General features: G+C 56.3%; 52 protein-coding genes, 3 tRNA genes and 1 riboswitch (1 of these 56 running past the window's edge). Of the genes, 28 read left to right on the plus strand and 27 right to left on the minus strand.

The features are described from left to right. Both BM205_RS16500 and BM205_RS16505 read right to left on the minus strand, forming a co-directional pair. Nucleotides 1-458 (minus strand): aromatic amino acid lyase (locus BM205_RS16500; protein WP_139227296.1); only part of this gene is annotated, 458 nt, incomplete at its 3' end. 103 nt (nt 459-561) lie between these two features. Beyond that, a complete protein-coding gene (locus tag BM205_RS16505; protein WP_092415971.1) occupies nt 562-1,842 on the minus strand; it encodes a urate hydroxylase PuuD in 1,281 nt (426 codons plus the stop codon). Between the two features lie 320 nt (nt 1,843-2,162). Between BM205_RS16505 and BM205_RS16510 the strand changes: the two genes are divergently transcribed. The 4 genes from BM205_RS16510 (at nt 2,163) to BM205_RS16525 (ending at nt 8,013) form a co-directional block, all read left to right on the plus strand. Then, nucleotides 2,163-3,101, plus strand: a complete 939-nt coding sequence (locus BM205_RS16510) for a LysR substrate-binding domain-containing protein (protein WP_092415972.1) — start codon at nt 2,163-2,165, stop codon at nt 3,099-3,101. A 255-nt stretch (nt 3,102-3,356) separates the two neighbouring features. Continuing rightward, nucleotides 3,357-4,751, plus strand: coding sequence for a nucleobase:cation symporter-2 family protein (locus BM205_RS16515; protein ID WP_092416104.1), 1,395 nt, complete (start codon nt 3,357-3,359; stop codon nt 4,749-4,751). Between the two features lie 103 nt (nt 4,752-4,854). Next, on the plus strand, nt 4,855-6,615 hold the full coding sequence (locus BM205_RS16520; protein ID WP_092415973.1) for an allantoate amidohydrolase: 1,761 nt from the start codon (nt 4,855-4,857) through the stop codon (nt 6,613-6,615). 36 nt (nt 6,616-6,651) lie between these two features. Then, on the plus strand, nt 6,652-8,013 hold the full coding sequence (locus BM205_RS16525; RefSeq protein ID WP_092415974.1) for an 8-oxoguanine deaminase: 1,362 nt from the start codon (nt 6,652-6,654) through the stop codon (nt 8,011-8,013). Between the two features lie 73 nt (nt 8,014-8,086). Here the strand turns inward: BM205_RS16525 and BM205_RS16530 are convergent, their stop codons facing one another. The 4 genes from BM205_RS16530 to BM205_RS16545 are packed head-to-tail and all read right to left on the minus strand — an operon-like array spanning nt 8,087 to nt 10,396. Continuing rightward, a complete protein-coding gene (locus BM205_RS16530; protein WP_175511300.1) occupies nt 8,087-8,242 on the minus strand; it encodes a hypothetical protein in 156 nt (51 codons plus the stop codon). Between the two features lie 17 nt (nt 8,243-8,259). Further along, nucleotides 8,260-8,532 (minus strand): hypothetical protein, encoded by a 273-nt coding sequence (locus BM205_RS16535; RefSeq protein WP_139227298.1) that lies wholly within the window; start codon nt 8,530-8,532, stop codon nt 8,260-8,262. 14 nt (nt 8,533-8,546) lie between these two features. Further along, the gene (locus BM205_RS16540; RefSeq protein WP_092415976.1) at nt 8,547-9,461 is read right to left on the minus strand and encodes a lipase secretion chaperone; all 915 of its coding nucleotides are present in this window, start codon (nt 9,459-9,461) and stop codon (nt 8,547-8,549) included. 2 nt (nt 9,462-9,463) lie between these two features. Beyond that, a complete protein-coding gene (locus BM205_RS16545; RefSeq protein WP_092415977.1) occupies nt 9,464-10,396 on the minus strand; it encodes an esterase/lipase family protein in 933 nt (310 codons plus the stop codon). A 397-nt stretch (nt 10,397-10,793) separates the two neighbouring features. On the opposite strand from BM205_RS16545, the gene BM205_RS16550 reads away from it, so the two are divergent. Next, complete coding sequence (locus BM205_RS16550) at nt 10,794-11,507, plus strand: TetR/AcrR family transcriptional regulator (RefSeq protein WP_254783924.1); 714 nt, start codon at nt 10,794-10,796, stop codon at nt 11,505-11,507. Nucleotides 11,508-11,585: 78 nt separating this feature from the next. On the opposite strand, the gene pyk is transcribed toward BM205_RS16550, so the two are convergent. The 5 genes from pyk to gcl form a co-directional block, all read right to left on the minus strand. Then, nucleotides 11,586-13,007 carry a pyruvate kinase gene (pyk, locus tag BM205_RS16555; protein WP_092415978.1) on the minus strand — a complete coding sequence of 474 codons (1,422 nt, stop codon included), beginning with the start codon at nt 13,005-13,007 and terminating at the stop codon, nt 11,586-11,588. A 124-nt stretch (nt 13,008-13,131) separates the two neighbouring features. After that, entirely contained in the window at nt 13,132-14,418 is a 1,287-nt protein-coding gene (locus tag BM205_RS16560) for a glycerate kinase type-2 family protein (protein WP_092415979.1), read from the minus strand. 190 nt (nt 14,419-14,608) lie between these two features. After that, on the minus strand, nt 14,609-15,496 hold the full coding sequence (locus BM205_RS16565) for a 2-hydroxy-3-oxopropionate reductase (protein ID WP_092353867.1): 888 nt from the start codon (nt 15,494-15,496) through the stop codon (nt 14,609-14,611). Nucleotides 15,497-15,533: 37 nt separating this feature from the next. Continuing rightward, nucleotides 15,534-16,313: a hydroxypyruvate isomerase gene (hyi, locus tag BM205_RS16570; protein ID WP_092415980.1), complete on the minus strand. Its 780-nt coding sequence runs from the start codon at nt 16,311-16,313 to the stop codon at nt 15,534-15,536. 18 nt (nt 16,314-16,331) lie between these two features. Then, a complete protein-coding gene (gene gcl, locus BM205_RS16575; RefSeq protein ID WP_092415981.1) occupies nt 16,332-18,107 on the minus strand; it encodes a glyoxylate carboligase in 1,776 nt (591 codons plus the stop codon). A 285-nt stretch (nt 18,108-18,392) separates the two neighbouring features. Here gcl and BM205_RS16580 point away from each other — a divergent pair, with 285 nt between their 5' ends. From BM205_RS16580 to BM205_RS16590, 3 genes are all read left to right on the plus strand, one after another. Beyond that, nucleotides 18,393-19,301 carry a LysR family transcriptional regulator gene (locus tag BM205_RS16580; RefSeq protein WP_092415982.1) on the plus strand — a complete coding sequence of 303 codons (909 nt, stop codon included), beginning with the start codon at nt 18,393-18,395 and terminating at the stop codon, nt 19,299-19,301. A 210-nt stretch (nt 19,302-19,511) separates the two neighbouring features. After that, the gene (locus BM205_RS16585; protein ID WP_092415983.1) at nt 19,512-20,033 is read left to right on the plus strand and encodes a glycine zipper 2TM domain-containing protein; all 522 of its coding nucleotides are present in this window, start codon (nt 19,512-19,514) and stop codon (nt 20,031-20,033) included. A 75-nt stretch (nt 20,034-20,108) separates the two neighbouring features. Further along, nucleotides 20,109-20,414: a hypothetical protein gene (locus BM205_RS16590; RefSeq protein ID WP_092415984.1), complete on the plus strand. Its 306-nt coding sequence runs from the start codon at nt 20,109-20,111 to the stop codon at nt 20,412-20,414. A 207-nt stretch (nt 20,415-20,621) separates the two neighbouring features. Here BM205_RS16590 and BM205_RS16595 read toward each other — a convergent pair. The 5 genes from BM205_RS16595 to BM205_RS16615 all read right to left on the minus strand — a co-directional run bounded on the left by BM205_RS16595 (nt 20,622) and on the right by BM205_RS16615 (nt 23,025). Then, nucleotides 20,622-20,697 (minus strand) — tRNA-Glu (locus BM205_RS16595). Between the two features lie 161 nt (nt 20,698-20,858). Beyond that, nucleotides 20,859-20,934: transfer RNA gene (locus BM205_RS16600), tRNA-Glu, on the minus strand. 51 nt (nt 20,935-20,985) lie between these two features. After that, a tRNA-Ala gene (locus BM205_RS16605) sits at nt 20,986-21,061 on the minus strand. Nucleotides 21,062-21,132: 71 nt separating this feature from the next. Then, on the minus strand, nt 21,133-22,563 hold the full coding sequence (gene gltX / locus BM205_RS16610) for a glutamate--tRNA ligase (protein ID WP_092415985.1): 1,431 nt from the start codon (nt 22,561-22,563) through the stop codon (nt 21,133-21,135). Between the two features lie 120 nt (nt 22,564-22,683). Beyond that, nucleotides 22,684-23,025, minus strand: a complete 342-nt coding sequence (locus BM205_RS16615) for a DUF4399 domain-containing protein (RefSeq protein WP_175511303.1) — start codon at nt 23,023-23,025, stop codon at nt 22,684-22,686. 144 nt (nt 23,026-23,169) lie between these two features. On the opposite strand from BM205_RS16615, the gene BM205_RS16620 reads away from it, so the two are divergent. Then, nucleotides 23,170-23,508 (plus strand): cupin domain-containing protein, encoded by a 339-nt coding sequence (locus BM205_RS16620; protein WP_092415987.1) that lies wholly within the window; start codon nt 23,170-23,172, stop codon nt 23,506-23,508. Nucleotides 23,509-23,513: 5 nt separating this feature from the next. On the opposite strand, the gene apbC is transcribed toward BM205_RS16620, so the two are convergent. Continuing rightward, a complete protein-coding gene (gene apbC, locus BM205_RS16625) occupies nt 23,514-24,602 on the minus strand; it encodes an iron-sulfur cluster carrier protein ApbC (protein WP_092415988.1) in 1,089 nt (362 codons plus the stop codon). A 197-nt stretch (nt 24,603-24,799) separates the two neighbouring features. On the opposite strand from apbC, the gene metG reads away from it, so the two are divergent. From metG to solA, 6 genes are all read left to right on the plus strand, one after another. Further along, on the plus strand, nt 24,800-26,899 hold the full coding sequence (gene metG, locus BM205_RS16630; RefSeq protein WP_092415989.1) for a methionine--tRNA ligase: 2,100 nt from the start codon (nt 24,800-24,802) through the stop codon (nt 26,897-26,899). A gap of 27 nt (nt 26,900-26,926) precedes the next feature. Next, a complete protein-coding gene (locus tag BM205_RS16635) occupies nt 26,927-27,406 on the plus strand; it encodes a GNAT family N-acetyltransferase (RefSeq protein WP_092415990.1) in 480 nt (159 codons plus the stop codon). A 325-nt stretch (nt 27,407-27,731) separates the two neighbouring features. Then, entirely contained in the window at nt 27,732-28,568 is an 837-nt protein-coding gene (gene proC / locus BM205_RS16640; protein ID WP_092415991.1) for a pyrroline-5-carboxylate reductase, read from the plus strand. Beyond that, nucleotides 28,552-29,463 carry a methyltransferase gene (locus tag BM205_RS16645; RefSeq protein ID WP_092415992.1) on the plus strand — a complete coding sequence of 304 codons (912 nt, stop codon included), beginning with the start codon at nt 28,552-28,554 and terminating at the stop codon, nt 29,461-29,463. Before proC ends, BM205_RS16645 begins: the two co-directional genes overlap by 17 nt. Then, nucleotides 29,456-30,394 (plus strand): EamA family transporter, encoded by a 939-nt coding sequence (locus BM205_RS16650; RefSeq protein WP_092415993.1) that lies wholly within the window; start codon nt 29,456-29,458, stop codon nt 30,392-30,394. Before BM205_RS16645 ends, BM205_RS16650 begins: the two co-directional genes overlap by 8 nt. After that, a complete protein-coding gene (gene solA / locus BM205_RS16655; RefSeq protein WP_092415994.1) occupies nt 30,391-31,554 on the plus strand; it encodes an N-methyl-L-tryptophan oxidase in 1,164 nt (387 codons plus the stop codon). The genes BM205_RS16650 and solA overlap by 4 nt, the downstream gene beginning before the upstream one ends. 33 nt (nt 31,555-31,587) lie before the next feature. On the opposite strand, the gene bamE is transcribed toward solA, so the two are convergent. Then, a complete protein-coding gene (bamE, locus tag BM205_RS16660; protein WP_092415995.1) occupies nt 31,588-32,106 on the minus strand; it encodes an outer membrane protein assembly factor BamE domain-containing protein in 519 nt (172 codons plus the stop codon). Nucleotides 32,107-32,259: 153 nt separating this feature from the next. Here bamE and BM205_RS16665 point away from each other — a divergent pair, with 153 nt between their 5' ends. The 4 genes from BM205_RS16665 to BM205_RS16680 all read left to right on the plus strand — a co-directional run bounded on the left by BM205_RS16665 (nt 32,260) and on the right by BM205_RS16680 (nt 35,228). After that, nucleotides 32,260-32,469, plus strand: coding sequence for a DUF3460 family protein (locus tag BM205_RS16665; protein WP_092415996.1), 210 nt, complete (start codon nt 32,260-32,262; stop codon nt 32,467-32,469). 33 nt (nt 32,470-32,502) lie between these two features. Further along, nucleotides 32,503-33,366: a segregation and condensation protein A gene (locus BM205_RS16670; RefSeq protein ID WP_092415997.1), complete on the plus strand. Its 864-nt coding sequence runs from the start codon at nt 32,503-32,505 to the stop codon at nt 33,364-33,366. Nucleotides 33,367-33,441: 75 nt separating this feature from the next. After that, nucleotides 33,442-34,281, plus strand: a complete 840-nt coding sequence (gene panC / locus BM205_RS16675; RefSeq protein WP_092415998.1) for a pantoate--beta-alanine ligase — start codon at nt 33,442-33,444, stop codon at nt 34,279-34,281. A gap of 14 nt (nt 34,282-34,295) precedes the next feature. Beyond that, the gene (locus tag BM205_RS16680; RefSeq protein ID WP_371326503.1) at nt 34,296-35,228 is read left to right on the plus strand and encodes a cobalamin-binding protein; all 933 of its coding nucleotides are present in this window, start codon (nt 34,296-34,298) and stop codon (nt 35,226-35,228) included. 39 nt (nt 35,229-35,267) lie between these two features. Here BM205_RS16680 and BM205_RS16685 read toward each other — a convergent pair whose 3' ends face one another. The 5 genes from BM205_RS16685 to BM205_RS16705 all read right to left on the minus strand — a co-directional run bounded on the left by BM205_RS16685 (nt 35,268) and on the right by BM205_RS16705 (nt 41,916). Then, entirely contained in the window at nt 35,268-36,047 is a 780-nt protein-coding gene (locus tag BM205_RS16685; RefSeq protein ID WP_092416000.1) for an ABC transporter ATP-binding protein, read from the minus strand. Nucleotides 36,048-36,057: 10 nt separating this feature from the next. Beyond that, nucleotides 36,058-37,044, minus strand: a complete 987-nt coding sequence (locus BM205_RS16690) for a FecCD family ABC transporter permease (protein WP_254783925.1) — start codon at nt 37,042-37,044, stop codon at nt 36,058-36,060. 40 nt (nt 37,045-37,084) lie between these two features. Beyond that, complete coding sequence (locus tag BM205_RS16695) at nt 37,085-38,962, minus strand: TonB-dependent receptor plug domain-containing protein (protein WP_092416001.1); 1,878 nt, start codon at nt 38,960-38,962, stop codon at nt 37,085-37,087. An 84-nt stretch (nt 38,963-39,046) separates the two neighbouring features. Further along, a riboswitch (cobalamin riboswitch) is annotated at nt 39,047-39,321 on the minus strand. 272 nt (nt 39,322-39,593) lie between these two features. Further along, nucleotides 39,594-40,766, minus strand: coding sequence for an HPP family protein (locus BM205_RS16700; RefSeq protein ID WP_092416002.1), 1,173 nt, complete (start codon nt 40,764-40,766; stop codon nt 39,594-39,596). A gap of 37 nt (nt 40,767-40,803) precedes the next feature. Beyond that, nucleotides 40,804-41,916: an ABC transporter substrate-binding protein gene (locus tag BM205_RS16705; protein WP_254783933.1), complete on the minus strand. Its 1,113-nt coding sequence runs from the start codon at nt 41,914-41,916 to the stop codon at nt 40,804-40,806. A gap of 366 nt (nt 41,917-42,282) precedes the next feature. On the opposite strand from BM205_RS16705, the gene BM205_RS16715 reads away from it, so the two are divergent. From BM205_RS16715 to BM205_RS16750, 8 genes are all read left to right on the plus strand, one after another. Continuing rightward, nucleotides 42,283-43,047 (plus strand): FadR/GntR family transcriptional regulator, encoded by a 765-nt coding sequence (locus tag BM205_RS16715; RefSeq protein ID WP_254783926.1) that lies wholly within the window; start codon nt 42,283-42,285, stop codon nt 43,045-43,047. Between the two features lie 13 nt (nt 43,048-43,060). Continuing rightward, a complete protein-coding gene (gene ltnD, locus BM205_RS16720) occupies nt 43,061-43,954 on the plus strand; it encodes an L-threonate dehydrogenase (protein WP_092416005.1) in 894 nt (297 codons plus the stop codon). Between the two features lie 3 nt (nt 43,955-43,957). Then, a complete protein-coding gene (otnK, locus tag BM205_RS16725) occupies nt 43,958-45,265 on the plus strand; it encodes a 3-oxo-tetronate kinase (protein ID WP_092416006.1) in 1,308 nt (435 codons plus the stop codon). Beyond that, a complete protein-coding gene (locus tag BM205_RS16730) occupies nt 45,262-45,915 on the plus strand; it encodes a 3-oxo-tetronate 4-phosphate decarboxylase (RefSeq protein WP_092416007.1) in 654 nt (217 codons plus the stop codon). Before otnK ends, BM205_RS16730 begins: the two co-directional genes overlap by 4 nt. Nucleotides 45,916-45,967: 52 nt before the next feature. Then, nucleotides 45,968-47,290, plus strand: a complete 1,323-nt coding sequence (locus BM205_RS16735) for an MFS transporter (RefSeq protein WP_254783927.1) — start codon at nt 45,968-45,970, stop codon at nt 47,288-47,290. Nucleotides 47,291-47,356: 66 nt separating this feature from the next. Continuing rightward, a complete protein-coding gene (gene otnI, locus BM205_RS16740; protein WP_092416008.1) occupies nt 47,357-48,145 on the plus strand; it encodes a 2-oxo-tetronate isomerase in 789 nt (262 codons plus the stop codon). A gap of 35 nt (nt 48,146-48,180) precedes the next feature. After that, complete coding sequence (gene denD / locus BM205_RS16745; RefSeq protein ID WP_092416009.1) at nt 48,181-49,158, plus strand: D-erythronate dehydrogenase; 978 nt, start codon at nt 48,181-48,183, stop codon at nt 49,156-49,158. A gap of 135 nt (nt 49,159-49,293) precedes the next feature. Continuing rightward, a complete protein-coding gene (locus tag BM205_RS16750; protein WP_092416010.1) occupies nt 49,294-51,582 on the plus strand; it encodes a mechanosensitive ion channel family protein in 2,289 nt (762 codons plus the stop codon). Between the two features lie 43 nt (nt 51,583-51,625). Here the strand turns inward: BM205_RS16750 and BM205_RS16755 are convergent, their stop codons facing one another. The 3 genes from BM205_RS16755 to BM205_RS16765 all read right to left on the minus strand — a co-directional run bounded on the left by BM205_RS16755 (nt 51,626) and on the right by BM205_RS16765 (nt 54,777). Continuing rightward, complete coding sequence (locus BM205_RS16755) at nt 51,626-52,273, minus strand: class I SAM-dependent methyltransferase (RefSeq protein ID WP_092416011.1); 648 nt, start codon at nt 52,271-52,273, stop codon at nt 51,626-51,628. Next, nucleotides 52,270-53,655: a chloride channel protein gene (locus BM205_RS16760; protein WP_254783928.1), complete on the minus strand. Its 1,386-nt coding sequence runs from the start codon at nt 53,653-53,655 to the stop codon at nt 52,270-52,272. Before BM205_RS16760 ends, BM205_RS16755 begins: the two co-directional genes overlap by 4 nt. Nucleotides 53,656-53,775: 120 nt before the next feature. Then, nucleotides 53,776-54,777 carry a J domain-containing protein gene (locus tag BM205_RS16765; RefSeq protein ID WP_092416012.1) on the minus strand — a complete coding sequence of 334 codons (1,002 nt, stop codon included), beginning with the start codon at nt 54,775-54,777 and terminating at the stop codon, nt 53,776-53,778. 354 nt (nt 54,778-55,131) lie between these two features. On the opposite strand from BM205_RS16765, the gene BM205_RS16770 reads away from it, so the two are divergent. After that, the gene (locus tag BM205_RS16770; RefSeq protein ID WP_092416013.1) at nt 55,132-56,727 is read left to right on the plus strand and encodes an MDR family MFS transporter; all 1,596 of its coding nucleotides are present in this window, start codon (nt 55,132-55,134) and stop codon (nt 56,725-56,727) included. A gap of 674 nt (nt 56,728-57,401) precedes the next feature. Here the strand turns inward: BM205_RS16770 and BM205_RS16775 are convergent. Beyond that, a protein-coding gene (locus BM205_RS16775) for a CysB family HTH-type transcriptional regulator (protein WP_092416014.1) crosses the window boundary here: on the minus strand, nt 57,402-57,671 show its 3' portion. The gene runs 672 nt beyond the window's last position; the window shows 270 of its 942 coding nt (coding positions 673-942); its start codon lies off the right edge, out of view; the stop codon is at nt 57,402-57,404.

Genomic DNA, 57,671 nt, shown 5'->3' on the forward strand with positions numbered 1-57,671 from the left:
GGCGCCAGGTCGCCGGACGCGCCGACCGACCCTTTTTGCGGCATGATTGGATGGATACCGGCATTCAGGAAGGCCAGCAGACGATCGACTACTTCGACCCGCGGCGCCGAATAATTGCTGGCAAACGCATTGGCGCGCAACAGCATGGTGGCGCGACTGACTTCTTCCGAGAACGGTTCGCCGATGCCGGCGCAATGGGCCTTGATCAGCTGGGTCTGGAACAGCTCGATGTGTTCGACCTTGATACGGGTGTCTTTCAGCAAGCCGACGCCGGTGTTGAAGCTGTACATCATCGGCGCTTCATCGTGCATCCAGGTCGATTCGATGTAGTCGCGGCTTTCTTTCAGGGCGGCGCGTGAAGAATCGGCCAAGGTCACAGGCAAGTGCGGCGCACGGGCGACGTCGACTACTTGCTGCGCAGTCAGGTTGAAGCCATCTATGGTGATAGTTTGGGACATGAGTACTCCAGATTTTTCTTGAATGAGGTCAAGCGCAGAAGCTGATTGAGCGTGGTAAAACTGCTCAATCAGCTTCCGGCTTTCAGGGTGGTCGTTGCCCGACTTACTTGGCGCCGGAGGTATACCAGGTGCCGATCAGGGCACGCTCGTCGTCGGTGATATGCGTCAGGTTAGCCAACGGCATCGCCTTCAATTGCACCGCTTGCTGATAGATCTTGTCGGCGTGCTGACGGATCTGGTCTGCAGTCTGCAACATCACGCCGGCCGGTGCAGTAGCAAATCCTGGCTGGGTTGGCTGTGCCGAGTGGCAGGTAGCGCAACGCTGGCCGATGATTTCCTGGATATGCGCCATATCTGCGGTCGGAGCGGCGGCGGCTGCGGCGGCTGCAGTAGTTGCAGCGACGGTAGTGCCTGCTGCAACTGCGGCGTCTGCCTTGGCAACCGGCGCCACTGGCTGGATCGGCTTCGGCGCAATCGCAATCGCCACTGCCAGCAACAAGGCAACGCCGGCAATCGGATAACCGATCGAAACACGGCCAGCATGACGCAAGTTGAAGAAGTGACGGATCAACGCGCCGGCAGCAATAATCGCCGCCAGGATCAGCCAGCTATATGCATGGTTGTAAGTCATGCCGTAGTGGTTGCTGATCATGATGAACAGCACTGGCAGCGTGAAATAATTGTTGTGCACGCTGCGTTGCTTGGCCCTCTTGCCGTAGATCGGATCAGGCGATTTACCGACGCTCATCGCTTCCACCAGCTTGCGTTGCCCCGGGATGATCACCATCAGCACGTTACCCACCATCATGGTGCCGATCATGGCGCCGACATGGATATACGCAGCACGGCCGCTCAGCAAATGCGTCAGCACAAAGGCTGCGGCAACGATGAACAGATACATGACGATACCGAGCAGGCCATCACGTTTGCCCAGCGGCGAACGGCACAGCAGGTCGTAAACGGTCCAGCCCACCACCAGCGTGCCGAGGCCGACGCCGATTGCTTGCCAGGTATTCAGATCGGCCACATCCTTGTTGATCATCATGGCCGAAGCATTGAAGTAATAGACGATGAACAACATGGCAAAACCGGACAGCCAGGTGGCGTACGCTTCCCATTTGAACCAATGCAAGTCGTCCGGCAATTCAGCCGGGGCAACCAGGTATTTTTGCGGATTGTAGAAGCCGCCGCCGTGCACTGCCCACAACTCTCCGGACACACCCTTTTTGGCCAGATCGGATCCTGCCTTCGGCGGCCGGATCGAGTTATCCAGCCAGACGAAATAGAAGGATGCGCCGATCCAGGCAATGCCTGTAATCAGATGCAACCAGCGGACCAGCAAATTGAGCCATTCGACTCCATACGAAACTAATAATGCATCCATGTCTTCCCCACGATTATCACTCGTTTGCCACTGCGGGCTCTGCAAACGAAAGAGGTACACCCTCCAACACGGCCGCGAACTTTTTATAAACGTTGTTTTATATCAGCTCCGCTACGACCAACATGATCGGATAAGCAAGATACTTGCCCACCTTTCATTTTCCTCTTCTTGCGCTCAGAAGTTAAAAGCGCGCCAGATTCACGCAAGATAAACGTATTGGGAATCTAAAACATGGATTTTCAGATATATTTGACATACTCATATCCATATAACAAAATGAACTGCATCATACCCATAAATATTAATAGCTGGAGACAAGCATGGCCAAGCTGCCGGACCACCTCGATATTCACCTGATACGCATACTGTATCTGTTGTTGTGCGAAAAGAATGTATCGCGTGTAGCCCTCAAGCTCAACCAGCCGCAACCGTCGATTTCGGCCTCGTTGCGCAAGCTGCGCGAACTCACCGGCGATCCCTTGCTGGTGCGTGGCGCGCGCGGCATGGTGCCAACCCAGCACGGTGAAAGCCTGCTGAAACCGGCCAAACGCATCCTCGAGGAAACCGAACGGCTGTTTGTCCAAAAAGCCACGTTCGTGCCCCAGGCTGAAGCACGCACCTTCCATATCGCTGCACCAGATTACATGAATACGCCGTTCTTCCTGGAAGTCGTGGCGCGCTTGCGCCGCGAATCGCCGAAGAGCCGCATCGTGATTCATGCACTGGGGCCGGAAACCGATTACGTCCGGCTGCTGTCGGACGGCGACCTGGACCTGGTCATCGCCAATTGGGACGAACCGCCGCAACATCTGCATTTATCCAAACTGTTCGACGATCCTATCGTCTGCCTGATGCGCGCCGACAGCGCCTATGCCAAACGTACCGGACCAGACCAGATGACAGTCGAGGATTATCTCTCGCTGCCGCATGTGGCGCCATGGCAGGTGTTGCCCGGTTATCACGGCATTATCGATTCCTTCCTCGACAGCCAGAACCTGAACCGCAACGTAGTGGTCGAATCCGCCTACTTCGGCATGCTGCCCTATATGGTGGCGCAAACCGACCTGGTGCTGACCACCGGCCGCCAGTTCGCCCGTTTTTATGAAAAGACCCTATCGCTGAAAAGCTTCACCCTGCCCATCAAGTTTCCGCCGATGCGTTTTTATCAACTGTGGCATGAACGGGTGCATCAGGCAACCGAACACAAATGGCTGCGCGAACAAATCGGGATTGCTGCGAAGGCAATGATTGCCAAATAAATAAGCATCCGCGTGGGCACTATGTGCTCACCCTACTTATCAAACAACTACATATATCCAAATACATAAATCAACTATCAGTCAGCAAATATATCGTGAGGGCCTGAGCCAAGTAGTATCGGACGCACAGGCCCCGTCTATACCGCGGGTGACTTGTGGGCTGTAGCGCTTCAACCAGATCGGCAGCAGTTTAAAAAAGCCGGATTGATGTCGCCGCAAGCACTAAAATCATAATTAGCACCTAGGAGACACATGATGACCAGCACCACTGATCCAGTAGATGAAAGACTCCCCGTAGGTAAACTCGCTGCACTCGGCATGCAGCACGTGCTGGTGATGTACGCCGGCGCGATTGCCGTGCCGCTGATCATTGGCGGCGCGCTCAACCTGGCAAAAAGCGACATCGCATTCCTGATCAGCGCCGACTTGTTTTGCTGCGGCCTGGTAACCTTGATCCAAAGCCTCGGTTTCTGGAAATTCGGCATCAAGATGCCGGTAATGATGGGGGTCACCTTTGCTGCCGTCGGTCCGATGGTAGCGATGGCCGGCAACCCGCAAATGACTATCGTCCATATCTACGGCGCCGTCATCGTCTCCGGTATCTTCTGCGTTTTTGCCGCCCCTTACATGAGTCGCCTGATGCGCTTCTTCCCGCCGGTCGTGACCGGCACGGTGATCAGCGTCATCGGCATTTCACTGATGGGCGTCGGCATCAACTGGGCGGCCGGCGGCCAACCGGTAATCGGCACCCTGGTCGATGGCGTCTTCACCAAAATCCCCAACCCCGACTACGGCTCGCCGACCAGCCTCGGCATCGCGCTGGTAGTGCTGGTATCGATCCTGTTGATCACTAAATACGTCAAAGGCTTTATCGCCAATATCTCGGTGCTGAGCGGCATGATCATTGGTTTCGTCATTGCCTTGGCCATGGGGAAAATCAGCTTTTACGGCCTCGGCGACGCCGAATGGTTTGCCTTCATCCGCCCGTTCCACTACGGCTGGCCGAAGTTCGACATCGGTTCGATTCTCAGCATGTGCCTGGTCATGATCGTGACCATGATCGAATCGACCGGGATGTTCATCGCCCTCGGTGAAATCGTCGGCAAGAAAATCGACGACAAGACCCTGGCGCGCGGTCTGCGCGTCGACGGCCTGGGCAGCGTGATTGGCGGCATCTTCAATACTTTCCCTTACACCTCGTTCTCGCAGAATGTCGGCCTGGTCGGCGTTACCGGTGTGCGCAGCCGTTATGTCTGCGCCGCTGCCGGCGTGATCCTGATGCTGTTCGGGCTGTTCCCGAAAATGGCGCACGTGGCCGCCTCGATTCCGCAATTCGTGCTGGGCGGCGCCGGCATCGTCATGTTTGGCATGGTGGCGGCAACCGGCATCAAGATCTTGTCGGGCGTCGATTTCCAGCGCAACCGGAATAATCTGTTCATCGTCGCAGTGAGCTTCGGCGCCGGCATGATTCCTATCGTGGCGCCAACCTTTTTCGACAAGATGCCGTTGTTCCTGTCGACCATCCTGCACAGCGGCATCTTGCTGGCTTCCGCGATGGCGGTCCTGTTGAATCTGTTTTTCAACGGCAAGGGTTCCAATGAAGACAGCCGCGCGCATGCACTGGCGGCGGCACAAAGCTCCGATCACTAAAACTGTTTTTGAAGTAAATTGAAGTAGATGTGGGTCCAACCCGTATTTGAAATAGAAGCGATTTAACCAAGGATGAAGCGGGTCGGACCCGCCAACGATACAAATGACAACATTAGAACAACTGAATAACAGCGATGTAACCGCCTTCGTTTCAACGCTGCATGGCATCTATGAGCATTCGCCATGGATCCCTGAACGCGCCGCCGCGCAACGGCCGTTTGCCAACATCACCGCACTCAAGCAGGCGATGCAGGCGGTCGTCAGCAAGGCCACCCGGGAAGAACAACTGGGCCTGATCCGCGCCCACCCGGAGTTGGCCGGTAAAGCAGCCGTCTCCGGCGAACTGACGGTCGAATCGACCGGCGAGCAAGCCAAGGCAGGCCTCAACAATTGCAGCCCTGAAGAATTCGCCACACTGCAAAAACTGAACGCCGACTACAACACCAAATTCGGCTTCCCATTCATCCTCGCAGTCAAAGGCGCCGATGGCCAGGGCCTGTCGCGCCAGGCCATCATCGCCACCTTCAGCCGCCGCCTGAAAAACCAGTTCGACGATGAACTGGGAGAAGCGCTGCGCCAGATCGGCCGGATTGCCGAAATGCGTACCAACGATCTGCTTGGCTACACGCCGCAACTCGGCAAAACCATCATGCAATGGGCTGAACAGATCGGCGCCTGGAGCGATGACGAGACTGGCCTCACCTGCGCCTACATGACCGACTCACATCGTCGTACTGCGGCGCAGATTGCCGGCTGGATGCGCGAAGCCGGCATGCAAGCCGAGATCGACGCGGTCGGTAATGTGGTCGGCCGCTACCTGTCCGACAATCCCGCAGCCAAGACGCTGATGACCGGTTCGCATTACGACACCGTGCGCAACGGCGGCAAATACGATGGCCGCGAAGGTATCTTGCTGCCGATCGCTATTGTCAAGCACTTGCATGAGCGCGGCGAAAAACTGCCGTTCCACTTTGAAATCGTCGGCTTCTCGGAAGAAGAAGGCGTGCGTTTCAAGAGCACTTTCCTCGGCAGCAATGCCATCATCGGCCAGTTCAATATGGAACTGCTGAACAATCTCGACCGCGACGGCATCAGCATGCGCGATGCGTTGCTGAAAGCCGGCCACGATCCTGCAGCGATTCCTGCCATTGCGCGCAACCCGGCCGATTTGCTGGGTTACGTCGAAGTGCATATCGAACAAGGGCCGGTCCTGCTGCATCGCGACCTGCCGGTCGGCATTGTCACCTCGATTGCCGGCAGCTGCCGCTATATGGTGCAGCTGAAAGGCGTCGCCAGCCACTCCGGCACCACGCCGATGTCGATGCGCAAGGACGCTGCCACCGCCGCCGCAGAAATCCTGCTGTATGTGGAACAGCGCTGCGCGCAAGACCAGCAAGCATCGCTGGTGGGCACCGTCGGCCAGCTGCAAGTGCCAAACGGTTCGACCAATGTGATCCCGGGCGCCTGCGTATTCTCGCTGGATATCCGTGCCGCCGACGACAACATCCGCGATGCTGCGGTAGCCGATGTGCTGCAACATATCGAAAAGGTGTGCGAACGCCGCTGCGTCGAAGCCAATGTCGAAAGAATGGTGTCCGCCCCGGCCGCACCTTGCGCTTCGTGGCTGATGGACCAGTTGTCCGCAGCCACCGAACGGGCCGGTGTGCAGCCGTTCAAACTCGCTTCCGGCGCCGGTCATGACGCCATGACCATCGCTAAAATAACTGATGTCGCCATGCTGTTTACGCGTTGCGGCAACGGTGGCATCAGCCACAATCCATTGGAAACAATGACTGCGGACGATGCCGAAGTATCGGCGCAAATCTTGCTGGATTTCCTACGCCGCTTTACACCGAAACCTTAAGCCAGGGCTTGAACCAGCGTCTTTGGATTTAACGTAATGTCTAAAACCTTATTGATAAAAAATGCGCGCGTTGTGGTCACCATGGACCACGCGCGCCGCGAAATTGCCGGCGGTGCGGTCTTCATCCGCGATAACGTGATTGAACAGGTAGGCAACAGCGCCGACCTGCCGCAAACTGCCGACGAAGTCATCGACGCCAGCAATCACGTCGTCATCCCGGGCCTGGTGAACACCCATCACCATATGTACCAAAGCCTGACGCGCGTGATTCCGGCAGCGCAAAACGGCGAGCTGTTCAACTGGCTGACCAACCTGTATCCGATCTGGGCCAACCTGACGCCAGAGATGATCCAGGTCTCGACCTTGACCGCGATGGCAGAGCTCATCATGTCTGGTTGCACCACCAGCAGCGATCACCTGTACATCTATCCGAACGGCTGCAAGCTGGACGATAGTATCGAAGCGGCGCAACAGATCGGCATGCGCTTCCATGCTGCGCGCGGTTCGATGAGCGTCGGCCAGTCGAAAGGCGGCTTGCCGCCGGATCGCGTGGTGGAAGATGAAAAAGCCATCCTGCAAGATACGCAGCGCCTGATCGAGACCTGGCACGACAGCAGCCGGCATGCGATGCAACGCATCGTGGTGGCGCCCTGTTCGCCGTTTTCGGTATCGCGCAACTTGATGCGTGAATCGGCGAACCTGGCGCGTCACCATGGCGTCTCGCTGCATACGCATCTGGCGGAAAACGTCAACGACATCGCCTACAGCCGTGAGAAATTCAACATGACGCCGGCGGAATATGCGGAAGATTGCGGCTGGGTCGGCCACGATGTCTGGCATGCCCATTGCGTCCAGCTCGACGACGAAGGTATCTACATGTTCGCGCGCACCGGCACCGGCATCGCCCACTGCCCTTGCTCCAACATGCGGCTAGCCTCCGGTATCGCGCCGATCCGCAAGATGGTCGATGCCGGCGTGCCGGTCGGTATCGGTGTCGACGGTTCGGCCTCCAACGACGGCGCCCATATGCTGGGTGAAGTGCGGCAAGCAATGCTGTTGCAGCGGGTCGGTTTCGGCCCCGACGCCATGACCGCACGGCAGGCGCTGGAGCTGGCGACGCTGGGCGGCGCCAAGGTGCTCAATCGTGACGATATCGGCGCGCTGGAACCAGGCATGTCGGCCGATCTGGTGCTGTTCGACATGAACCAGGTCAAGTTCGCCGGTGGCTGGCACGATCCGGTTGCGGCGTTGGTATTCTGCACGCCGTCGGATGTTGCGTACAGCATCATCAACGGTCGCGTAGTGGTGCGCAATGGCCAGTTCACCACGGTCGATCTCGGCAATGTGCTGGAACGCCACAACAAGCTGGCGTTGTCACTGGCTGAAGCTGCGCGCTGATACGCAGGTCCGGCAACGCAAAAATGGCCGCTCGCTGCAAGCAAGCGGCCATTTTTTTATCCATGACGGTTTGTCAGGCGCCGATCAAACCTTGGCCGCAAACGCGAATCGTGTCGCCGCTGATACCGTATGCACCCGGGGTACATAGAAACGTCACCAGCTCCGCCACATCGCGCGGCTTGCCGCCCTGCTTTACCGGGTTCAGGCGACGGCCGATCTGGCGGGCCATGAACGGCATGTCCTGTGTCATCGCCGCATGATCAGGATGTCAGGGCCGGGAGCGGTACTTTCGGGCAGGGTTTCCAGCGACACCGCTCCCGCATCCAGCGCGATTACCCATAGCCGGTCTATCGCGTAACCATTGGGAGAACGGCCCAGCAGGATATTTTTCCGTACCAGTGGTCGCGCTGCATAAGGACCTTTGCTACGAGCCAGTTCGACTGGCGCCGGCAATCCCAACATCTTCACCATGCCGGCGCCGATCGGATTACCGCCCAATTTCATTAACAAGTCGGACATGACTGCTGCTTTCCTTACTGTTCGTAGCTAGGCAACCGCTTTTGCTCGTTGGCGTCAAACATCCTGTTTCTTAACTCTGCTATGGCGCCAGCATCGCTGAGTTTACTGCGTTCGGCGAGATATGCGCCAATCCGGCTTTTCCAGGCTGCTTCGTCCTGATCGACTTCCGCCATCCGCGCTGCGGCTTCCGGTGACAAGGCTGCGGCGCGCATACGATAGACGTCGTCCTCGCTTGCCCCCTGCTGCCGCATCTTGGCTGCAGTATCCTCCAGCTTGACGATTTTCAGAGGCGCCTCCCGGGATTCCCGCAATGCGGCCGGCATGGCCGCGTCCAGTGCGGCTAGCTTTTCCTGCTTTTGCGGCGCGCTCAGCGATTTATCCTGGGCGATTTCCATCCTTGCCAGTGTATCCGCGTCCTCGGTATCAACAAAGCCGAACATGCGCTTGCTTTCGGCCGGACTGAAAAATCGGGCGCGCACTTCTTGCATTTTCTGCAAGCGGCCACGGATCGCCGCCAAGCCGTTGCCGGCCAGTTGCGGGTCTTTGTCCAACCCGACCAGAGCGGTTTTATAATCGATATAATTTCCCAGCAGACGTTTGGCTTCGGCAGCAGCAACCGGCTTCAGGCGTCGATCGAGTTCCTGTTCGATCTCCTTGCGGATGGCATCCAGCGGCTTTTCACCCACCGTGCTCAGATAGTAATCAAACAGACTTACCAGCTGGGCGTCAGCGACCAGTATATCGCCGGCAGTGACTTGAAGGTCGCCGTCGGGATGCGTTCCCTGCAGCGAGCGAACGAATGGGAAAAGATCTGGTTGCGCAGCAATTTTCGGGACTGGCGGTTCCTCATGCGTCATCAACATCGGAACAAAAATGACGGCGGCCAAAGCCGCCGCCCCGACCCAGATGAATGGATGTCGGATTCCCATATTTACAGTCCCAGGCCCTGCAGGCGATTGGCTTGCTGGCGATAGACCGTCTTCGGATTGGTTTCAAAAATATTCACCAGACCGAGAAGTTGGTTGACCTCGTCCAGATGATTCATGCCGTAATTGTCCCGTATCACCTGGCCAAGATGGCTGCTGCAGCTACCTACCAAACCATCGTTTGTAGCTCCGCCATATGCCAGCGAAAGCAAACCCATGCTGGCGTCGCTCGGATCTAGAAAATTGGTCAAAGGCTGGCCGCCGCTCCATGAGAAATAATACACGCCACCCACCTGGTAAGCACCTTCGCCGCAAGCTGTCGCGGGAACGCCTTCGGGATGCGCCAGATTGAATTTTGCCATGCCGGCCGTGGTGAGCGAATCCAGGGCAGCAATCGAATTCTGCGGATCGTTGGGGCTACCTGACAATACCTCGATCAGCGTCGTAAAGCTGTTGACGACCGTTCCCAGCACAGCCTGGCTGAGCGAACCAGGGGTCACCACGCCGCGCAAGACGTCAGCCACCGCTGCACCCTTGTTTGGGCCAGCGACGCTGGTCACCGAAGCCACCAGCTGCGGAGCGACCGAGGCCACGTAACGGATAGTCGGCCCGCCATGGCTGTGGCCGATCAGGTTGACCTTGGAGGCGCCGGTAGCGGCCAGGACTTGCTTGACGTAAGTCAGCAGCTGCTCACCGCGTACTTCCGTGCTGTTGGCAGCCGATACTTCGGCTACATAGACCTGTGCACCGTCAGCACGCAGCGCCTCTGGAATGCCATAGAAATATTCGACCGGACCGATCTTGTCGAAACCGAACAAACCATGCACCAATATGATGGGATATCTGGTCTGGGTATAACCAGTTGCCCAGGCTGGGACCGGCAGGACGGCGATAGCAACCAGAGCGGCGCCAAGCCATTGCAGGAATTGCTTTTTCATTTTTTTATCTCCGAAATTTTTATGAACTCGTTACGGTGAAACCACGTTTTGGATTACCTGATGGATTTCTCCTTTCTATTGTCAGCATCCTCGGTTCCTGCCACTTCAACGAAGCACCACTCTGCGGCGGCGTCCCATTTTTACAAAAAAAACAATGGTGATTAATGACCATTGATGGCAATTAAGCATCGGCCAGTCATTGAAAATCCGATGAACATTAACATAGGCAAGCCTATCCAAACATAGGGTTCCCTATTTTTTTGCCGGCTTGTGGTTTTTTTGAGATTGGCATTTTTTGCAACAAATAGCCGTGCCGGCCGGCGCGATCCGCCAATCAGAATTAGTTGAGGCGCGCGATTGAAACTGCGTGAAATAGGACGTCCTGGATGACCTGCTATTGCGGCTCAGCCGGCAAATCTTCGGACAAGGCATGAACTATAATGAATCACCATCGCCAAGGAAGGAAACCGGAGTGTCGTCCGAGAAAATAAAATCCGCAAAACCCGCACCACCCGCAAACCCCGAATCACCGCGCCGCGTGAAAGTAAAAAAAATCCTGTCCCCGGACGACTGGATCGATGCTGCAACCGAATTACTGATTAGTAAGAGCATCGATGCCGTGCGCGTTGAATCGCTGGCAAGAGAACTTGGCATTACGGTGGGAAGTTTCTACTATCACTTCAAGGATCGGAATGACCTGCTCTCGAAGTTGCTGAAAAGGTGGCATGAGAGGACCACGACGCAAGTCATCCGCACGTTCGAAGGACGCACATTTTCTGCAGACGGTGTTCTCGACGAAGTCCTGGCGCTGCCTTTTCACGGTCTCACCGCACGACGCGCGGCGATGATCGAATTTGCCATCAGGGCATGGTCGCGGCGCGACGATATGGCGCGGCAGGCTGTACGCGAGGTGGATCAGCAACGGCTGACCTATTACAGCCAGGGGTTTCAGGAAATGGGATTTGGCAAATCGGAGGCCAGCAACCGTGCTTTTACGCTATATAGCTTTCAGCTGGCGCAGTCGTTATTGTGGGATCTGAGTGACGACAAAGCCAGAAAAAAACAACTGGGCTTTACCAAAGAATTGCTGCTGACTCCGCGTCGGAAATAGAGCTCTTCTCGAAAATGCCATCACAAAAGAAAACGGCCACGCATCACGCCGTGGCCGTCGAATTTACAGGCTTGTGTTTTACTGCGGCCAGACTTCCGCCAGGCGCAACAAGTTGGTGCTGCCCGACTGCCCGAACGGCATGCCGGCGGTGATGGCGATCTGGTCCCCGGCCTTGGCAAAACCTTCCTTGACGGCGGTCTCGCAAGCGGCCGTTACCATCTCGCTCTCGTTATGCACCTGGTCGCTGATGGTCGAATGCACGCCCCATACCAGCGCCAGCCGGCGCGCTGTGGACAGCTTAGGCGTAATGCTGAGAATCGGCGCCATCGGCCGTTCACGCGCTGCGCGCAAGCTGGTGTGGCCGGAACTGGTGTAGGTCACCGTCGCCTTGGCGCCGATGATGCGGGTGACATCGCGCAAGGCCGAGCAGATGGCGTCACTACGGTTCGACAACGGCGCTTCGTGCTGCGCGTCCAGCATGTTCTGGTACAAAGGATCACGTTCAACTTCGGAGATGATGCGATCCATCATCGCCACCGCCGGCAGCGGATAAGCGCCGCTTGCCGATTCGGCTGACAACATCACGGCATCGGCGCCGTCGTAGATGGCGCTGGCGACGTCGGAGGTTTCAGCGCGGGTCGGCACCGGCGAAGTGATCATCGATTCCAGCATCTGGGTTGCGATCACGACCGGCTTGCCGTGCTGACGGCAGACGCGCATGATGCGCTTTTGCACGCCAGGTACGCGTTCAGGCGGCAACTCCACACCCAGGTCGCCACGGGCCACCATGATGGCGTCGGACACCTGGACGATCGCATCCAATTGTTCCAGCGCCGCCGGCTTCTCCAGTTTCGACAAGATGCTGGCCCGATCGCCGATCAGGTCACGCGCTTCCAATACGTCTTCCGGCCGTTGCACGAAGGACAGCGCAATCCAGTCGACGCCCAGTTCCAGCGCAAATTTCAAATCGCGCTTGTCTTTATCAGTCAGGGCCGGAATCGGCAAGACCGCATCCGGTACGTTGACGCCCTTGCGGTCCGACAGCGAACCGCTGTTGACCACGCGGGTGTGGATAGACTGACCATCGCAGGCCAGCACTTCCAGCCTTACCTTGCCATCATCCAGCAGCAATGACTGGCCAGCAGCGATCACCTCGAATAATTCCTGATGCGGCAGGTAGACACGTTGATTATTCCCTGGCGTGTTGTTGCGGTCCAGCGTGAATTCCTGGCCGGCTTGCAGCGCTATCTTGCCATCGGCGAAAGTGCCGATGCGCAGCTTCGGTCCCTGCAGGTCGGCAAGGATGGCGATTGGGCGGCCGACGATTTTTTCGACGGCGCGTACGATGTCGTAGCGTTCCTGGTGATCGGCGTGGCTGCCATGGCTGAAGTTGAAACGGAAAACGTCGGCACCGGCTTCAAACAACGCCTGGATGGTTTTCTGATCCGCACTGGCGGGACCGAGCGTGGCGACGATTTTTGCTTTGCGTTGGCGGCGCATGATGAGCTTTCTGTAGAAGATCGACCAGCTGTCGACCAGTTGAGTGACAAGCGCTGGCCCGGAAAAGCTGCCGACGCAGGATTAAATAATTGCAGAGAATTGCTGAAAACCCGATCCCGCTCGATCAGAGAATCACGATGGCCCGGAAATCGTTGACGTTGGTACGCGTCGGCCCGCTGACGACGAGGTCGCCGAGCGCACTGAAGAAACCGTAGCCGTCGTTGTTGTCCAGCATGGCGCGCGGACGCAGTCCCAGTTCCGCTGCCCTGCGCATCGAATCCGGCTGGTAGATGGCGCCGGCGTTATCTTCGGAGCCGTCGATGCCGTCGGTATCGCAGGCAATCGCGTGGATATCGGGGAAGCCGTCCAGGGCATTCGCCAGGCTCAGCAGGAATTCTGCATTGCGGCCGCCGCGCCCTTTACCGCGCACGGTGACCGTGGTTTCGCCACCGGAAATGACGACGCACGGTTTGCTGAACGGTTGTCCGCGCCGCGCGATCTGGCGCGCCAGTGCCGCATGCGCCAAGCCGATATCGCGTGCTTCGCCTTCCATTTCGTCGGACAGGATATATGGTGTCAAGCCGGCAGCGACAGCGGTAGCAGCGGCAGCTTCCAAAGCGTCTTGCGCGGTGGCGATTACATAGTGCTGGTTACGTTCCAGGCGCGGGTCGCCGGGCTTGGGAGTTTCACCTGCGCCGGATTCGAGATGCTTGCGAATTGCTTCAGGTGTTTCAATATTGTATTTGCGCAGCACTGCCAGAGCTTCGGCACAAGTGGTTGCATCTGGCAAGGTCGGGCCGCTGGCGATGATGCCGGGATCGTCGCCCGGGATATCGGAAATCATCAGTGTCACGACTCGTGCCGGGGCGCAGGCCAGCGCCAGCCGGCCGCCTTTGATGGCGGACAGATGCTTGCGCACGCAATTCATTTCAAAAATATTGGCGCCGCTTTTCAGCAAGGCTTTGTTGATGGCTTGTTTCTGTTCGAGGGTAATGCCTTCGGCCGGCAATGCCAGCAAGGCCGAGCCACCGCCGGAAATCAGGCACAGCACCAGATCGTCTGCAGTCAAGCCCTGGACCAGTTCCAGCATGCGGGCCGCCGCTTTGCGCCCGGCTTCATCCGGCACCGGATGAGAAGCCTCAACCACTTCGATCCGTTTGCAGTCGGCGCCGTGGGCGTAACGCGTCACCACCAAACCGGACATCTCGCCTTGCCAATGATCTTCTACCGCTTTGGCCATCGCTGCTGCGCCTTTACCGGCGCCGATCACCAGGGTGCGTCCCTTGCCCGACGGCGCCGGGATCTTGGCCAGGTATTCTGGCAGGCATTTGGCGGCGCTGACGGCGTCGACCGCGGCCTGGTACATGTCGAGGAGGAGCTGGCGGGGTTTGATGCTATTGGCGGTAGTCATGCTGTGTACCTTGATATATGCGCTTGCTTGATAGATGCAGCGGAGTGTCTCTAAAAATTCTTGTATTTATTCGGGTATTGCCAATGCGGTTTAACTTTTTAAAACGATAACAGATATTGCGGGTCGAAGTGCAGCGTGTTCCGACCCGCAGTTTTGACTCAAGCCGATGTTTTTGACTCAAGACAATATCTTACGCCTTCGCGATTTCATGGTTCGACATGATTTCAATCGCGCGGCACAGCGCCGAGTGATCGAGGCCGCTCAAGCCGTTGGCTGCGCAGGAATTCATCAGTTCTTGCGCTACCGCGGTGTTCGGCAGCGACACGCCCAACGCCTTGGCGCCTTGCAAGGCCAGGTTCAAATCCTTCTGATGCAGTTCGATGCGGAAGCCTGGATTGAAAGTCCGTTTTACCATGCGCTCGCCATGTACTTCCAGAATCCGCGATGCTGCAAAGCCGCCCATCAAAGCCTGGCGTACACGCGCCGGATCGGCACCTGCCTTGGAAGCGAACAGCAACGCTTCAGCTACCGCCTGGATGTTCAGCGCAACGATGATCTGGTTCGCCACCTTAGTGGTTTGACCGTCGCCATTGCCGCCGACCAGGGTAATGTTCTTACCCATCAGTTCGAACAAAGCCTTGGCATCGTTGAACGCGCCTTCGGAACCGCCGACCATGATCGTCAGCGATGCCGCCTTGGCGCCGACTTCGCCGCCGGAGACCGGCGCGTCCAGGTATTCGCAACCCAGGGCGTTGATCTTCTTGGCGAAACCCTTGGTAGCGATCGGCGAAATCGAGCTCATGTCGATCACGATCTTGCCGGCGGTCAGGCCTTCGGCAACTCCCTTTTCGGCGAACAGTACTGCTTCAACGTGCGGGGTATCCGGCACCATGATGATGATGATGTCAGCACGCTTGGCGACTTCGGCGCCGGAGGTACAGACGGTCGCACCGCCGTCGATCAGCGCTGCCGGTGGATTCTTCTGGTCATGCAGATACAGTTTGTGGCCGCCGCGCTGCAGGTTTTCCGCCATTGGCGCGCCCATGATGCCGAGTCCGATAAAACCAACTTTTGCCATGATTATTTCTCCGTAATTTTAAAAATGTCTAAACCTGTCAAACGCCGTGCGCAGCGCGCCAGCCCAAACCCTCGACGGTGCCGGCCTTCGGCTTGTATTCGCAGCCGATCCAGCCGTCGTAGCCGATTTCATCGAGGAACTTGAACAGATAGTGATAATTGATTTCGCCTGTGCCCGGCTCAAAACGACCCGGATTGTCCGCCAGCTGCACATGCTTGATTTGCGACAGGTTGGCCTTGATGGTGTTAGCCAGTTCGCCTTCCATGCGCTGCATGTGATAGATGTCGTATTGCACAAACAGGTTGCTGGAACCGGTAGCCTTGATCAACTCCAGCGCCTGATGCGTTCCGGTCAGGAAGAAGCCCGGAATGTCGAAGCTGTTGATCGGTTCGATCAGCAAACGGATGCCTGCAGCCTGCAACTTGTCGGCAGCAAATTTCAGATTGCTGATCACAGTGGCACGCGCCAGCTCGGCGCTGACGCCGGCGGGGACGATGCCGACCAGGCAGTTCAACTGTTTGACGTTCAGCACCTTGGCATAACGAATCGCGTCGTCGACACCTTGCTGGAATTCGCTGACGCGATCCGGGTGGCAAGCGATACCACGCTCGCCGGCTTCCCAGTTACCCGCTGGCAGATTGTGCAAGACCAGCTCGAGGCCGTTAGTGCTCAATTTGTCAGCCAGTTGCTCGGCGCGGAACGCATACGGGAACAGGAATTCGACTCCCTTGAACCCGGCCTTGGCTGCAGCATCGAAGCGGTCCAGGAACGACAGCTCGGTGAACAGCATGGTCAGGTTAGCGGCTAGTTTTGTCATGTCATCTCTCCTGAAAAATCAGTCCAGCAAGGATACGGCGGTTGGTGCATGGCTGCGCTCCGTTGCCAGCTCTTCGAACTCGTTGATGTTGTCGATCTCGGTGCCCATCGAAACGTTGGTTACACGTTCCAGGATGATTTCCACCACCACCGGCACGCGGAATTCCTTCATCCAGCGCTTGGCTTGTGCGAAGGCATCCTGGATGCCGTTCGGATCTGTCACGCGGATTGCCTTGCAACCCAAACCTTCAACTACAGCGATGTGGTCAACGCCGTAGCCGTTGAGTTCCGGTGCATTGATGTTTTCAAACGCCAGTTGTACGCAATAGTCCATCTCGAAGCCGCGTTGCGCCTGACGGATCAAGCCGAGGTATGAATTGTTCACCACGACATGTATATAAGGCAGGTTGAACTGCGCGCCTACCGCCAATTCTTCGATCATGAACTGGAAGTCGTAATCGCCGGAAATCGCCACCACTTCGCGTTTCGGATCGGCGACGCAAACACCCAGTGCTGCGGGAATAGTCCAGCCCAAAGGACCGGCCTGGCCGCAGTTGATCCAGTGACGAGCGTGGTACACGTGCAGGAATTGCGCTGCAGCGATTTGCGACAAGCCGATGGTGCTGACGTAGCAGGTATCGCGGCCGAAAGCCTTGTTCATTTCTTCGTAGACGCGTTGCGGCTTGACCGGCACGTTTTCGAAATGGGTGCGACGCTGCATGGTGCGCTTGCGCTCCTGGCACTCGCCCAACCAAGCCGAACGGTCTGGCAATTTGCCGGCTGCTTTCAATTCTTTCGCGATTTCGACGAACAAGGTCAATGCTGCCTTAGCGTCCGACACGATGCCGTAGTCCGGACCGAACACGCGGCCGATCTGGGTCGGTTCGATATCGACGTGGACGAACTTGCGGCCCTTGGTGAACACTTCCACCGAACCGGTATGGCGATTCGCCCAACGATTGCCGATGCCGAGCACGAAATCGGATGCCAACATGGTGGCGTTGCCGTAACGGTGGCTGGTTTGCAAACCGACCATACCGGCCATTTGCGGGTGATCGTCAGGGATTGCACCCCAAGCCATCAAAGTCGGGATCACCGGCACGCCAGTTAATTCCGCGAATTCCACGGCCAGATCAGCAGCATCGGCATTGATCACGCCGCCGCCGATAGTCAGCAATGGACGCTCTGCTTCGTTCAGCATGGTCAAGGCTTTTTCGATCTGCGCACGCGATGCGGTCGGCTTATAGACGGACAAAGGCTCGTAAGTGTCCGGATCGAATTCGATCTCTGCCATTTGCACATCGAAAGGCATGTCGATCAAGACCGGGCCTGGACGGCCGGAACGCATGATGTGGAAAGCTTGCTGGAATACACGTGGCAACAAGGCCGGCTCACGTACCGTGACAGCCCATTTGGTGACTGGCTTGGCGATGGATTCGATATCGACCGCCTGGAAGTCTTCCTTGTACAGACGAGCGCGCGGCGCCTGGCCGGTAATGCACAAGATTGGAATCGAATCGGCCTGGGCCGAATACAGGCCAGTGATCATGTCGGTGCCGGCCGGGCCGGAAGTACCGATACAGATACCGATATTGCCTGGATTGGCGCGGGTGTAGCCTTCAGCCATGTGCGATGCGCCTTCAACATGGCGCGCCAGCGTGTGCTCGATCCCGCCATGCCGTTTCATTGCAGAGTAGAACGGGTTAATTGCGGCACCCGGCACGCCAAAGGCTTGTGTACAGCCCTCTTTTGCCAAAACGTGCATTACTGCGTCTACTGCCTTCATCTTTGCCATGTTGCCTCCGAGTTACTAAATGTGAATTATTGCCAATGCGTCATTGCCACTGCCTGCGGCTCGCCCTCGCCGACTCTCGTTTTTCATTTCCGCTTGGTACGCTACGGATCGATAGATAACTGAGAGATAGCCAAAGACTGCCGAGTGGATGAAGCACATGCTATAACCAAACATATTGTTTGATAAGAAGACAAACAATCGTTTTATTCGATACGTGAAGTATGGAATACTAGAAAAGTGGCATAATGCAAATAATCGGGATATAGGTCACTAAGCGGGCGAGACATGGACAAACTCAAACAGATCGAAGCATTCGTCAGCGTGGTCGAGAAAGGCAGCCTGGCAGGCGCGGCGCTGGAGCAAAACATCACTCCTGTGATGCTGGGACGGCGCATCGACGCGCTGGAAAAACGGCTGGGCACCAAGCTGATGCACCGTACTACCCGCCACCTCACATTGACCGAGCAAGGCACGGTATTCCTCGACCATTGCCGCAAACTGCTGACCGAACTGGATATCGCCGAGAAGATCATTTCGGAAGGCCGGCACAAGGCCACCGGCCATCTGGTGGTATCGGCGCCGGCGGCATTCGGGCGTAAACACGTGGCGCCGCATGCGCCCGCCTTCATCGCCACCAATCCTGAAGTACAGATTTCTTTCAACCTGACCGACCGCGTGGTCGACCTGGTGCGCGAAGGCTATGACATCAGTATCCGCATCGGCGGCGCGATTGACCCGAATTTCGTTGCGGTCAAGCTGGCCAGCAACCGGCGCGTGGTGTGCGGCACGCCGGAATACTTTCATCGCAACGGCATTCCTAAAACACTAGAAGACATCGCCAGCCACAATTGCCTGTCCTTTAATCTGCAAGGCGGCCAGCAGCGCGGCTGGTATTTCCAGCAAGGCGGCAAGCCGGTAATCATCAAGACTGCAGGCAACCTGGATTGCAACGACGGCGAGTTGCTGCATCGCTGGGTCAGTGAAGGTTTGGGGCTGGGGTGGCGCTCGACCTGGGAAATCGAATCGCAATTGGCATCGGGTGAATTGCTGACGGTATTGGACGAATTTGCGCTGCCGCATTACGACATCATGGCGGTCTATCCGCAACAGCGCCATTTGCCGGCGAAGGTGCGTTTCTTTATCGATCGCCTGAAGTCGATCTATGCGCAGCCGGATTATTGGAGCAAGGGCTGAAAAAACTGAAAAATGCAGGTCGATGGATAAAAACGTCATTTCCCTGAATTTCCTTGATGCAATCCGGAAACCGATTTCGCGCTGAGTTGTCGAATATAGTCAACCGAGCCAGTCTCGACATCGTTTTAGTGTGGTGTAACGCACATACGCAACACGACGAAGTACTACACTGACTACATTGAATATTCCAACTCATACAACGAGGCAGTTATGATTATCCGCAAAACATCCAAACAAGCCATGCTGGCTGCAGTCATTGGCGGCACGCTGCTGCTCGGCGGCTGTGCTGCGCCATATGGCGGACAGGGCTATGGCAACCAAGGTTACGCTAATCAGGGTTACGCCAATCCCCCGCAGCAAACTTATCCCGGTTACCAGCAAGGTTACCAACAACAAAATAACAGCAACTATGGCGTGGTCGACGCCATCGATGTGGTCAACACACCTAGCCAAGGCATCGGCGGCGCTGTGGTCGGCGGCGTACTGGGCGGCGTAGTCGGCCATCAGGTCGGTCACGGCAACGGCAATACCCTGGCCACCATCGCCGGCGTCGTCGGCGGTGCGGTAGTTGGTAATCAGCTTGAAGCCCGCAACAGCCCCGGCTCCACTTCCTACAACGTGCGCGTGCGCATGAATAACAACGGCTACCAGACCATCAGCGTCAGCAATCCAGGCGATCTGCGGGTTGGCGACCGGGTACGGGTTGATAACGGGCAGATTTCGCGCTACTGATCCGGCGAAGCTGCGTACTTGATTAGTCCGTCTGCATCCGGCATTTCGCCGGATGTCTAAAAACAAGGAGGCATCATGAACATGCAACTGAAACCGCTATGGCTAGCACTCTTTATCGCAGCCAACGCTTTTGCGCTACATGTCAACGCAGCTGAAGAAAACGTAGAGCACAGGGATCCGCCGCGCTGGAAGATTGAAGACCGGACACCGCAAGCGCGCTTCCAGACCATGAAGAAGGAAAATACCAATGCCTATGCGCAGGCATTGAATGATTGCCGTGCAATGCGCGGCCGCGAAGCCGGCGACTGCAAGAAAGAAGCTCGCATGAATTTTGACAGAGACATGCAACATGCACGCGAAATGACGTCGCAACGGCGTTGATGAAATAGTTGAAACAAGTTTAGAAAACAAAAAAGCCCGCTTTGCGCGGGCTTTTTCTTTTTTGGCGTCCCCAGGGGGATTCGCCTACATGCCGCAGGCCGCTGAATCGCTTGCAAGCGATTCCCTTCTCATCCCCGCGTAAGCCGCGCAGGCGGCTTACTTGTGGCCACCAAAACAAAAAAGCCCGCTTGCGCGGGCTTTTTTTTTTGGCGTCCCCAGGGGGATTCGAACCCCCGTACTCACCGTGAAAGGGTGATGTCCTAGGCCTCTAGACGATGGGGACAGTAATCTGTCCGTGTTGCTGACCTTGTACTACTTACTCATACTACTTACAGAAACAATAAAGGCCGCAATAGGCGGCCTTATTGATTGTATCGAATCTGCCTGATATCGAAAGTCTGCGATCGTTTTTTGATCGCTTACCTGTCGATACCAAGATAATTCTGGCGTCCCCAGGGGGATTCGAACCCCCGTACTCACCGTGAAAGGGTGATGTCCTAGGCCTCTAGACGATGGGGACAATAATCTGTCCGTGCTACGTTTCAACCTACTACTGCTTCCAACTATTCGCTGGTGGAGGTAAGCGGGATCGAACCGCTGACCTCTTGCATGCCATGCAAGCGCTCTCCCAGCTGAGCTATACCCCCGTTTGCAGAAGCGAGATTATAGCAAGCTTATTTAGAGCTTGTAAATCCCGATTTGCAGATTTATTGCAAAATCACACCAGATAGGGCTGCAAACGTGCGATCACTGTGTCCCGGCCCAACAGTTCGAGCACCGCATCGATTGCAGGCGTCTGCAACTGCCCGGTCAGCATCAAACGCAACGGCATCGCGATCTGCGGCATCTTCAACGCATGCGCAGCCAATACTTCCTTGATCATCGGCGCCAAGCTTTCCTTGTCCCACTCCACCGTTGCGCAGCGTGCTGCGAAATCAACCAAGGCCGGCTTGACCGCATCGGTAAAGTGTTGCGTCAACAACGCCGCATCCGGCACCGGCTTGCGATAGAACAGCATGGCCGCAACCCCGATTTCATTGACGGTATGGGCGCGCTCTTTCAACAGGCCAATCACTTTTGGCAATGCCGGCGCATTGCTGAAATCAGCACCGTCTTGCTCCATCAACGGCTTGACCAGCGCTGCCAAGCGTTCATTATCGGCCAGCTTGATGTAGTGATTGTTGATCGATGCCAATTTTTCCGGATTGAACTGCGCCGGCGATTTCGACAAATGATCGAGATCGAACCATGCGCAAAATTGTTCAACGCTGAAAATCTCTTCGTTGCCGTGGCTCCAGCCGAGGCGCGCCAGATAGTTCAGCATCGCTTCCGGCAAATAACCTTGCGCCGGATAATCCATAACGCTGACCGCGCCGTGGCGCTTCGACAGTTTTTCGCCGTCGGCGCCCAGGATCATCGGCACGTGACCGTACAACGGTAAAGTTGCACCCAAAGCCTTCAGGATATTGATCTGGCGCGGGGTGTTGTTGACGTGATCGTCGCCGCGGATGACGTGGGTGATTTCCATATCCCAGTCATCCACCACCACGCAGAAATTATAGGTTGGCGTTCCGTCCGGACGGGCAATCACCAGATCGTCCATTTCGCGATTCGAGATAGTGATGGTGCCCTTGACTACGTCATCCCAGCTAACGTCACCGTCCAGCGGATTCTTGAAACGTACTACCGGCTTGCGATCGGCTGGCACCTGCGGCAAAGTCTTGCCAGGTTCCGGACGCCAGGTACCGTCGTAACGCGGCTTTTCACCGGCAGCGCGCATACGCTCGCGCATCGCTTCGACTTCTTCCGGCGACGAATAACAGTGATAGGCCGTGCCCTCTTGCAGCATTTGCGCGATCACTTCGCGATAACGGTCCATGCGCCGCATCTGGTAGAACGGACCTTCATCGTGCTGCAAACCCAGCCATTGCATGCCGTCGATGATCGCCTGCACGGCTTCCGGCGTCGAGCGTTCCAGATCGGTATCTTCGATGCGCAACACGAAAGTGCCGCCGAAATGGCGTGCAAAGGCCCATGAAAACAGTGCGGTACGCGCGCCGCCCAAATGCAAGTAGCCGGTCGGGCTAGGTGCAAAACGGGTACGGACCGGCTTGGAAGATGCTGGTAAAACTGGAGTGCTGGCAGTCATGATAAATAAAAACGGCCTTGGATTGCCAAAGCCGCTATCAGGGAAAACCCCATTTTACCGCGTTGCACCAGCGGATGGAACCGCTAGCCGGTATTGATGAAGGTAAGCCCCCGCGAACCGCTATTTGACCGTGATGTTGATGGTTCTACTCATCTCGGGGCCATAAGACTGGTGAGCGCCGTTGGCAAATTGCATGGTCAGCTTGTATTTCCCCGGTGGTAGCGTGACACTGGTTTCAGTTTGCCCCTTGCCAAAATGCAAATGCTTGTCATCCACCGGGATCGACTGCCCGGCCGGAATACTGTCTTCATTGATCAGCAGATGGTGGTGACCGGTGCCTGCCGTCATATCGCCTGCCGGTTTGACTTCCATGCCGCTGACGCCGAACTTGACGGCAAACGGGCTGCTGACTACCGCGCCATCCGCCGGCTCGATGAAGGAAACCGATGCGGCGTGGGCCATCTGCGGCAACAGGCCGGTGCTTAGCAGGGCTGCGGAAAACAGTACGGAAAAAATGCGTGATTTCAATCTCTTCTCCTTCATGTGGGAATTCTGAATAAAATCTGTGCAACGAACCAAGTGCAATAACCATATTAGGAAACCACCATGTTGGCTGACCACGGCAATTTATTGACCAAGCTACCGCCGGATGGTTCGGCCGAAGTGTTCGAACTCCTGCACCAGCGCGCCGGCCTGAAGATCGAACGCATCGTTTCCAATGGCCAGGCCAGTCCGCCCGGCTTCTGGTACGACAATCCTCAAGAGGAATGGGTGCTGCTACTCAGCGGCAAGGCCGGATTGACGCTGGAGGGCGCGGCAGATGAACATGTCATGCAGCCGGGCGCCTGGCTCCACATTCCTTCGCATTGCCGCCATCGGATTGAATGGACGGATGCATCGCAGCCTACAATCTGGCTGGCGATACATCATGACGTCGGTAACTAATCGTACTAGTCGTTCTTGATGACAATAGTAGGAAACTTACTGCTCATATCCTTCGCCTTTTCCGCAACCTTGATCGCCACCTTGCGCGCGATCTCTTTATAGATATGCGCTACCGGGCCGTCAGGTTCTGCCACCACAGTCGGCGTGCCGGAGTCGGTTTGCTGGCGGATCGACATCGTCAGCGGCAAGGCGCCGAGGAAATCAACACCGTATTCGCCGCACATCCTGGCGCCGCCGCCTTCACCGAAGATGGCTTCGGCGTGGCCGCAATTCGAGCAGATATGGGTACTCATGTTTTCGACGATGCCAAGGATCGGAATCCCGACCTTCTCGAACATTTTCAAACCCTTGCGGGCATCCAGCAAAGCGATGTCTTGTGGCGTAGTGACGATCACGGCGCCGGTGACCGGCACTTTTTGCGACAAGGTCAGCTGGATATCGCCGGTGCCCGGCGGCATGTCGACGATCAGGTAATCCAGATCGCGCCAATTGGTCTGCTCCAGCAACTGTTGCAAGGCCTGGGTGACGATCGGGCCGCGCCACACCATCGGCTCGTCCGGATCGACCATGAAGCCGATGCTGGAGACTTGCAAGCCGTGATTTTCCAGCGGCTCCATGGTTTTGCCATCCTTGGTTTCCGGACGGCCGCTGATCCCCATCATCATCGGTTGCGAAGGACCGTAGATATCGGCGTCGAGAATCCCGACCTGCGCACCTTCGGCCGCCAGCGCCAGGGCCAGGTTGACGGCGGTAGTCGATTTGCCGACGCCGCCCTTGCCGGACGCCACCGCAATGATGTTCTTGACGTTAGACATCAGCTTGACGCCACGCTGCACTGCGTGCGATTGTATTTTTGAATAGACATGAGGGCTGACCTTCCCTACCCCGTCCAGCGCGCCGACCGCAGCCGCGGCGGCATCCCCGATCAAGGCGAACTGGCTTTTGGCCGGATAGTCCAGCTCAACGTCAAATAACACCTCAGCGCCTTCCAGCCGGATATTCCTGGCCGACTTGCTACTGATCAGATCCTTGCCGGTATTCGGGTCGATCACACTGGACAACGCTGCCTTGACCGCTTCAATCGTGACGCTCATTACTTTTCCTCTGCAAGTTCTTTATAAGATGCGGCAAGTCTAAACCAAATCGCCGGTTTTCCGCTGGTGTCGCCCTGGTTCAAAACAGGATTAGGGTAAGGATCGATACAAGGATTAGAGCAAGGACTGCCCTGTCACTGCTAAAATCACTCTTTTATTCCAACCCGCAGCGCTTGTCGTTGCAAATTCATTGCCAAATGAGCATCACTTTGACTTCAACTCCTCGCCAGCTATTCGTTACTACCGCCCTGCCTTACGCCAACGCAGCGTTCCACATCGGTCACATCATGGAATATATCCAGGCCGACATCTGGGTCCGGTTCCAGCGAATGCAGGGCCACGAGGTCAATTTTGTGGGCGCTGACGATGCCCATGGCGCGCCGATCATGATCGCCGCCGAAAAAGCCGGCATCACGCCACAGGAATTCGTGGCGCAGATCGCTGCCGGCCGCAAACAATACCTGGATGGCTTCCATATCGCCTTCGATAACTGGCACTCGACCGACGGTCCGGAAAACCACGAACTGTCGCGCGATATCTATCGCAAGCTGAAAGCCGCCGGTTTCATCTCGACCAAAACCATCGAGCAATTCTTCGACCCGGTCAAGAACATGTTCCTGCCGGACCGCTACATCAAGGGCGAGTGCCCGAAATGCGGCGCCAAGGACCAGTACGGCGACTCCTGCGAAGTCTGCAGCTCGGTATATGCGCCGACCGACCTGAAGAATCCCTACTCGACCCTGACCGGCGCGACGCCGGTAATGAAATCGTCGGAGCACTTTTTCTTCAAGCTGTCCGATCCGCAATGCGTGGAATTCCTGCGCGGCTGGGCTTTGGGCAACGCCGATGGCAAACCGCGTTTGCAATCCGAAGTCGCCAACAAAGCCAAGGAATGGCTGGAAAGCGACGGCGGCATGGGCGACTGGGATATCAGCCGCGATGCACCTTATTTCGGGATCGAGATTCCGGATGAGCCGGGTAAGTATTTCTATGTCTGGCTAGATGCGCCGGTCGGCTACCTGGCTTCGCTGAAGAATTATTTCGGCAAGATCGGGCGCGACTACGATGCCTTCATGGCCGATCCGAAGACCGAGCAATATCACTTCATCGGCAAGGACATTACCTATTTCCATACGCTGTTCTGGCCAGCGATGCTGCACTTCTCCGGCTTGAAAGTCCCGAACAATGTGTTCGTGCATGGCTTCCTGACAGTTTCCGGGGAAAAAATGTCGAAATCGCGCGGCACCGGCATTTCGCCGCTGCGCTATCTCGAACTCGGCATGAATCCGGAATGGATGCGCTACTACATCGCGGCCAAGCTGAGCGCCAAAGTGGAAGATATCGATTTCAATCCGGAAGATTTTGTCGCGCGTGTGAATTCCGACCTGATCGGCAAGTACATCAACATCGCCAGCCGTGCCGCCGGTTTCATCGCCAAGAAATTCGATGGCAAGCTGAGCATGACCTGGGCTACCGACAGCGACCCATTCCTGGCCAGGTTACGCGCAGTTGCTGCCGATATCCAGGCGCTGTACGACGGCCGCGAATATGGCAAAGCCTTGCGCGCAGTGATGGAGCAGGCCGATCTCATCAACGCCTACGTCGACGCCAACAAGCCGTGGGAACTGGCCAAGGATCCAAGCAAGGAAGCAGCGCTGCATGAAGTCTGCAGCCGCTTGCTGGAAGCCTTCCGGATCCTCACAATTTACCTGAAACCGGTGTTGCCGGCGCTGGCGGCGCAGGTTGAAAATTTCCTGCAAATCCAGCCGCTGGTATGGTCCGATGTGACCCGGCCTTTAGCCGATGGTCATCGCATCAATGCCTACTCGCACCTGATGACACGGGTCGAGCCGAAGATGCTGGATGCCTTGTTCGATGCGCCGGTAGCGGCTGCAACGGCAACAGAAGTTGCGGGCGCAGAAGACAGCAGCGCCAGCGCAATTGAACCGCTGGCCGCCGAAATCAAGATCGACGATTTCGTGAAGGTTGATTTACGTATCGCCAAGATTGTCAATTGCGAGCATGTAGACGGTTCCGACAAATTGCTGCGACTGACGCTTGACGTCGGCGAAGGCCGCTTGCGCAATGTATTCTCCGGCATCAAGTCGTCCTACCAGCCGGAAGAGCTGATCGGCAAACTGACGGTGATGGTGGCTAACCTGGCGCCGCGCAAGATGAAGTTCGGCATTTCGGAAGGCATGGTGTTGGCTGCTTCGTCGGCTGACGAAAAGGCCAACCCCGGCATCTATGTGCTCAATCCGTGGCCAGGCGCAGAACCTGGCATGCGGGTCAGTTAATCAACTTAGCAACTTAAGCAACGCCAGATGAATCTTCAGGTCCGCGAAGCCAGCGCCGACGATGCCGCACTGATCGCCGACCTGACTCGTGCCTGCTGGGCCGAACGGGTCACCGCCAGCTCCAGCGGTCATCACGAACAAACGGAACGGGTACAACAAGACCTGCAACGCGGCGGTGGCTTCGTGCTGTCGCTGGATAACCGGCCGATCGGTTCGGTGCGCTGGCTACCGTCAGATACTGAAACCGAGGTTTGGGAAATCCTGCGCATGGGGGTGTTGCCGGCGTATCGTGGCCAGGGCTTATCGCAGCATTTGATGGAAGCACTGATTCATCGGGCACGCAGTGCCGATATTGACGAACTGCGGCTGGCGGTACACGCCGATCAGACCAGAGTGGTCGATTTGTATGCCGTGTTTGAATTCGAACTGGCGCCGGAACTTGAATATACCCGCGCCAATCCGCTGGAAGAACCGCCGCTGGTGATGCGGCGCTGGCTGAAACGCTAGCGTTCGTCACCGGCCTGAATCTCATATTTCGCTTGGCCGCATCACCCCCGAAGCAGAAATTGGCCACCTGCCAGGCACTGCCCCCTCCCCCAATTTTCCCTTTTGTACCGTGGCTACCTGCGATCATCACGGAGCAATTCGGACGAACAAGCTTAAGCTAATTCTTGAATGTCGGAATGCCCACAGATTCGGCGGGTATTCGCTTCCCTTCAGGAGTAAGCTGATTTTCATCAAACCAAGCTGATCCACCCCACACTTCCGACTCTGTTACTGCTCCGATTAATAACAGGTTGTTGAGAATCCAGTGATTACTGAGGAAACGATAATGATGAAGAGAATTGTGGTGATTGGTGCCGGCCATATGGGAACAGCAATTATTCTCGGTCTATTGCAGAAGCATTGCGCTGATCTGTGTGTTGTAGATCCAAGTGAGTCCCGCCGCAATATTTTGAATGAGCGACATGGCTTGAAAGTCGCCAAATCACCCGAAAATATCGGTGACGATGATATCGTGGTCTTAGCTATACCGCCACAGACATTCTCCACATTCGCAAAAGGCGCATATCTCAGATCCGACCGAACTGGTCTTGTGATATCAGTAATGGCTGGGGTGACTACAGCAACAATTTCAAACTTACTTGCGACAAACCAAGTTATTCGCGCGATACCAAACACGCCATCCGAAATCTTTCAGGGCATGACCGTATTTTGTGCATCCTCAAGTACCAATGCAAAGAATCTAGCGATAGCAGAAGATGTACTTCAATCGTTTGGAAAAACTCTAAGAGTCATGGATGAATCGCTTATCGATCACGCTACTGCTCTTTGTGGAGGAGGTCCTGCATTTGTCGCCTATTTCGCGAACGCTATGCAAGATTTCGCGATGCAGTCCGGCTTTAATCACACAGATGCTGCACTAATGGTTGGACAAGTATTAAGAGGAACGGCCGACTTACTCGACGTAACCGGAAAATCGGCGACACAAATCTGCAACGAAGTCATGACTCCGCAAGGAACCACTGAAAGAGGGATATTCCATTTTATGGAAAATAATCTAGAGCTTATCGTTAGGTCCGGCCTCGCAAAGTCCTCTGCTCGATCAAGAGAGCTTGGGCAGTTCTTTAACGTCAAAACTAGGGGGCAACATGCTAGGCCTAAATGATAAAAGCTGGTTGGTTGAAAAATTTTACGAAACACATTACTCACAGTTTGCAGAACGACCTCAAGACAGCAAAGAAAGACCACGCGCATACGACACTTATTTTGGTATGGGACGTAGCATCAGATTAATTGATGAAATTGGTGTTTTTAAAATAAGTCCTGCAGGATTAGCATTGGGAAATTACATCCTAAAAACACTACATGATGATGAATTGAAAGGGAAATGCCTTGATGTCGGTACGGGAAGCGGTGTGCTGGCCTTATTGTTACGCGACATGGGAGCAAAAAGTATCGTCGGCACGGATATTTCGGCTGCGGCAGTTAACCTTGCCATACGAAACGAAACTTTGAACTTTGGGAATAGGAAAATTTGCTTCACGGTCGGCGATTTCTTCTCCGCCCTACCAAATGAACTACAGAAATTCGACACCGTAATCTTCAATCCTCCTGGCTGGCGAACTCCCTCAGTGAACTTACTGGAATATTTGCTAGCAATAGACAATCCCGAGGAACTGGCCGTTTCAGCAATGTTTTATGGCGACGGGCTGCTGCTCAAATTTCTTCAGGAATTGCCATTCCATCTTAAAGAGAGCGGACGCGCAATTATTGGCCTGAATTCATTGGTGGGCATTAAGGATGTCTTGGGAAGATACCGAAACCAGCACTGTGACACCTGTCCTCTTCAATTTCGTTTGCTGGAACGCCATGCGTTCCCACTACTATTTTATTCAGAACACTGGAGAAAAATCGCACCTAGGCTACTAGAAGAATTTTCTCAATGGCGAGAACAACAGCGTGCTGCCTACAGTTTGGATAGCCAAGGGACTCTTTATTGGTCATACGAACTTGTCGAATGCATTTGGAATAAAAAACAGGCAGCGCGTGCCTATGGCTAACGGCACATCAGGCAACACCAGTGCTGCCAGCATAATTGCGGCAGCAATCGCCGGAATTGCAGCGAACGTTATTCTCGGTGCATCATCATTATTTTGGCGTGCACTCTCTGCAATTCCATCTGAAACACTACTAGGTTATCGCATTGTTGTGTCATTAGGCACTTTGATTCTTGCAATTATCGCTCATGGTAAATACAAGAAATTGACAACTATTATTTCCCCGAAAATAATCTCACATCATGCAATAGCAGCCTTGCTTGTCGCGATCAATTGGGGAGTATTCATTTGGGCCTCAATCAATGGGCATGTTTTGGAAAGCGGCATAGGGTATCTCATCGCACCTTTTGTTGCTATCGCTGTCGGGACCCTCGCATTTGGAGAGCGGATGAGTAATATTCGTCGGTTTGCGATCGCAGTGATCGTTGTCGGCGTGTTACTCCTGCTATTTCGAAGTGGCGAACTTAACCCAATGGTGTATCTCGTTATTGGTGTTACCTGGGGAGGATATGCTTATTTCAAAAAAACAACCCCGTTGGATCCATTTTCTGGGCTATTCATAGAAACCATCGTTCTTTCGCTCATTGTTTGTCTTCTTATCCCGTTATCGAGCCTTTCTTTCCAACTACCGCATTCGTTGCCTGCTACAACCATATTATTACTTACCGTAAGTGGTTTGGTATCCATCCTTCCACTATGGATGTTTTCCTTCGCGGCCAAGAAACTTGCGTTGTCTTCGATGGGGTTTTTTCAGTTTATTCTTCCGATAACACAGCTCGTTGTCGCTTTAGTTTTTTATCATCAACATCTATCTGGCAATACGTTAATTTGCTTTTCGCTCATTTTCGCGGCGTTGTTGCTCATAGTAGGTGAGTCTTTTCTTAGGAATGATCAGTTAGGCAAATTAAAATTTCGTTGGAGCAGAAAAAAATGAAAGACTATGATGTCATTGTCGTTGGATTGGGCATTATGGGCTCCTCAACGCTTTTTCATGCAGCCCGATCTGGAGCAAGTACATTGGGTATCGAGAGTTTTGGGCCAACACACCAGTTTGGCTCTTCTCACGGAGAAACCAGGATTTTTCGCCGCGCATATTGGGAGGGTGAAAAATATCTCCCGCTGTTGAACAGAGCTCATCAGCTATGGGCCGAATTACAAGCGACAACCGATGAAAAACTGATAGTTCCTACTGGCGGTATATTTATCGGTCCTCAGTCCACAGGTGTAGTTAAAGGGAGCAGGAATACAGCAAAAGCTGGTGCCATCGCCCATGAAGTACTAGATGCTACACAAATTCGAAGACGATTTCCGGCATTTCATATTCCGGACGGCATGGAGGCAATATACGAGCCGGGTGCATATATCATCATGGCAAACAAAGTGCGGTTACAAATGATCGATCTCGCCATTCAAAATGGCGCCGAAACACGCTTCGGGCGAATGGTTAAAAAAATAGAAAAATGCGATGGGTCTGTTTTATTGATAACAACCAATGATGGTGAAAAATTTCGGGCACGGTCCGTAGTAATTACGACTGGGCCTTGGATGGCCCGCGATCTTTTACCAGAGTTAAGTAATCATATTTCGTCAAAGAGAGTGCCCATATACTGGTTCGACAATCTGGATAAACACAAGCAAGATTTTACTAGCGACAACTTCCCTGTTTTCTTATATGAGCATCCCGACGGACATTTAATTTACGGCATTCCGGCCGGAGCGAGTTCGGAGCGAGGAGTCAAAATTGGCTTCCATAATCGGCAACATGTTCCTTGCACGCCAAACGATATCAAAAAAACCGTTTCGAAGCAGCATATCGCTGAGATGTCGCGATATATCAAGCAGCTCTTTCCTGGACTCAATCCGCACCCGATTGCGTCTCGCTCTTGTTTTTATACCATGAGCACAGATGAGAACTTCCTGATCGGGGCTTCGGAAAAATTCTCAAACATTTTTTTTGCATCTGCCTGCTCAGGTCATGGATTCAAATTTGGATCTGCAATTGGTGAATCTCTTGCGCTGTTAGCTCAAGGAAAGAGACCGCCAATTGACCTTTCCGCTTTTGCGGTGTCACGCTTCGATGTTAGTGGAAAATAAATTGAGCTTCCATGCACCGGTGCTATTGCAGCCCTAATGCCCGTACATCTGTGATACCGAAGTACCGGTCACCAGCCCGCTGGTGATATCCATGTGCACATTAAAGAAGGCCTGGCTGGCGTCGCTCTGGGTATAGCGCCAGTCCCACACTTCTTCGTTCTTCCGCTTGAACTGCACCACGGTACGTGGCCTGCCTAGCATCTGGCGCACTTCTTCCTTGCGCATGCCGACCTTGATCCTGGCGAAATTCTCTTCGGTCAGCACTTGCTTGTAATCACTCAGCTTGCCATCCTTGCCGATATAGAACACCCAGGTACGGGCGCCGGCTGGCCCTTTTGGATACTCCAGCGTGCGTTCGCCGTCTTCTTTTTCCCACACGGTATCCGGCTCGCCCATGGCGTTGCGGACATCGGCCTCTGACGATACCCCGCGATTCAGTTTTTCCAATCCGGCCTCCTGTACGAAATTACCGTTCTGGTCACAAGCGGCAATGAAAATTGGGACGATAAACGGGACAACCACAGTCAAAATTCTGCGTACCCAAGGGTTCATGCTGCCTCCTCTATCCGATAGTAGTCTAAGTATATCGTCATTTTGTTGCCACTTGGATATGTGACAATACCGGCATCCCAAGATGACAAACCGTTCGGACGGCCCGAAATAGCATAAAATAGCGCTTGATCCCAGCCCATTATCAAAGCACCCATGAAATTTTCCAAACAAATTAACGGTTATCAATCCGACATCACCAAATTCGTTGAGGAACTCAAGGAAAAGAATCCAAAGCTGGAAGAACAGCAGCTCGCCGGCCGCGCCCTGCTATGGGACAAGACCCCGATTGACCTGGACAGCCAGTTGCGCACCCAGGAATCGCGCGTCGATCAACAGCCCTATGTGTATCAAAACAATCACTAATTCACGATTCACTCGAGATCAGGTAACGATCAGATGAGCCAGAATTCGTCGGATGCTGCCGAACTGACACTAGAAGGCCAACCCGATTCGACACCGAATGTGATCGATGGCGTGGCTTTTGCGCGCCTGTACGGCGAGCCGCTGTTCCGCATGCCGACCGATCTCTACATTCCGCCGGATGCGCTGGAAGTCTTCCTGGAGGCATTCGAAGGCCCGCTCGACCTGCTGCTGTACCTGATCCGCAAGCAGAATTTCAATATCCTCGACATCCCGATGGCGCAAGTTACCTTGCAATATCTGGAATACGTCGATCAGATCCGCATCACCAACCTGGAACTGGCCGCCGAATATCTGCTGATGGCGGCCATGCTGATCGAAATCAAATCGCGCATGCTGCTGCCGGTCCGTAAAACCGACAGCGAAGAAGCCGAAGATCCGCGCGCAGAACTGGTGCGGCGCCTGCTGGAATACGAGCAGATGAAGCTGGCGGCGCGCGAGATCGACGCCCTGCCGCAACTTGGGCGCGATTATGTCCGCACCCAGATCTACATCGAACAAAGCATCGTCACGCGCTGGCCGGAAGTCAACCTGGACGATCTGCAAGCCGCCTGGGCCGATGTCATCAAGCGCGCCAAGCTGACCGCCCACCACACCATCAGCCGCGAAGAACTCTCGGTACGGGAACACATGACCGGAATTTTGCGGCGCCTGCAATCGTCGCGCTTTGTCGAGTTTGCCGAATTGTTCGATCCGTCACGCGGGGTACCGGTGCTGGTGGTGAATTTCATTGCCATGCTGGAGCTGGCAAAAGAAACGTTGATTGAAATCACCCAGGCCGAACCGTTCGCACCCATCTATGTACGGCTAGCCTACTCGCCCACTTACGCGGCCGCATAAGCGTCGGCTTTGTCAACGCACCAAACCAATGATGCGCCGCATCCCGAACTAAAATAACCGACCTCCGATTCAGACATGAAAATCATTTCCTCGATTGAAGAGCTACGCGATCAACTGCGCGGCCAACTGCGTACCGCTTTCGTCCCGACCATGGGCAATCTGCATGAAGGCCATCTGTCGCTGATGCGGCTGGCGAAGAAACATGGCGACCCTATCGTCGCCTCGATCTTCGTCAATCGCCTGCAGTTCGGCCCCAATGAAGATTTCGACAAGTATCCGCGCACTTTTGCCGCCGACGTCGCCAAGCTGGAAAAAGAAGGCGTCTACGTCCTGTTTGCACCTACCGAGAAAGACCTGTATCCGGAACCGCAGGAATTCCGCGTGCGCCCGCCTGACGATCTTGGCAACACGCTGGAAGGTGAATTCCGCCCGGGTTTCTTTACCGGCGTCACCACGGTTGTCCTCAAGCTGTTTTCCTGCGTCCAGCCAAGAGTCGCTGTATTCGGCAAGAAGGATTACCAACAGCTGATGATCGTGCGCAATATGGCAAAACAATTTGCCTTGCCAACTGAAATCATCGCCGCCGAAACCTGGCGCGCCGACGATGGCCTGGCGCTCTCTTCGCGTAATATGTATCTGTCTGAAGACGAACGCGCGGAAGCGCCGAGCCTGTTCAAGACGCTCAACCAGGTGGCCGATGAAGTACGCGCCGGCCATCTCGATATTTTCGAACTGGAAAAACAGGCGATGGCGCAACTTGGCAGCCGCGGCTGGAAGCCGGATTACATCTCGATCCGCAAACGCAGCGATCTGCAGGCACCCGCAGCGGGCGATCTGGCGCAAGGCGAAAAACTGGTGGTGCTGGCCGCCGCCAAGCTGGGCACCACGCGCCTGATCGACAATCTGGAAATCTGAACCTGGATGCTACCGTGCAGCGGCCGCAACAGCACTATCACGACGGGCTAACACGCCTCAGACTAGCACGCATCTGGCTGGCAACGGCCGCAATGGCTGTGTTGGCTTCGTGCGCCGCTATCGCGAATGCCCAGGGCATCACTGTGCACGACGATGCCCAGCATAAGGTGGTGCTGGCGCAGCCCGCGCACCGCATCGTCAGCCTGGCGCCGCACGCGACCGAGTTGCTGTTTGCCGCCGGCGCCGGTGCTTATGTGATCGGCGTCAGCGACTATAGCGACTACCCTCCTGCCGCCAAACAAATACTTTCCGTCGGTAGCAGCAGCGCATTGGATATCGAACGCATTGTTTCCCTCAAACCGGATTTGGTAGTAGCCTGGAGCAGCGGCAACTCAGCCAGCCAGATTGCCACGTTGCGTGCTATCGGCATTCCGGTTTTTGAAAGCGAACCTCGACAGCTGGACGCCGTCGCTTCGTCCCTGGTACGGCTATCCCAACTGGCCGGCACCGAAGATAGCGGCATGGCGGCCGCCGCTGCTTTCAAGGCTCGCCTGGCACAACTAGATGCGACCTATCGGCAACGCCCGACGGTGCGGGTGTTTTATCAGATATGGAAAAAACCGCTGATGACGCTCAATGACAGCCATATGGTGACAAGCGTGATCCGTTTGTGCGGCGGTGAAAATGTGTTCGGCAAGCTGCCGCAACTGGCGCCGACCGTCAGCACGGAAGCGGTGTTGCAAGCCAATCCGGAAGTGATCTTTGCAGCCGACGGCGGCAGTTCACCCAGCACCAGCTGGCGACGCTTTCCCCAGCTCGCCGCAGTGGCCGGCAACAATCTGTTTACCCTGACTCCCAACTGGATGAGCCGCCCCGGGCCGCGCATCCTGGATGGCGCCGCCGAGCTATGCGAGAAACTCGATCTGGCACGTAGCCGCCGTCAGTAGTTTTTTGGCCGCCCCTCTGCCCTTTGATAAAGAAAACCCTCAGGACACTCCAGCAATCGGCATGAACAAGCGCCGAGAACCGTTTTCCACCACTTCAAACGGGCACGAAAATGCGGCCTGCAAAATCTCAGGCTGCAGCACGCTATCCGTACTGCCCTGCCACACCTGGCCATCCCCCAGCAACAGCACATGGCTGGCATAACGCTCCACCAGATTGATATCGTGACAGGCGGCGACCACTGCCTTTTGCGGTGGCAGGTGGCGCAATAACTCCATCACGACGATTTGCGCCGCGGCGTCCTGATGGGCGGTAGGTTCATCCAGCATGAATAACAACGGGTCTTGCGTCAGCAAGGTAGCCAACGCCACCCGTTGCCGCTCGCCACCCGACAGGTGCATCACGTCGTGGGCACTGAAGGCAGCCATCCTGACCTGCTCCAACGCCCGCATTGCCAGCGCCCGGTCTTCTTCCATATCCCAACCAAAACCGAATTGATACGGATGGCGTCCAGCGATCACCGCCGCCAGCACGCTGCTGGAAAACGCATCGGCCTGCTGCTGCGCCAGCAATCCGCGCAAACGCGCCAGTTGCTGTGCCGAAGCAGATTGGATATCCTCGCCCTGAATCAGCACACGGCCGCCAGCCGGTCGGTTCAATCCGGCCAGCGTATGTAGTAAAGTGGTTTTCCCGATGCCGTTACGACCGAGCACACACCAGAACTGACCCGGCGCGACTTGCCAGTCAAGCCGGCTGCACAGGACTTTGTGGCCGACACTGACGCTCAATTGTTCTGTGCTCAATAATTTTTCAGCGTTCATGGCCGGTTCCTCAAGCCTTGCTGCGCGATAGCAGCCACAGGAATACCGGCACGCCGACCAGAGCCGTAATCACGCCAACCGGCAACTGGGTCGGCGCCACTACGGTGCGCGCCACCAGATCCGCCAGCACCAGCGCAGCACCGCCGACCAGCGCACTGGCAGGCAGCAAGATTCGCTGGTCATTACCGACCAGCAGGCGTATCGCATGCGGCACCACCAGACCGATAAAACCAATCGTGCCGGCCACTGTAACCGCTGCTGCAGTGGCCAGTGAAGCCGCACACAAAGTCAGCAGCCGCAAACGCAGCACCGGCACCCCGAGCAACTGCGCAAAACCTTCACCCCGCGCCAACAGATTCAACTGTCGGGCGTTCAATACGCTCCATACCAGGATCAACAGCAGTAGCACAGCCGCCGGCAATAGCAGGCGAGCGTCTTCCAGATCGCCCATCAACCAGAACAGCATGCCGCGCAACTGGCCATCAGGCGCCAGAGTCAGCACCAGCGTCACGATCGCACCAAAGCCGGCGGCGATCATCACACCGGTCAATATCAGGCGATGACCGCTATGCTGGGCAACACCGGGCAGACGCCGCAGAGCCTGCTGCGCCAGTCCGAACAACAGCAATACCGCCAGCCCGGCGCCGAGCGCCGCGCCCAATGCAGCGGCAACATCACCCATGAAACCGAAGTGGCTAGCGATTAATAAAGCGGATAAAGCGCCGGCAGCGGAGCCGCCGGACAAACCCAGCACATAAGGATCGGCCAGGGGATTGCGCAACAATACCTGCATCAAGGCCCCCGCCAACGCCAGCAAGCCGCCAACCACGAATGCGGTCAACGCACGTGGTAAGCGCAAGGAAAGATAAATCTGATCGGCTGCCAGGCCACAACCACTGCTGCCACAAGACACCGCGAGCGCCAGCGCCAATGCTGCGAATAACGCTAAGCAGCACAAGATGGCGATGGCACGGCGCAGAGTGGTGAGGCTAGTCAATGGTGTGGGCGATTCGTTGGTTGGTCGGCCGATTAGCCGCTTATTGCTGCCAATTTACACCAACAAATACTCCGCGTGATGGCTGGTTATAACCATAAGCGGTTTGATAGTCACGATTGAACAGATTATCGATACGGCCAAACAACGATATTTCCTTGTTCAACTGATAGCGCGCATTGGCGTTGGTCAGCCAATAGGGAGCCAGTGTTGGATTGCCGGGAATATCGGTACGGCTGTCGGTGTATTGGACATCGGTGCCGATGCGCCAGGCGCCGAAGCTTTTGGCAGCACCGAGCGAACCCAGGGTTTTAGCGCGACGTACCAAGGTTTTATCGGTCGATTCGTCCTTCGGATCCTGCAAAGTCAAACTGGCGCGCCAGTCGATATCCAACAAGGTGGTGCTGGCGCTCAACTCCAGGCCCTGGTTCTTGGCCCGCGCAATATTGATGGTTTGAAAGGTAACCGGATCGTAGCCGAACTGGTCGCGCGTACGGGTATCGAACAGCGTAGCGCGTAACAAGGTAGCGCCGGCTGCGTACTGTACGCCCAGCTCGTAGGATTTCGAACGTTCCGCTTTCAGATTGACGTTGCCGTACAACGGGTCGAACAATTGTACCGGCGTCGGCGCATTGAACGCAGTCGACGCATTGGCGATCAGCTTGACGCTGTCGGTCAGCGCATAGCCATAACCGAGGTAACCGGTATTGTCAGAACCCGAACCGCCGACATCGTCGTGCCGCACATTCAGTTGCAACTGATGCGCGCCGATCTTGCCGTTTACCCCGGCGTACACGCTGGAAGTAGAACGCGAGAAGCTATTGCTGCTGTTGCCATAGCTGCTGCTGGAGTTGACCTCGGCTTTTTCACGGCCGGCGTCAACACCGGCATTCGCCACCCACTGTGGCGCCAAACGCAACTCGTTGGCCCATTGCAGCAGGTTTTGCGTGCTCTTGTAGCCGTTGCTGCTGTTGCCGAAGATGCTCAGGTCGTCCAGGTTGTCGCGGTTGATGTTTTGCGACAATGTCAGGGTTGAGGTCCAGTCCTGGGTAAAGCTGTTTTTCGAGAATACCGCAATCGACTGGCTCTTCGAATGGCCGTTGTTCCGATCGGTCGGCGTGCCATACGCATCGTCGAAAGTGTACTTGGAATCGTTGGCGTACACGCGAGCACCGATCGCATTGCCCTTGCGCCATTCCTGCGATACCGAACCCGAGACGCTGGTATTGCCGTCGCCATTGCGGTCCGGATTGACGTTCGGACTCTGCAATGGATTCTGCGCCGAGAATCCATCCGTCTTGAAGCGTGTCAACGACAGCGCGTAGCTGGTATCGCCGCTCTTGCCGTTGACGCCGACATTACCCTGGTAAGTGCCGCGCGAGCCCGCCTCGACCGAAGCGTTGAACGCCGGTGCGCCAGTGCCGCGTTTGGTGAAAATCTGCACTACCCCGCCGATGGCGCCGGAACCGTAGATGGCCGAGACGTTGCCGCGCACGATTTCGATATGGTCGATCTGGTTCGGCAAGATATTCTCAAGCGCCGGCAACCCGAACGAAGCCTGACGCCGGAGCGGCACGCCGTCGATCATGATCAGGGTTTCCGAGGGATTCGCGCCGCGCATGAACAAGGAAGCCTGTTGGCCGGGGCCGCCGACGCGGGTGATCTGGATGCCGGCTTCGCGTTCCAGCAATGCCGGCAGATCCGGTGCCTGCGAATTGCGGATGTCTTCGGCGCTGATCACCGTAGTGTGCGGCAACGCATCGGTTTGCGGTTGCGCGATACGGGCAGCGGTGACTACCACTGGCACCAGAGGCTGGTCCTGCGTAGTTTGCGCCGATACAGCAGCAGTTGAGAGGATAGCTGAAGCAAGCGCGAGCGGCTTCAAGGTCGCGCCGCAGCGGCGTGATAAAGATAATGTCATGATTGGATACGATAAGAGTCCCCGGCCTGCTTCCCCGCAAGCCCGGTTACAACAGTAGTAGCGAACAAACACGGTGTGCTTATTCCTTACTCCCCCTGATCTGGCCGGTATCCGGGCTAACAAGTCGGAGCGTATGACCTTCCCATGTCAAGCTCAAACAAAAGCTGAAACACAGTGGTAGAAGATACGCCCTGTCGCCATGCCAAAATCAAAGTATGAATTCAACCGGCGACGCTTGTTTTACCGTTGCGGGGGCAGCACACGTTGGCCGGCACTCTTGTAGAGTCGCCTGGCGCCGTGTTTCCCGTTTAACTGCGGACATGGACATGTCCGCGTGCACCAAAACCCCGCCATTGTACGGCCCACGCCGGTTTGCAGCAATTGCCGCATGCGTTTAGGGCCTGTTAGCAGCTAATTTGGGAGTGCGAACGCGCGGCAGGCGTTGCGTGCCTAGGCGCAGCGACGCGCCGTAGCGGTACTACGGCAAGGAGTTGCAACAACGGCATGTAACGCCTGCAGCCGTTCCCGGAGGGTTCAAACCAAAACGTGCGCTGGCCGCGTTGCATGGCTTGCCACCACACGTTTTGGTTTGAACGCATCTCCCAAATTAGCTGCTAACAGGCCCTAGGCCTTACACTGTGGTTAAATTCGCATTCCCGCGGTACAAAGCGGCCACCATGTCGGACTGCGTCACCATGCCGACCAGGCGCCGCTGATCATCGACAATCGGGATGTGGTGGATACCGGAATCGGACAAAGGCTGCACCAGTTCCACGATATGCGCATCTTCCAGCGCGCTCTGCACCGTGGCGGTCATGATCTGACCGACTACTTCCGGCTTGTCGGAATGGGTATTGGTGGTGCGTCGGATGAACTGTTTGAGTTTATGGTCAAAACCGGTGTACACCTGCAAATTCACCTGACGCATGAAATCGGTCTGGGTGATGATGCCGATCAGGCGCCGCGCCGAATTAATCACCGGCAGCGCTTTGATGCGATGCTTCAATAGCAACGCCCATGCATCTTCCAGCGAAGTACCGTATTCAACGCTGACGACATCGCGCGACATGATGTCCGCACAGGTAATCGCCCCGAAACGGCGTTGGTAGGCGTGCAACTCCGTTTGCAGGATCAGGTCTTCCAGGTCATCCCGGCTGACATCGAGCACCTGATTGTATTGGTGCAATACATAATCCAGGTCTTCCTGCGTAAAACCGATGCGCCTGCCGCTGGGCTGGTCTTTGGTCTGATGCAATTTGCCGAGATCGGCATGCGCGACATGCGGATAGCGGCGGCGGGTAGCGTTATTGAACAACAGCGCTACCGCCAGCAGCAAAAAGGAATTCAACAACACCGGCGTCAGCACGAAATGAAAACCCTGGCTGGTCACCGCCGGGCCACCCAGCACGGCGGTCAGCGCCACTGCTCCGCTAGGCGGATGCAGGCAACGCAAGGCGAACATGGCGCCGATAGCAGCGGAAACCGCAATCGCCGGCGCAAACACAGGATCCGGAATCCAGCGCGCGCAGCTGACGCCAATCACGGCCGCCACCAGGTTGCCGCCGATGATCGACCACGGCTGTGCGAGCGGGCTGGCCGGTACGCCGAACAACAACACGGCAGAAGCACCCATCGGCGCAATCAGCAACGGCAACGGCGCACTCGAACCAAGCGCCCAGTGGCTCACCAGCCCTGTCAAAAAAATCCCTAACAAGGCGCCGCAGCAGGCACGCATGCGTTCGGTGGCGTTGACCATTACCGGTCCGGGGATAAAACCGCGCAACCACAACCGGAGCAAATTCATCTTCTTTACTTTCGATTTTATTATTGCCCGCGGCCTGTCAGCCGCCGTAAGCATAGGTAAATTTATTATTCACGATCCTGCCCATCACGCGTGAACGCTGGTCCAGACCGACGTGATCTTTAGGATTCATGTTGACCACTCCTTGCGGGATGGTCAGGTCATGCGTGTTTTCCAGTGCACTCCGCAGCGCTATGCGGAATTGCTTGCTGCCAGGCTGGGCTGACTTGAGCGCTTGCGGCACCGCATTGGCGATCAGCATGTAAGCGCCCCAGGCATCCGCGGCAAACTGGGTCACGGTGTCAACGCCATAGGCGGATTCATAGCGGCTGGTGAATGCCAGCGCGGTTTTCCTGACTAGATTCGATAACGGCAATTGTTTAGCCACCACCGCCGGCCCGGTCGGGAAGAAAGTACCCTCGACGTCCTTGCCGCCAACTTTCAGGAAATCCGCCGTGGCGATGCCGTGGGTCTGATAAATGCGGCCCTTGTAGCCGCGCTCGGCCAAGGTTTTTTGCGGCAATACCGCCGGCGTCGCAGAAGCGGCGATCAGTACCGCATCCGGTTGCGCCGACATGATCTTGAGCACCTGCCCGGTGACGCTGGTGTCGTTGCGGTTGTAGCGTTCGCTGGCGACGACCTTGATTTTCCTGAGTTCAGCCAATCGTGAAAATTCGCGCCACCAGCTATCCCCGTAAGCATCCGCAAAGCCGATGAACGCTACCGTCTTGATGCCATTGTCAGCCATGTGCTGGGTCAGGATGGTCGCCATATGCGAATCGTTTTGCGGCAACTTGAAGACCCAGGCGCGCCTGGCATCTTGCGGTTCGACGATAGAGGCCGATGCCGCCAGCGCCAGCAACGGCGTTTCTGCCTCGGACACCACGTCCAGCAGCGCCAGTGCGGCAGGTGTTGTATTCGGCCCCACAATCAGGTCGACTTTTTCTTCATTGATCAGCTTGCGCGCATTGCGCACCGCGTTGGTCGGATCGGAAGCGTCGTCCAGGATGATGTACTCGACCTTCTGCCCGGCGATCTCTTTCGGCCATAGCAGGATGGCATTTTTTGTCGACGCGCCAATCGCTGCCGCCGGCCCGGTTACCGCGATATCTACGCCTATCCGGATTTGCGCCAGGGCCGGGCCGCCGCACATGGAGAGAGCAACGGTGACCGGGAACAGATAACAGCGTGTAATTTTGTGCATCGAATATCAATCCTGTTGGTATGACATGGGGAGATTTCCACAAGGACAGGATTCTACTGGATTGTGACAAACAGCAAGCGGCAACGCGGCTCCGAGGTTACATCGCTCATGCGATTTTAACCATCAAGGCCGAGCCGTTCATTGACCCAGAGCAAGAACTGCATTTTTTGCATTACAGCAAGATAACTCGCGGAAAACCGGGCTGCCTTTGAAACAAATCTTGATTTTTCCAATAATTCATATGATGATATGGTCACATTATGATAAAAATATGCCGTTAAGTAGGCCTAATAAGAAAGCACTGGAAGAGACAAAATGTTCAATAAACTGAATGCCAATCGGACTTCCTTGAGCGATACCGTCGCCCAGGAATTGCTGAAAAAGATAGAAACCGGCGAATTCGGCCCAGGTGCAAAACTGCCCACAGAACCCGCCTTATCCGAGCAATTCGGCGTCAGCCGCACCGTGGTGCGTGAAGCAATTTCCCGTTTGAAGAATGAAGGCGCGGTCGAACCACGCCAGGGCAGCGGCGTCTACGTCAGCCAGCAAGGTCATTTGCGACCGTTGCGGATCCAGTTCGACCAGGCTTCGTCGGCCGATGCCGTATTGCAGATTGTCGAACTGCGGCGCGCCATCGACGCTGAAGTGGCGGCGCTGGCAGCTACCCGCCGCACTCCGCGTCAGCTGAAAGCCATCGAAAGCGCACTGAAAGGCATCGCCGCCGATGTCGATGCTGGCGGCGACGGCGTGCTGGCCGATGTCATGTTCCATCGCAGCATCGCCGAAGCCACCGGCAATCCATTCCTGCTGCAAACCTTGGCTTTCCTGAGCCAGTACCTGGAAGCCGCCACCGCCGTCACCCGCAGCAACGAAGCCAGGCGCGACGATTTTATGCGTCAGGTTTATGAAGAACACGCTGCTATCGCCGCTGCCATCGCCGCCGGCGACGCTCTCGCCGCGCGTAATGCGGCACAAAACCATATGTTCAATGCGGCGCGGCGTTTGTCGCAAGGCGCTGTCGTCGCCAAAACTTCGCAAAAAACTTCGCAGAAAACCAAGAGCACCGCAAAAATTAGCTAATCAGGATCAAACAATGACTATCAAAGTAGGTGTAATCGGCCTTGGCGCCATGGGCTTGGGCGTTGCCCGTTCTTTACTGCGGGCCGGCTTGCGCACGCATGCATGCGATGTTCGCCCGGAAGTTTTGCAACAGTTTGCCAGCGAAGGCGGCATCGCTTGCAACACCCCGGCCGAACTCGGCGCGCAATGTGAAGTGGTGATTACTGTGGTCGTCAACGCCGTACAAACCGAACAGGTGCTGTTCGGCGAACAAGGCGCTGCGCCTGCCATGCGTCCCGGCAGCCTGGTGATCGCCAGCGCTACCGTGGCGCCGGAATATGCTGTCAAGCTTGGTGAGCGCCTGGCGGCACAACAGCTGCTGTTTCTCGATGCACCGCTGTCGGGCGGCGCGGCGCGCGCGGCGTCCGGCGAAATGACCATGATGACTTCCGGCCCGGCCGCAGCGTACGCCAAGGGTGAAGCAGTGCTGGCGGCGATCGCCGGCAAGGTCTACCGGTTGGGCGAAGCGCACGGCATCGGTTCCAAGGTAAAAATCATCAACCAGTTGCTGGCCGGCGTGCATATCGCTGCCGCGGCGGAAGCGATGGCGTTGGGCTTGCGCGAAGGCGTGGATGCCGATTCGCTGTACGAAGTAATCACCAACAGCGCCGGTAATTCATGGATGTTTGAGAATCGTGTGCCGCATATCCTGAAAGCTGATTACACACCGCTGTCGGCAGTCGATATTTTCGTCAAGGATTTGGGCCTGGTGCTGGATACCGCACGTGCCAGCAAATTTCCACTTCCGCTGTCAGCTGCTGCGCACCAGATGTTCATGATGGCGTCCACTGCCGGCCATGGCGGCGAGGACGATTCCGCGGTGATCAAGATTTTCCCCGGAATCACATTACCGACGGCGCAGGAGTAACCCATGTCAGCACAACAGAACACCACAACGCGTCCCCTGCTCGGCTGCATCGCCGATGACTTTACCGGCGCTACCGACCTTGCCAACATGCTGGTGCGTGAAGGCATGCGTACGGTGCAAACCATTGGCGTGCCAAACAGCGCGCCGCAAGAAGTGGACGCCATCGTGGTAGCGCTAAAGTCGCGCACGGTTCCGGCCGCAGAAGCCGTCGCTGATTCTCTGACGGCACTAAGCTGGCTGCAGCAACAAGGTTGCCGTCAGTTCTTTTTCAAATACTGTTCTACTTTCGACTCTACCGCGCAAGGCAATATCGGCCCGGTTGCCGATGCGCTGCTGCAGGCTCTGGGCAGCGATTTCACGATCGCCTGCCCGGTGTTCCCGGAAACCGGACGCACCCTGTACCGCGGCCATCTGTTTATCCAAGACCAGTTGCTCAATGAATCGGGGATGCAAAACCATCCATTGACACCAATGACAGACCCGAACCTGGTGCGCGTGTTGCAACAGCAAACCGATTCCAAAGTTGGATTGATCGGTTACCCGACTGTGTCCCAAGGCGCCGACCAGATTCGCGCAGGATTTGATGTGCTACGCCAGCAAGGCGTGCGGATGGCGATTGTCGACGCCCTGGAAAACCAGGACCTGTACGCCATCGGCGCTGCCTGCGCCGACTTGCCGCTGGTCACCGGTGGCTCCGGCATTGCGCTTGGCCTGCCCGGCAATTTCGTGCGCGCAGGTTTGCTCAATCCGCAGCAAGGCGCAAAAGCCAGCGAGCTGCCAACGGTCGACGGCTTGTCGGTAGTCCTTGCCGGCAGCGCGTCAAAAGCCACCAATGCGCAGGTAAGCGCATGGATTGAAGCCAATCGCCCGGCGTTCCGCATCGATCCGCTGGCGCTAGCCGCTGGCGAACCGGTGGTAGCGCTAGCATTGGCTTTCGCCAAACAGCATCTGAATCAGCAGCCCGCATTGATCTACGCCACCACCACGCCGGAACAAGTGAAGCAGGTGCAAGCCAAGCTCGGCGTCGAGCGCGCCGGTTTGCTGATCGAGCAGGCGCTAGCCGACATCGCGGCGGCCTTGCTGGCCAGCGGCGTGCGGCGCTTTGTGATTGCCGGTGGCGAAACTTCCGGCGCCGTGGTCAAGGCGCTGGGTGTGCATGCCTTGCGCATCGGCGCCCAAATCGATCCGGGTGTGCCGACGACAGCGTCGATCGGCGCTATGCCATTGGCATTGGCGCTGAAATCGGGCAATTTCGGCAGTGTCGATTTCTTTGAAAAAGCGTTGCAGAAACTTGGGGAGACTCGCCTATGACCAGCACAACCACGCTCAAGGAACAGGCGCTGCGGGAAGAAATCTGCGAGATCGGCGCCAGCCTGTATCAACGTAATTACACGGTCGGTGCGGCGGGAAACATCAGCGCCCGCCTGGATGATGGCTGGCTGATCACACCGACCGACGCCTGCCTCGGCCGACTCGCGCCGGCGCAGATCGCCAAGGTCGACCTGAACGGCCAGTGGATCAGCGGCGGCAAGCCGTCGAAGACGCTGACCTTGCATCGCGCAGTCTACGACAACAATCCGCTGATGCAGGCCGTGGTGCATACCCATTCGACTAATCTGGTCGCGCTCACGCTAGCCGGCGTCTGGCGTGACAGTGCTGTGCTGCCGCCGATCACGCCGTATCAGGTGATGAAGGTCGGCCGCATTCCGCTGATCCCTTACTGCCGCCCCGGTGCTCCGCAGGTAGCGGAGCAAGTCAAATTGCTGGCAACCACCGTGCGTGGCGTATTGCTGGAACGGTTGGGGCCGGTGGTGTGGCATGAAAGTATTTCGCAAGCGGCATTCGCTCTGGAAGAGCTGGAAGAAACGGCACGTTTGTGGCTGATGTCGGGAAATAAACCGGAGCCGCTGAGTGCGGAGGCTCTGGATGAGTTGTATCGGGTATTTGGAGCGCGCTGGTAAGTTTCAATAAATAGAAACATCCGGATTTAAACATTAAACTGGTGGAGATAAGATGTCTGCAATAATCGAAAAAAAAGGCGCGCGGGCTAATGCTAGCCTGCCGGCTGAACAAGCCGAAAATCTGTACAAGAAAGTATTCTGGCGCTTTGTGCCATTCATCATGCTGTGTTACGTGGTGGCTTACCTGGACCGCGTCAACGTCGGCTTTGCCAAGCTGCAGATGTCGCAAGACCTGGGCTTCAGCGAAACCGTTTTCGGCCTCGGCGCCGGCATATTCTTCCTCGGCTATTTCCTGTTTGAGTTGCCTAGCAACCTGCTCATGAACAAGGTCGGCGCCAAGCTGTGGATCGCCCGCATCATGATTACCTGGGGCATCCTGTCGGCTTGCTTTGCCTGGGTCCAGACACCGACTCAATTCTATGTCCTGCGCTTCTTGCTGGGCCTGGCTGAAGCCGGCTTTTATCCCGGCATCATTCTCTACCTGACCTACTGGTTTCCTTCGCATCGGCGGGCCAAGGTGGTTGCTACTTTCATGGCAGCGATCCCGATCGCCGGTATTTTCGGCAATCCTTTGTCGGGCTGGATCATGCAAGACTTCCACGGCTCCAGCGGCTGGCACGGCTGGCAATGGATGTTCATGATCGAAGCGATTCCGGCGGTCCTGGTCGGCATCGCGGTATTTTTTGTGATGGACAACAACATTCGCAAGGCAAAGTGGCTGACTGAAACCGAGAAAGATTTCCTGGAAGCCGAAATCCGCGCCGACCAGAAAGACATGCACAGCCCGAAAACCACCGCAGCCGTATTCAAGGATATCCGTATCTGGCATATGTGCCTGATCTACTTTTGCATCGTCATGGGCCAATACGGCCTGACGTTCTGGTTGCCGACGCTGGTCAAGGCATCTGGCGTGGTCGGCGATCTGAAGATCGGCCTGATCAGTGCGATTCCTTTCCTGTGCGCGGTGTTCGCCATGATCCTGATCGGCCGACGCTCCGACCGCATGCGTGAGCGGCGCTGGCATCTGATCGTGCCGGCCTTGCTGGGCGCTGTAGGTTTCGTGGTATCCGCTCTTGCTGCTGACAATACCGTGATTGCAATTGCCTTCCTGTCGCTCGCAGCGATGGGCGTATTGACCTGCTCGCCATTGTTCTGGTCGCTGCCGACTGCCTTCTTGTCTGGTACTGGCGCAGCCGCCGGTATCGCGGTGATCAACTCGGTCGGCAACCTGGCCGGTTTCGTCAGCCCGTTCATGGTCGGCTGGCTGAAAGATACTACGCATAACAACCAGACCGGCATGTTCATGCTGGCTGGGATGCTGGTGATAGGCGCGATTGCGATTTTAAAAACGCCGCCCAAGATGGTCAATCGTTAAGATTGCTGTTCATCGTAGGATGGGCACGTGTTGCCCACCCTGCGCATTATTTTCTGGAGTGTTGAAATGCCACGCTTTGCCGCCAATCTGACCATGATGTACAACGAGCATGCTTTCCTCGACCGTTTTTCGGCTGCGGCCAAGGACGGTTTCAAGGGCGTGGAATTTCTGTTTCCGTATGAGTATGCAGCCGCCGATCTGCAGAAAAGATTGCAGGACAACGGCTTGACGCAGGCGCTGTTCAACGCCCCGCCGGGCGACTGGGCCGCCGGCGAACGCGGCATTGCTTCTTTGCCGGGACGTGAAGATGAATTCAAACGCAGCGTAGCCACCGGCCTGGAATATGCGCAGGTACTCGGCAATAACAAATTGCATGTGATGGCCGGATTGATCCAGCCGCAGCAGGATCGCGCCCGCCATCGCGCCGTGTATCTGGAAAACCTGGCCTATGCCGCCGCTGAAGCAGCCGCGCATGGCGTCACGATTGTGATTGAACCGATCAATACACGCGACATCCCCGGCTTCTTCCTGAATCGCCAGGACGATGCGCAGGCAATCTGCGCCGAGGTCGGCGCCCGCAACCTGCAAGTCCAGTTCGACCTGTATCACTGTCAGATCGTCGAAGGGGACCTGGCAGTCAAACTCAAGCGCGACATGGTGCGGCCGCAAGCCGGCATCGGTCATATCCAGATTGCCGGCGTGCCCGAGCGGCATGAACCGGACATCGGCGAAATCAATTATCCGTATCTGTTCGAACTGATCGATGCGCTCGGTTATCAAGGCTGGATCGGCTGCGAATACCGGCCGCGCGGCGCCACTTCAGAAGGTCTGGGCTGGCTCCAGCAGTGGCTATAACTGTGGCCGTAACCCACATTCAATAAGGAACTATCATGCAAGTAGTCATCACCGGCGGCGCCGGATTCTTAGGCCAGCGCCTGGCGCGCAGCCTGCTCAAGCAAGGCAGCTTGCCGGACCGCAGCGGCCAACTGCAAACCATCAGCAAGATCATCCTGGTCGACGTAGTCGCCGCCACCGGTTTCGACGACGCGCGGATTGAACAAGTTACCGGCGACATCACCGACAGCGCTTTGCTGGAACGCGTGATCACGTCGCAAACGGCTGCCATCTTTCACCTGGCGGCAATTGTCAGCGGCCAGGCCGAAGCGGATTTCGATCTCGGAATGCGTATCAACCTCGATGCTTCGCGCTTGTTGCTGGAACGCTGCCGCGCCTGCGGCCATGTGCCGCGCGTTATCTTCACCAGCTCGGTGGCGGTATTTGGCGGTGTATTGCCAGCCGTGGTGCAAGACAACACTGCACTCAATCCGCAATCTTCCTACGGCACGCAAAAAGCGATTGCCGAATTACTGCTCAACGACTTCAGCCGCAAAGGTTTTGTCGACGGCCGCGTATTGCGTTTACCGACCATCAGCGTGCGTCCCGGCAAACCCAACCAGGCTGCCTCGTCTTTCGCCAGCGGCATCATCCGCGAACCGCTCAACGGCCAGCCTGCCATTTGCCCGGTAGCGCCGGATACGCGTTTGTGGCTGCTGTCGCCACGCAAGGTGATCGCCAGCCTGATCCATGGTTATACGTTGTCGGCCGAGGCATTGGGCAAGAGCCGCACGATCAACCTGCCTGGGATCTCTGTCACCGTTGCCGAAATGGTTGCGGCGCTGGAGCGGGTCGCCGGCCAGCTGGTGGCGGCACGGGTTGGATGGGTTCACGATCCGGTGATCGACCGCATCATCTCAAGCTGGCCGGGTGCCTGGGACGCCAGCCGCGCGGAGACGCTGGGTTTCGTCGGCGATGCCGATTTCGATGACATCGTCCGTGCCTATATCGAGGATGATTTGCCTGCCGTGTAAGCGCATAGCCGTCGGTTGCGGTGCATCGACAAGCTTGCACATGTTTTTTTGATATGTGCAAGTCAAACCCTATCTTGTGAGCCATATGGCGGCGGTACGGTAAGATTGTCACTTTATGACTTTTGCCTAGCCGACATGAAGACCAGCTTTTTTCAGCTCATAACGCGCTTGCTAACTGGCTTGCTGTTTAGCCTGCTGCTCGCCGGCACCGCTTATGCGGCAGCAGCCGCCGGCAGCAACGCTAGCAATAGCGCTGGTAATAGCGCTGGTAATAGCGCTGGTAATAGCGCCAGCACACCACCGGCCGCGGCACCAGCACCATCTGCACTGGATTCCCTGTCCAAGGTATTACAAAGCAATCCAGCCACCGGTAGCCTTGTAGCCACCCTGATCCAGGCAGAACAGCAAAACAGCAAAACATCACCGTCACAAAAGGGTTTCATCGGGCTGATTTCCAATAGCCTCGACGTTTTCCAGAGCCATTTGCATCAGGTAGTCACGCCGGGTAAATACTGGACCCAGCAATTTTCCCTGGCCTGGCAAGACCTGTCGACCATACTTGAGCGCCAGGACTCCGAAACCGGCCTGCAAGTGCTAGCCAATTTCCTCGAAATGCTAGCCTTGTTTGGCGTAGTTGCGCTCACCATACAATACATCGGCAAGCGGACTCACCAGCACTTCAAGGTCGATACAAAACTGCCGCCGGACCCCAGCATCAAGGAATTGCTACTGTATATCCTGCGCCATATAGCGCCGATGCTGCTGGCGCTGGTGGTGGAAATCTCGGTAGTAGTCAGCCTGGAGTCTTCGCAGGGACCGTCGCTTGGACGGACGCTTGCTACCGTGCTGCTGTACACCCTGATTGGCGCACGCGTGTTCCAGGCGATATGCGCGATCATTTTTTCGCTGTCGCATGGCGGCCACCGCATGGTCGCCGTGCATATCATTTACCAGCGCGCCTGGAGTCTGCTATATGCAATCGGCTGCGCCGGCTGGCTCGGCGATGCACTGGACAATCCGCAGGTGAACCACATCATCGGGGTGCATTTGTCCAGCGTGGTGGCGACCTTGTCGAGCCTGGTTGCAGCGCTGCTAGGCGGCTGGTTCGCCTTGCGCTACAGGCGTCCGGTGGAGCACATCATCCGCAACCGGCCGCTAGCGGTGCGCCGCGCCCATCCGGCGCGGATGGAAACCCTGGAAGTGGTCGCGGCCTTCTGGTACGTGCCGATACTGCTGTTGAGCATCAGCGTCAGCGTTGCCACCATCCTTGACTTATCAAGCAACAATTCGGCGCTCAACCACGCACTGGGCAGCGCGGCACTGCTGGTCGCCATGTTCTTTATCAGCGCGCTGCTGCAGCGCATACGCAGCCGCAAGACGGCTTCAGTGGTAGTCCGTCGTCAATCTCCTTACATCCTGCGTCTCAGCAACGTCGGCTTCAGTCTGCTGCAACTGGCGCTGTGGATCGGCTTTTTCGAACTGCTGACCAGGATCTGGGAACACTCGCTGATGGATTTTGCCAATGCCACCCTGATCGGCCAGATGATCGTCTCCGCCCTCGGCAAGATCGGTCTTACGCTGGTAGTTGCCTGGCTGGTCTGGATCATGCTCGATACATTCATTCAAGAAGCGATCAACCCGAGCCGCAACAGTCGTTACGCGCGCAAGAATCCGAGCACGCGCATGCGCACCATCCTGCCCTTGCTGCGCAACGCCTTGATGCTGCTGATCCTGACTATCACCGTCATCACTACGCTCGCCAACCTCGGCATCAATGTCACGCCCTTGCTGGCCTCGGCCGGTGTGGTCGGCCTGGCATTCGGTTTCGGCTCGCAATCGCTGGTGAAGGATTTGATTACCGGCGTCTTCATCATCATGGAAGATTCGATGTCAGTCGGCGACTGGGTCGACGTCGGTAACGGCCACGCCGGCACGGTGGAAAACCTGACCATCCGTACCGTGCGTTTGCGCGATAGCAATGGCTCGGTACACAGCGTGCCGTTTTCGCAAATCACGGCGATCAAGAACGATTCGCGCGAATACACCTATGCATCGCTCAAGCTGAACATCACCCACGATTCAGACGTCGACCAGGCCCTGCGCCTGATGCGCGAAACCGGCGCCGAGATGCTGGAAGACCGCCGGCTGCGGCGGCTGCTGCTACAACCTATCGAGATATATGGGGTCAACGGTTTCGACCTGAACGGCGTGGCGCTGCTGGCCGGCATCCGCACCAAGCCGCAAACCCAGAGCGAGGTCATGCGCGGCTTCAACCTGCGCATCAAGAAAAAAGTGGATGGCGATCCGACGGTGCATTTTTCCACCGAATGGGCAAATTTTCCATTGACTGCAGCACCGGCTTCCGCAACCACCGTGCCGCCAGAAGCGGCACCGGATTCGCCCTCGGCCAATACAAAGAATTAGCGCTGCGCGCAGGGTGGGCACAAGTGCCCACCCTGCGCCTGTCTTATTTGATGCGGCAGCTTAGCAACCAGTAATACTCAAGCCGCAAGATGCGCAGCTCGCGCGTGATGGGCGCCAGTTTCTTGCGCAGGCCGCTGTCTGTCGGGAAATTCTTCATGACTTCGTAGCGCTCGCCGTTGGGCAAGGTGCGGAACTGGTAGGTATTGCCCTCTGCATCGGTACGCGCAATCGGTGTGCTTTGTTCTTCAACATAGCCGTTGTCGATCATCACCAGCAAAATATCCTTGCCCAGCTTTTCACGCAATTGGGCGATGAAACGCACCTGCTCCTGACGCGCTACGTGCGACCACCAGAATCCCAGGAAACAGGCGGTGAACGGCCGGTCCGGCTGGAAGGTGCTGATATCTGCCAGCGCAAAGGTCGCTTTGTCCGCCGGCAGTTTCTTGGCGGTTGCCAGTGCAATCATTTCCGGATTGATGTCGGTTGCGTACACCGACTTTGCCGAAGCGGCGATCTGCTCGGTCCAGAATCCGGTACCGCAGGCAAGCTCCAGAACGTCGTGACCTTCCATCAATTCCTGCACGCGTACCTGCAGCGTCAGCAACTCATCCTGGCGCTCCGGGCGCTGGTAAATCTCTTCGTAGGTCGAAGCGCGTTTGGCGTAGTAAGCCACCATATCTGTATTAATCATTTTTCTGACTCGTTTTCCAATTTCTTTACTTCTGTTTTTTCTAAATTCGTAAGCGCCGCACTGGCTGCTACCCGATAACGCTCCGACAGCGCGTCGTATAATGGCGGTGCAAAAAACCGTGATATCCGGCTGGCAATCAAGGCCGTCGCCATCAACGAAATGACCAGCGCATGGCCGTTGATCATTTCCATCACGATCACGAACGCGGTAATCGGCGATTGCGTGACTGCGGCCAGGTAACCCACCATCGCCAGTGCGATCAGCATCGGCAACGAGGTGTGACTGAATACCTGGTGCAGCAAATTGCCGAAACCGGCGCCGATCGACAGCGATGGTGCAAAAATCCCGCCGGGAATGCCTGGCAGGTACGACGACACCATCGACGCCATTTTCAAGAACGGGTAAAACACCGACAAATGCTGCTGCCCTTCCAGCACGCCCTTGGCTTCGACATAACCGCTGCCGAAAGTGGCGCCGCCGGCGATCACGCCGATCACCGCCACCAGCAAACCGCACAGCGCACCGAAGGCGATCGGACGGGTGTTGCGCAAATGCTGGACCCGGGCCGGGATCCAGCGTTTGGTATTCAATAACAACCAGCAAAATATGCCGCCGGCAACACCCGTCAGGATACCTGTAACCAGTACCGCCAACGCCAGCATGTCAGTCAGCGCGCTGTCGATCTGTATGGTGCCGAAATAGGTATAGTTACCGTTCAAACCCAATGCCACCGCACCGGCAAAAATAATCACGGTAATCACGACGCCGCTGGCCCGATGCTCGAAGCTGCGCGTCAGTTCTTCAATCGCAAACACGATGCCCGCCAGCGGCGTGTTGAACGCGGCCGACAAACCGGCCGCCGCGCCCGCCAGAATCAGGCGTCGCTCCAATGCCGCACTGGCGCGTGGATATAAACGCCGCAGGTTGAACATCAAGGCCGCGCCGACCTGCACCGTAGGGCCTTCGCGCCCGATGCTGAAGCCACCGAGAATGCCGACAAAGGAAATGCCGATCTTGCCTGCCAATATTTTCAACGACAGCAGCGACTCGCCACGCTTGCTGGTGTCTTCTTCCAGCGTTGCGATCACTTGCGGAATACCGCTACCTTCAGAACCGGGAAAATAACGCCGCGTAGCCCACACACACAAGGCGCCGATCGCCGGCGTAATGAACAGGGGCAGCCAGAAGTGCGACTGCTGCATCGAACGGAACATGCCGAAACCGACATCCATCAGCCAGGCATAGAGCACCGCAATCAAACCGACCAGTACCGCTCCAAGCCACAAAATCCCGTATTTTCGCCACGCCCGCCGCACTTGGCGTAGTGTCTGATCGGAAAAACTGGGTGGCAGCGGATTCATCGGATTTGGGCGCAAAGACATGATTATAAATTATCCCTGCGCAATTACCCTCAAATAGGCCATCGGCCCGGCAATCAAAGCGGCGCAGGCAGGGATAGCAGAATGTCTCTGCCGGAAAATTGCCTACTGCCAATTAATTGCCTAAATATGATAGCTTTTCAGCCAGGCTTTGATATTTTTGACATCTTCAAACGCCTGCAGGTCACTCTTGAGCGCGTTGATATTCTGTTGCATGCCCTTGATGCTGCTCTTCAGGTGGCGCATCGCCAATGCGGGAGACATGGCCTCTTGCGGCCCGAAGTTAAAACGCATCCGGAACTCCGCCTCAAGCCCGGTAATCTCGTCCCGCAGTTCAGCCGACTGTTCCGTCAGAACCTTGCTGTAGTGCCTGAGGTGCTGCTCCGACAAAGAATTGATCCGGCTCTGGTCGATCTGCTCGATTTCCAGCTGCAGTTCCAGCAAACCCAGCAGATCTTTCTTGTCGTAGGCGATATTCACCCTTTGCATCAGCACCGTCTTGCGTGCGCGCTCCGCGGGATCCTGCTCGCGGTCCGGATGCAAGGCGCTGGCCAGCTTTCGGTAAACTTCGCGTACCGACTGGCTGGCGTTGTGCAATTCTTCTTGCTGCCGGGCTTCCTTCGCAGTTGCCTTGGCCGATTTCTTGCGCTTGCCGGCATGCTCGCCGCTACGCGGATCGTGTGCGCTGTCGTCGGCATCTGTCTCATGCCTGGATTCCTCAGCGTCCTGCTGCTCTGCCTTGGGATCAAAATCGCTGCCGCCATGCATGCGATATATCCGTTTTAAATCCGCACCGTCGTTATCGCCGATGATGGCGGCACTGACTGAGCAGATGATGTGGCTGATCTTTTCCTGGTCGTGCCTGCTCAAACCTCTTGCTGACCAGGCGTCGTCCAGCAAATGCACCAGCTGCGCTACCAACCGGTGGTAGCTGCGCATCAGAGGCTGGTACTGGGTGATATAAAGCTGATGTTGCAGCGGGATCATTTCCTGCCATGCCGCCAGCAACTGGCGCTCGGTCTCAATTTTCTTGAGCAGCGCATTGAAGATTTTCTGTTCCGGCGACAAGCTGGCTTGCCCATACTGCTCGACGATGTTGAGCGCCTTGGTTTGTGATTTTTTCATCGGTTTGAATACTAGGGCCTGTTAACATTTGATTTGGGAGTGCGAACGCGCGGCAGGCGTTACAGGCCTAGGCGCGACGACACGACGTAGTGGTGCTACGGCAAGGAGCGGATGGCCGCCCCGTCGTAACGACGGCATGTGACGCCTGTAGCCGTTCCCGGAGGGTTCAAACCAAATGTTAACAGGCCCTAGGTGTCGGGGCGTGATTATAAGTGGCCGCTGGCGGTACGCAGCAGAAAACAGCCAAGAAGCGTATCATCTTGTCTTTGCAATAATCTCCTGCTATGGAGGTTTGTTGCATTTGGTTTAGTGCCCTGTTCCCCAAAACGGCGAATCCGCCGACAAACAACAAATATGGCTATCCATTCCGCCTCTGCTCACTCGAGCGACCAGGTTTTACCTTTCCGTGAATCTTTACTTGCCATGCTCGGCATCGCCTTTGTCGTGATGCTGGTGGCGCTGGATTCGACTGTGGTCGGCACCGCATTGCCGACTATCGTTGCCGAATTAAAAGGTTTCGAGTTATACGCCTGGGTTGCGACTTCCTATTTACTGACTTCGGTGATCACCGTCCCAATCTTCGGACGGCTGGGCGATTTCTATGGCCGCAAACCCTTCGTGCTGGTCTCCATCCTGTTGTTCACTACCGCCTCCATCTTGTGCGGCATGGCCGACAGCATGCTGTGGCTGGTGATTGCCCGCGGCTTGCAAGGGATCGGCGGCGGCATGCTGGTAGGCACCGCGTTCGCCTGCATCCCGGACCTGTTCCCCGGCGCTCACGTGCGCCTGCGCTGGCAAGTCATGATGAGTACGGCATTCGGTATCGCCACCGCAGTGGGGCCGTCGCTAGGTGGCTTCCTGACCCAATACTGGGGTTGGCGCTGGGTGTTTTACGTGAATCTGCCGGTCGGCGTGCTGTCGCTGTTCTTCGTCTATAAATATCTGCCGCATTTACGCCACACCCACCCGGACGCCAAGATCCGCCTCGACTGGCCCGGCGCCTTGCTGATCACGTCTTCGCTGGGATGTTTGCAGCTGTTCGTCGAAATGTTGCCTAAGCACGGCTTGTCGTTAAGCATGCTGGGTCTGCTGGTTGCCAGTATCGTGTCTTTCGTTGCGCTCTGGAAATGGGAACATCACACACCGCAACCAATCCTGCCGTTTGATCTGCTGTTCGATCGCAAGTTATCGACCCTGTTCCTGCTATCGGTGCTGAGTGGTTTTTCCATGTTCTCGCTGATGTTTTACGCGCCGTTGCTGTATCAAGGCGGGTTCGGACTATCGCCGCAAGAAGCGGGCTTGCTGATCACGCCGCTGGTAGCCTGCATCATGATCGGCAGCATTTCCAACGGCCGCATCATCACCAAGATCAAGAATCCAATCGTGATGCTGTACATCGGCTATGCTTTACTGGCGCTATCTTGTCTCGGCGTCGTCATATCGAACCGCTGGACCTCGCATGGCGTCATCGCCGGTTTCATGCTGACAGGCGGGCTTGGCCTCGGCTTTATTTTGCCGAACCTGACCATCTTCATCCAACAAGAAGCCGGTCGCGAGCACCTGGGCATCGCCACCGCGCTGATGCAATCCTTGCGCATGATCGGCAGCATGTTGGGCACGGCAATTATCGGCACGTTGATTAATCATATGTACGCAGGCAGTGTGCGCCAGGCGCTGGCTGAAGATAAGGCTGAGAACTGGTTCAGCAGTTTTTCAGATCCGCAAATCCTGATTAGCCATGAGACCCAGACCACCGTGCTCGCGCAATTGGCGAATGCCGGCCATCAAGGCCAGTTGTTGCTGGAAGCGGCGCGCGAGGCGCTGATCGGATCGATTCACATGGGAGTCGGGCTGGCAGTCGTGGTTACCGTGATTGCGTTGTGGCTAGTCAGCAGAGTACCGCCGATCACCCTGCACTCGAAACCTGAGGCAGCTGTTATCTCTGAATAAGCAAGGCCGGCTTTAACCAGCGCAGCCAGGCTGCGCTGCGTTGTTTGATGCATCTGTAAGTGAGTATGACAAACCTCACAAACTCTTACATCTCACACCGCCTGGAAGCACTTGTATCACTCTCTCAATGGCATTCTGACCTCGTGATAATTCAAACAGGAAAGAAGGCCAAAAAATGAAAAAGCTCATCGGACTTGTGGTGCTTGGCATCACTTTATGTACTGCAGTTAGTGGTTGTGTGGTGGTGCCTGCGCGCGGGTATTATGCTCCGCATGCTTATTACTATCGTTGATGCGGTATGGGGTGCTAGCGCTTGTACTCCGTCGTCCGTTAATTAGGGCCAGAGTCAAGTTTCGCGATAAAGCCTGCGAAAGTTGACTCTGGCCCTAATTAACTGCGTGCGGTTGTTTTTGACGCGGCTTTTGGCGTGCCTTCCGCATGGGGACGCTGCCAAATGTGGCGCGTGTCAGTCGGGAATTGTGGGAAGACATGTTTGAGCGAAGCGAGTTGGTCTTCCCACCCGACTGACACGCGCCGCATTTGGGGACCTGACCAAAGGGAAGGCAGTGGCTTTGCGGTCGCCTTCTTTTGGTTACTTTTCTTGGCGAAGCAAGAAAAGTGACTAGCCGCCGGGCTACCCCCGGCATGTACCCACGGAGTACCAACCGTTTTAACTACAACTCATACATATCCTTCTCACCACTCATCACCTGCTCAATCAACTTGCGATTCATAGTCGGCGCCAGCAACTCGATGAAGGTATAAACGTAGCTACGCAGATATGCCCCCTGCTTAACCGCAGCCCGCGAGATATTGGTGCCAAACAAATGCCCGACCGGAATCGAACGCAAACCGACATCCCGCTCCGCATCAAACGCCATGCCAGCAATAATCCCCACCCCCATGCCCAGCTCGACATAAGTCTTGATGACATCGGCGTCGAT

This window comes from Collimonas sp. OK307 (genome assembly GCF_900113705.1).
Taxonomy (GTDB): Bacteria; Pseudomonadota; Gammaproteobacteria; order Burkholderiales; family Burkholderiaceae_D; genus Collimonas.

Bases quoted from the DNA above. Each gene is read 5' to 3' on its own strand.
- BM205_RS16580 (WP_092415982.1), top strand. From the start codon at position 18,393: ATGGACAAACTCAAACAGATCGAAGCATTCGTCAGCGTGGTCGAGAAA.
- BM205_RS16755 (WP_092416011.1), bottom strand. From the start codon at position 52,273: ATGATTAATACAGATATGGTGGCTTACTACGCCAAACGCGCTTCGACC.
- hyi (WP_092415980.1), bottom strand. From the start codon at position 16,313: ATGACAAAACTAGCCGCTAACCTGACCATGCTGTTCACCGAGCTGTCG.
- BM205_RS16565 (WP_092353867.1), bottom strand. From the start codon at position 15,496: ATGGCAAAAGTTGGTTTTATCGGACTCGGCATCATGGGCGCGCCAATG.
- BM205_RS16760 (WP_254783928.1), bottom strand. From the start codon at position 53,655: ATGTCTTTGCGCCCAAATCCGATGAATCCGCTGCCACCCAGTTTTTCC.
- BM205_RS16695 (WP_092416001.1), bottom strand. From the start codon at position 38,962: ATGACATTATCTTTATCACGCCGCTGCGGCGCGACCTTGAAGCCGCTC.
- BM205_RS16530 (WP_175511300.1), bottom strand. From the start codon at position 8,242: ATGGCCCGCCAGATCGGCCGTCGCCTGAACCCGGTAAAGCAGGGCGGC.
- BM205_RS16715 (WP_254783926.1), top strand. From the start codon at position 42,283: ATGTTCAATAAACTGAATGCCAATCGGACTTCCTTGAGCGATACCGTC.
- BM205_RS16545 (WP_092415977.1), bottom strand. From the start codon at position 10,396: ATGAAAAAGCAATTCCTGCAATGGCTTGGCGCCGCTCTGGTTGCTATC.
- BM205_RS16670 (WP_092415997.1), top strand. From the start codon at position 32,503: ATGAGCCAGAATTCGTCGGATGCTGCCGAACTGACACTAGAAGGCCAA.
- pyk (WP_092415978.1), bottom strand. From the start codon at position 13,007: ATGCGCCGCCAACGCAAAGCAAAAATCGTCGCCACGCTCGGTCCCGCC.
- BM205_RS16560 (WP_092415979.1), bottom strand. From the start codon at position 14,418: ATGACTACCGCCAATAGCATCAAACCCCGCCAGCTCCTCCTCGACATG.
- BM205_RS16585 (WP_092415983.1), top strand. From the start codon at position 19,512: ATGATTATCCGCAAAACATCCAAACAAGCCATGCTGGCTGCAGTCATT.
- denD (WP_092416009.1), top strand. From the start codon at position 48,181: ATGCAAGTAGTCATCACCGGCGGCGCCGGATTCTTAGGCCAGCGCCTG.
- BM205_RS16770 (WP_092416013.1), top strand. From the start codon at position 55,132: ATGGCTATCCATTCCGCCTCTGCTCACTCGAGCGACCAGGTTTTACCT.
- otnK (WP_092416006.1), top strand. From the start codon at position 43,958: ATGTCAGCACAACAGAACACCACAACGCGTCCCCTGCTCGGCTGCATC.
- gcl (WP_092415981.1), bottom strand. From the start codon at position 18,107: ATGGCAAAGATGAAGGCAGTAGACGCAGTAATGCACGTTTTGGCAAAA.
- BM205_RS16525 (WP_092415974.1), top strand. From the start codon at position 6,652: ATGTCTAAAACCTTATTGATAAAAAATGCGCGCGTTGTGGTCACCATG.
- BM205_RS16540 (WP_092415976.1), bottom strand. From the start codon at position 9,461: ATGGGAATCCGACATCCATTCATCTGGGTCGGGGCGGCGGCTTTGGCC.
- apbC (WP_092415988.1), bottom strand. From the start codon at position 24,602: ATGAGCGTCACGATTGAAGCGGTCAAGGCAGCGTTGTCCAGTGTGATC.
- metG (WP_092415989.1), top strand. From the start codon at position 24,800: ATGAGCATCACTTTGACTTCAACTCCTCGCCAGCTATTCGTTACTACC.
- bamE (WP_092415995.1), bottom strand. From the start codon at position 32,106: ATGAACCCTTGGGTACGCAGAATTTTGACTGTGGTTGTCCCGTTTATC.
- BM205_RS16730 (WP_092416007.1), top strand. From the start codon at position 45,262: ATGACCAGCACAACCACGCTCAAGGAACAGGCGCTGCGGGAAGAAATC.
- BM205_RS16700 (WP_092416002.1), bottom strand. From the start codon at position 40,766: ATGAATTTGCTCCGGTTGTGGTTGCGCGGTTTTATCCCCGGACCGGTA.
- BM205_RS16665 (WP_092415996.1), top strand. From the start codon at position 32,260: ATGAAATTTTCCAAACAAATTAACGGTTATCAATCCGACATCACCAAA.
- BM205_RS16615 (WP_175511303.1), bottom strand. From the start codon at position 23,025: ATGGCCCACGCCGCATCGGTTTCCTTCATCGAGCCGGCGGATGGCGCG.
- BM205_RS16515 (WP_092416104.1), top strand. From the start codon at position 3,357: ATGACCAGCACCACTGATCCAGTAGATGAAAGACTCCCCGTAGGTAAA.
- panC (WP_092415998.1), top strand. From the start codon at position 33,442: ATGAAAATCATTTCCTCGATTGAAGAGCTACGCGATCAACTGCGCGGC.
- BM205_RS16705 (WP_254783933.1), bottom strand. From the start codon at position 41,916: ATGTGCGGCGGCCCGGCCCTGGCGCAAATCCGGATAGGCGTAGATATC.
- BM205_RS16620 (WP_092415987.1), top strand. From the start codon at position 23,170: ATGTTGGCTGACCACGGCAATTTATTGACCAAGCTACCGCCGGATGGT.
- BM205_RS16520 (WP_092415973.1), top strand. From the start codon at position 4,855: ATGACAACATTAGAACAACTGAATAACAGCGATGTAACCGCCTTCGTT.
- BM205_RS16650 (WP_092415993.1), top strand. From the start codon at position 29,456: ATGGCTAACGGCACATCAGGCAACACCAGTGCTGCCAGCATAATTGCG.
- BM205_RS16590 (WP_092415984.1), top strand. From the start codon at position 20,109: ATGAACATGCAACTGAAACCGCTATGGCTAGCACTCTTTATCGCAGCC.
- solA (WP_092415994.1), top strand. From the start codon at position 30,391: ATGAAAGACTATGATGTCATTGTCGTTGGATTGGGCATTATGGGCTCC.
- BM205_RS16505 (WP_092415971.1), bottom strand. From the start codon at position 1,842: ATGGATGCATTATTAGTTTCGTATGGAGTCGAATGGCTCAATTTGCTG.
- gltX (WP_092415985.1), bottom strand. From the start codon at position 22,563: ATGACTGCCAGCACTCCAGTTTTACCAGCATCTTCCAAGCCGGTCCGT.
- BM205_RS16645 (WP_092415992.1), top strand. From the start codon at position 28,552: ATGCTAGGCCTAAATGATAAAAGCTGGTTGGTTGAAAAATTTTACGAA.
- BM205_RS16685 (WP_092416000.1), bottom strand. From the start codon at position 36,047: ATGAACGCTGAAAAATTATTGAGCACAGAACAATTGAGCGTCAGTGTC.
- BM205_RS16750 (WP_092416010.1), top strand. From the start codon at position 49,294: ATGAAGACCAGCTTTTTTCAGCTCATAACGCGCTTGCTAACTGGCTTG.
- otnI (WP_092416008.1), top strand. From the start codon at position 47,357: ATGCCACGCTTTGCCGCCAATCTGACCATGATGTACAACGAGCATGCT.
- ltnD (WP_092416005.1), top strand. From the start codon at position 43,061: ATGACTATCAAAGTAGGTGTAATCGGCCTTGGCGCCATGGGCTTGGGC.
- BM205_RS16635 (WP_092415990.1), top strand. From the start codon at position 26,927: ATGAATCTTCAGGTCCGCGAAGCCAGCGCCGACGATGCCGCACTGATC.
- proC (WP_092415991.1), top strand. From the start codon at position 27,732: ATGATGAAGAGAATTGTGGTGATTGGTGCCGGCCATATGGGAACAGCA.
- BM205_RS16765 (WP_092416012.1), bottom strand. From the start codon at position 54,777: ATGAAAAAATCACAAACCAAGGCGCTCAACATCGTCGAGCAGTATGGG.
- BM205_RS16535 (WP_139227298.1), bottom strand. From the start codon at position 8,532: ATGTCCGACTTGTTAATGAAATTGGGCGGTAATCCGATCGGCGCCGGC.
- BM205_RS16510 (WP_092415972.1), top strand. From the start codon at position 2,163: ATGGCCAAGCTGCCGGACCACCTCGATATTCACCTGATACGCATACTG.
- BM205_RS16735 (WP_254783927.1), top strand. From the start codon at position 45,968: ATGTCTGCAATAATCGAAAAAAAAGGCGCGCGGGCTAATGCTAGCCTG.